At 63.0% G+C, this 55,928-nt stretch carries 53 protein-coding genes, 2 tRNA genes and 3 pseudogenes (2 of these 58 running past the window's edge); 39 read left to right on the top strand and 19 right to left on the bottom strand.

Translation table 11 applies throughout. From position 1 onward, the window contains the following. The 3 genes and pseudogenes from EAG14_RS10970 to EAG14_RS23330 all read left to right on the top strand — a co-directional run. Positions 1-1,252: the 3' portion of a PLP-dependent transferase gene (locus tag EAG14_RS10970; RefSeq protein ID WP_121728872.1), read on the top strand. It extends 2 nt beyond the left edge of the window; only the last 1,252 of its 1,254 coding nucleotides appear in the window; only part of the start codon is in view: it crosses the left edge, with 1 base visible at position 1; it ends in the stop codon at positions 1,250-1,252. A 140-nt stretch (positions 1,253-1,392) separates the two neighbouring features. Next, positions 1,393-2,210 (top strand): annotated as a pseudogene (locus tag EAG14_RS10965) (DUF2189 domain-containing protein). Between the two features lie 57 nt (positions 2,211-2,267). After that, positions 2,268-2,447, top strand: coding sequence for a hypothetical protein (locus EAG14_RS23330; protein ID WP_121728871.1), 180 nt, complete (start codon positions 2,268-2,270; stop codon positions 2,445-2,447). Positions 2,448-2,590: 143 nt separating this feature from the next. Here the strand turns inward: EAG14_RS23330 and EAG14_RS10955 are convergent, their stop codons facing one another. Next, on the bottom strand, positions 2,591-3,208 hold the full coding sequence (locus tag EAG14_RS10955) for an arylesterase (RefSeq protein ID WP_162995967.1): 618 nt from the start codon (positions 3,206-3,208) through the stop codon (positions 2,591-2,593). Positions 3,209-3,280: 72 nt separating this feature from the next. Here EAG14_RS10955 and EAG14_RS10950 point away from each other — a divergent pair, with 72 nt between their 5' ends. From EAG14_RS10950 to EAG14_RS10940, 3 genes are all read left to right on the top strand, one after another. Next, positions 3,281-3,976, top strand: coding sequence for an ABC transporter ATP-binding protein (locus EAG14_RS10950; protein WP_121728869.1), 696 nt, complete (start codon positions 3,281-3,283; stop codon positions 3,974-3,976). Positions 3,977-4,283: 307 nt separating this feature from the next. Further along, positions 4,284-5,033, top strand: coding sequence for a 23S rRNA (guanosine(2251)-2'-O)-methyltransferase RlmB (gene rlmB / locus EAG14_RS10945; protein WP_099655382.1), 750 nt, complete (start codon positions 4,284-4,286; stop codon positions 5,031-5,033). Positions 5,034-5,235: 202 nt separating this feature from the next. Beyond that, positions 5,236-6,402, top strand: a complete 1,167-nt coding sequence (locus EAG14_RS10940) for an ABC transporter substrate-binding protein (protein WP_121728868.1) — start codon at positions 5,236-5,238, stop codon at positions 6,400-6,402. Positions 6,403-6,432: 30 nt separating this feature from the next. Here EAG14_RS10940 and EAG14_RS10935 read toward each other — a convergent pair whose 3' ends face one another. From EAG14_RS10935 to EAG14_RS10910, 6 genes are all read right to left on the bottom strand, one after another. Beyond that, positions 6,433-7,413, bottom strand: coding sequence for a hypothetical protein (locus EAG14_RS10935; protein WP_121728867.1), 981 nt, complete (start codon positions 7,411-7,413; stop codon positions 6,433-6,435). Positions 7,414-7,448: 35 nt separating this feature from the next. Beyond that, complete coding sequence (locus tag EAG14_RS10930; RefSeq protein ID WP_121728866.1) at positions 7,449-8,054, bottom strand: chromate transporter; 606 nt, start codon at positions 8,052-8,054, stop codon at positions 7,449-7,451. Further along, positions 8,051-8,638 (bottom strand): chromate transporter, encoded by a 588-nt coding sequence (locus tag EAG14_RS10925; protein WP_099655385.1) that lies wholly within the window; start codon positions 8,636-8,638, stop codon positions 8,051-8,053. The genes EAG14_RS10930 and EAG14_RS10925 overlap by 4 nt, the downstream gene beginning before the upstream one ends. A gap of 319 nt (positions 8,639-8,957) precedes the next feature. Continuing rightward, positions 8,958-9,245 (bottom strand): DUF6150 family protein, encoded by a 288-nt coding sequence (locus EAG14_RS10920; protein WP_099655386.1) that lies wholly within the window; start codon positions 9,243-9,245, stop codon positions 8,958-8,960. A gap of 195 nt (positions 9,246-9,440) precedes the next feature. Beyond that, a complete protein-coding gene (locus EAG14_RS10915) occupies positions 9,441-10,418 on the bottom strand; it encodes a phytanoyl-CoA dioxygenase family protein (RefSeq protein ID WP_240457003.1) in 978 nt (325 codons plus the stop codon). Between the two features lie 185 nt (positions 10,419-10,603). Beyond that, positions 10,604-11,563 carry a LysR substrate-binding domain-containing protein gene (locus EAG14_RS10910; RefSeq protein WP_121728864.1) on the bottom strand — a complete coding sequence of 320 codons (960 nt, stop codon included), beginning with the start codon at positions 11,561-11,563 and terminating at the stop codon, positions 10,604-10,606. Between the two features lie 92 nt (positions 11,564-11,655). On the opposite strand from EAG14_RS10910, the gene EAG14_RS10905 reads away from it, so the two are divergent. The 4 genes from EAG14_RS10905 to EAG14_RS10890 all read left to right on the top strand — a co-directional run bounded on the left by EAG14_RS10905 (position 11,656) and on the right by EAG14_RS10890 (position 16,876). Next, positions 11,656-13,077: a D-serine ammonia-lyase gene (locus tag EAG14_RS10905; RefSeq protein ID WP_121730422.1), complete on the top strand. Its 1,422-nt coding sequence runs from the start codon at positions 11,656-11,658 to the stop codon at positions 13,075-13,077. 74 nt (positions 13,078-13,151) lie between these two features. Then, positions 13,152-14,135, top strand: a complete 984-nt coding sequence (locus tag EAG14_RS10900) for a tripartite tricarboxylate transporter substrate binding protein (protein ID WP_099658619.1) — start codon at positions 13,152-13,154, stop codon at positions 14,133-14,135. A gap of 19 nt (positions 14,136-14,154) precedes the next feature. After that, the gene (locus tag EAG14_RS10895; protein ID WP_121730421.1) at positions 14,155-15,711 is read left to right on the top strand and encodes an amidase; all 1,557 of its coding nucleotides are present in this window, start codon (positions 14,155-14,157) and stop codon (positions 15,709-15,711) included. Positions 15,712-15,727: 16 nt separating this feature from the next. Continuing rightward, complete coding sequence (locus tag EAG14_RS10890) at positions 15,728-16,876, top strand: FAD-binding oxidoreductase (RefSeq protein WP_121728863.1); 1,149 nt, start codon at positions 15,728-15,730, stop codon at positions 16,874-16,876. A gap of 76 nt (positions 16,877-16,952) precedes the next feature. On the opposite strand, the gene EAG14_RS10885 is transcribed toward EAG14_RS10890, so the two are convergent. Both EAG14_RS10885 and EAG14_RS10880 read right to left on the bottom strand, forming a co-directional pair. Then, positions 16,953-17,168, bottom strand: a complete 216-nt coding sequence (locus EAG14_RS10885) for a YjfB family protein (protein ID WP_099655390.1) — start codon at positions 17,166-17,168, stop codon at positions 16,953-16,955. Between the two features lie 80 nt (positions 17,169-17,248). Beyond that, positions 17,249-17,845 carry a YigZ family protein gene (locus tag EAG14_RS10880; RefSeq protein ID WP_099655391.1) on the bottom strand — a complete coding sequence of 199 codons (597 nt, stop codon included), beginning with the start codon at positions 17,843-17,845 and terminating at the stop codon, positions 17,249-17,251. A gap of 158 nt (positions 17,846-18,003) precedes the next feature. On the opposite strand from EAG14_RS10880, the gene EAG14_RS10875 reads away from it, so the two are divergent. The 10 genes from EAG14_RS10875 (at position 18,004) to EAG14_RS10830 (ending at position 29,369) form a co-directional block, all read left to right on the top strand. Further along, positions 18,004-18,990 (top strand): LysR family transcriptional regulator, encoded by a 987-nt coding sequence (locus EAG14_RS10875; protein WP_121728862.1) that lies wholly within the window; start codon positions 18,004-18,006, stop codon positions 18,988-18,990. Between the two features lie 13 nt (positions 18,991-19,003). Further along, positions 19,004-20,548, top strand: coding sequence for an NAD(P)/FAD-dependent oxidoreductase (locus tag EAG14_RS10870; RefSeq protein ID WP_121728861.1), 1,545 nt, complete (start codon positions 19,004-19,006; stop codon positions 20,546-20,548). Further along, a complete protein-coding gene (locus EAG14_RS10865; protein WP_121728860.1) occupies positions 20,545-21,522 on the top strand; it encodes an ABC transporter permease in 978 nt (325 codons plus the stop codon). Before EAG14_RS10870 ends, EAG14_RS10865 begins: the two co-directional genes overlap by 4 nt. After that, a complete protein-coding gene (locus EAG14_RS10860; protein WP_099741103.1) occupies positions 21,519-22,427 on the top strand; it encodes an ABC transporter permease in 909 nt (302 codons plus the stop codon). The genes EAG14_RS10865 and EAG14_RS10860 overlap by 4 nt, the downstream gene beginning before the upstream one ends. Further along, positions 22,424-23,443, top strand: a complete 1,020-nt coding sequence (locus EAG14_RS10855; RefSeq protein WP_099741104.1) for an ABC transporter ATP-binding protein — start codon at positions 22,424-22,426, stop codon at positions 23,441-23,443. The genes EAG14_RS10860 and EAG14_RS10855 overlap by 4 nt, the downstream gene beginning before the upstream one ends. After that, positions 23,440-24,450, top strand: coding sequence for an ABC transporter ATP-binding protein (locus EAG14_RS10850; RefSeq protein ID WP_121728859.1), 1,011 nt, complete (start codon positions 23,440-23,442; stop codon positions 24,448-24,450). The genes EAG14_RS10855 and EAG14_RS10850 overlap by 4 nt, the downstream gene beginning before the upstream one ends. 64 nt (positions 24,451-24,514) lie before the next feature. Continuing rightward, positions 24,515-26,083, top strand: a complete 1,569-nt coding sequence (locus EAG14_RS10845; RefSeq protein WP_121730420.1) for an ABC transporter substrate-binding protein — start codon at positions 24,515-24,517, stop codon at positions 26,081-26,083. A gap of 40 nt (positions 26,084-26,123) precedes the next feature. Continuing rightward, positions 26,124-27,443 (top strand): acyl-CoA thioesterase/bile acid-CoA:amino acid N-acyltransferase family protein, encoded by a 1,320-nt coding sequence (locus EAG14_RS10840; protein ID WP_121728858.1) that lies wholly within the window; start codon positions 26,124-26,126, stop codon positions 27,441-27,443. Between the two features lie 58 nt (positions 27,444-27,501). Further along, positions 27,502-28,707, top strand: coding sequence for a peroxidase-related enzyme (locus tag EAG14_RS10835; RefSeq protein WP_121730419.1), 1,206 nt, complete (start codon positions 27,502-27,504; stop codon positions 28,705-28,707). A 473-nt stretch (positions 28,708-29,180) separates the two neighbouring features. Beyond that, positions 29,181-29,369 carry a hypothetical protein gene (locus EAG14_RS10830; RefSeq protein WP_162995966.1) on the top strand — a complete coding sequence of 63 codons (189 nt, stop codon included), beginning with the start codon at positions 29,181-29,183 and terminating at the stop codon, positions 29,367-29,369. A gap of 46 nt (positions 29,370-29,415) precedes the next feature. Here EAG14_RS10830 and EAG14_RS10825 read toward each other — a convergent pair whose 3' ends face one another. Both EAG14_RS10825 and EAG14_RS10820 read right to left on the bottom strand, forming a co-directional pair. Next, complete coding sequence (locus EAG14_RS10825) at positions 29,416-29,928, bottom strand: GNAT family N-acetyltransferase (protein WP_121730418.1); 513 nt, start codon at positions 29,926-29,928, stop codon at positions 29,416-29,418. An 18-nt stretch (positions 29,929-29,946) separates the two neighbouring features. Further along, positions 29,947-30,414: pseudogene (locus EAG14_RS10820) on the bottom strand (GNAT family N-acetyltransferase); the annotation flags it as partial. 197 nt (positions 30,415-30,611) lie between these two features. Here EAG14_RS10820 and EAG14_RS10815 point away from each other — a divergent pair. Further along, positions 30,612-33,017, top strand: a complete 2,406-nt coding sequence (locus EAG14_RS10815; RefSeq protein ID WP_121728856.1) for a YgiQ family radical SAM protein — start codon at positions 30,612-30,614, stop codon at positions 33,015-33,017. A 137-nt stretch (positions 33,018-33,154) separates the two neighbouring features. Here EAG14_RS10815 and EAG14_RS10810 read toward each other — a convergent pair whose 3' ends face one another. From EAG14_RS10810 to EAG14_RS10795, 4 genes are all read right to left on the bottom strand, one after another. Further along, positions 33,155-33,601: a hypothetical protein gene (locus EAG14_RS10810; RefSeq protein WP_099655401.1), complete on the bottom strand. Its 447-nt coding sequence runs from the start codon at positions 33,599-33,601 to the stop codon at positions 33,155-33,157. A 391-nt stretch (positions 33,602-33,992) separates the two neighbouring features. Then, positions 33,993-34,736: a DUF1294 domain-containing protein gene (locus EAG14_RS10805; protein ID WP_121728855.1), complete on the bottom strand. Its 744-nt coding sequence runs from the start codon at positions 34,734-34,736 to the stop codon at positions 33,993-33,995. 124 nt (positions 34,737-34,860) lie between these two features. Beyond that, positions 34,861-36,720, bottom strand: a complete 1,860-nt coding sequence (locus EAG14_RS10800; RefSeq protein WP_121728854.1) for a hypothetical protein — start codon at positions 36,718-36,720, stop codon at positions 34,861-34,863. Positions 36,721-37,042: 322 nt separating this feature from the next. Continuing rightward, entirely contained in the window at positions 37,043-37,933 is an 891-nt protein-coding gene (locus EAG14_RS10795) for a CoA transferase (RefSeq protein ID WP_121728853.1), read from the bottom strand. Positions 37,934-38,081: 148 nt separating this feature from the next. Here EAG14_RS10795 and ygiD point away from each other — a divergent pair, with 148 nt between their 5' ends. Next, entirely contained in the window at positions 38,082-38,984 is a 903-nt protein-coding gene (gene ygiD, locus EAG14_RS10790) for a 4,5-DOPA dioxygenase extradiol (RefSeq protein WP_121728852.1), read from the top strand. A 109-nt stretch (positions 38,985-39,093) separates the two neighbouring features. Here the strand turns inward: ygiD and EAG14_RS10785 are convergent, their stop codons facing one another. Beyond that, a complete protein-coding gene (locus tag EAG14_RS10785; RefSeq protein ID WP_205603513.1) occupies positions 39,094-39,705 on the bottom strand; it encodes a nucleotidyltransferase family protein in 612 nt (203 codons plus the stop codon). After that, on the bottom strand, positions 39,689-40,897 hold the full coding sequence (locus tag EAG14_RS10780; RefSeq protein WP_121728851.1) for an amino acid aminotransferase: 1,209 nt from the start codon (positions 40,895-40,897) through the stop codon (positions 39,689-39,691). Before EAG14_RS10780 ends, EAG14_RS10785 begins: the two co-directional genes overlap by 17 nt. A 105-nt stretch (positions 40,898-41,002) precedes the next feature. On the opposite strand from EAG14_RS10780, the gene uvrB reads away from it, so the two are divergent. From uvrB to EAG14_RS10700, 16 genes and pseudogenes are all read left to right on the top strand, one after another. Continuing rightward, entirely contained in the window at positions 41,003-43,093 is a 2,091-nt protein-coding gene (gene uvrB / locus EAG14_RS10775; RefSeq protein WP_121728850.1) for an excinuclease ABC subunit UvrB, read from the top strand. Between the two features lie 245 nt (positions 43,094-43,338). After that, positions 43,339-43,875, top strand: coding sequence for a Fe-S cluster assembly transcriptional regulator IscR (gene iscR, locus EAG14_RS10770; protein WP_099655408.1), 537 nt, complete (start codon positions 43,339-43,341; stop codon positions 43,873-43,875). 112 nt (positions 43,876-43,987) lie between these two features. Next, positions 43,988-45,208, top strand: a complete 1,221-nt coding sequence (locus EAG14_RS10765; RefSeq protein WP_121728849.1) for an IscS subfamily cysteine desulfurase — start codon at positions 43,988-43,990, stop codon at positions 45,206-45,208. Between the two features lie 27 nt (positions 45,209-45,235). After that, positions 45,236-45,630: pseudogene (iscU, locus tag EAG14_RS10760) on the top strand (Fe-S cluster assembly scaffold IscU). 4 nt (positions 45,631-45,634) lie between these two features. Beyond that, positions 45,635-45,958 carry an iron-sulfur cluster assembly protein IscA gene (iscA, locus tag EAG14_RS10755; protein ID WP_099655411.1) on the top strand — a complete coding sequence of 108 codons (324 nt, stop codon included), beginning with the start codon at positions 45,635-45,637 and terminating at the stop codon, positions 45,956-45,958. A 103-nt stretch (positions 45,959-46,061) separates the two neighbouring features. Further along, positions 46,062-46,580, top strand: coding sequence for a Fe-S protein assembly co-chaperone HscB (gene hscB / locus EAG14_RS10750; protein WP_121728848.1), 519 nt, complete (start codon positions 46,062-46,064; stop codon positions 46,578-46,580). 68 nt (positions 46,581-46,648) lie between these two features. Then, a complete protein-coding gene (gene hscA / locus EAG14_RS10745) occupies positions 46,649-48,520 on the top strand; it encodes a Fe-S protein assembly chaperone HscA (protein ID WP_121728847.1) in 1,872 nt (623 codons plus the stop codon). A 46-nt stretch (positions 48,521-48,566) separates the two neighbouring features. Further along, on the top strand, positions 48,567-48,905 hold the full coding sequence (fdx, locus tag EAG14_RS10740; protein WP_099655414.1) for an ISC system 2Fe-2S type ferredoxin: 339 nt from the start codon (positions 48,567-48,569) through the stop codon (positions 48,903-48,905). Continuing rightward, the gene (gene dnaQ / locus EAG14_RS10735) at positions 48,905-49,621 is read left to right on the top strand and encodes a DNA polymerase III subunit epsilon (RefSeq protein ID WP_099741117.1); all 717 of its coding nucleotides are present in this window, start codon (positions 48,905-48,907) and stop codon (positions 49,619-49,621) included. Before fdx ends, dnaQ begins: the two co-directional genes overlap by 1 nt. A 31-nt stretch (positions 49,622-49,652) precedes the next feature. Then, positions 49,653-49,727, top strand: a tRNA-Val gene (locus EAG14_RS10730). Positions 49,728-49,768: 41 nt separating this feature from the next. Next, a tRNA-Val gene (locus EAG14_RS10725) sits at positions 49,769-49,843 on the top strand. Between the two features lie 191 nt (positions 49,844-50,034). Then, positions 50,035-51,078: a histone deacetylase family protein gene (locus EAG14_RS10720; RefSeq protein ID WP_121730416.1), complete on the top strand. Its 1,044-nt coding sequence runs from the start codon at positions 50,035-50,037 to the stop codon at positions 51,076-51,078. A 35-nt stretch (positions 51,079-51,113) separates the two neighbouring features. Beyond that, entirely contained in the window at positions 51,114-52,238 is a 1,125-nt protein-coding gene (locus EAG14_RS10715; protein WP_121730415.1) for an NAD(P)/FAD-dependent oxidoreductase, read from the top strand. 142 nt (positions 52,239-52,380) lie between these two features. Beyond that, positions 52,381-52,683: a DUF883 family protein gene (locus EAG14_RS10710; protein WP_099655417.1), complete on the top strand. Its 303-nt coding sequence runs from the start codon at positions 52,381-52,383 to the stop codon at positions 52,681-52,683. A gap of 39 nt (positions 52,684-52,722) precedes the next feature. Further along, the gene (locus EAG14_RS10705) at positions 52,723-53,118 is read left to right on the top strand and encodes a phage holin family protein (protein ID WP_121728846.1); all 396 of its coding nucleotides are present in this window, start codon (positions 52,723-52,725) and stop codon (positions 53,116-53,118) included. Continuing rightward, a complete protein-coding gene (locus EAG14_RS10700) occupies positions 53,115-53,447 on the top strand; it encodes a hypothetical protein (protein WP_121728845.1) in 333 nt (110 codons plus the stop codon). The genes EAG14_RS10705 and EAG14_RS10700 overlap by 4 nt, the downstream gene beginning before the upstream one ends. 73 nt (positions 53,448-53,520) lie before the next feature. Here EAG14_RS10700 and EAG14_RS10695 read toward each other — a convergent pair whose 3' ends face one another. Beyond that, a complete protein-coding gene (locus EAG14_RS10695; protein WP_121728844.1) occupies positions 53,521-54,612 on the bottom strand; it encodes a quinone-dependent dihydroorotate dehydrogenase in 1,092 nt (363 codons plus the stop codon). Positions 54,613-54,649: 37 nt separating this feature from the next. Here EAG14_RS10695 and rpiA point away from each other — a divergent pair, with 37 nt between their 5' ends. Beyond that, on the top strand, positions 54,650-55,339 hold the full coding sequence (gene rpiA / locus EAG14_RS10690) for a ribose-5-phosphate isomerase RpiA (protein ID WP_121728843.1): 690 nt from the start codon (positions 54,650-54,652) through the stop codon (positions 55,337-55,339). Positions 55,340-55,402: 63 nt separating this feature from the next. Here the strand turns inward: rpiA and EAG14_RS10685 are convergent, their stop codons facing one another. Beyond that, positions 55,403-55,928: the 3' portion of a glutaredoxin family protein gene (locus EAG14_RS10685; RefSeq protein ID WP_121728842.1), read on the bottom strand. The gene runs 128 nt beyond the window's last position; the window shows 526 of its 654 coding nt (coding positions 129-654); the start codon falls outside the window, past its right edge; its stop codon occupies positions 55,403-55,405.

Here is a 55,928-nt window from a genome sequence, read left to right as displayed (position 1 = left end):
GCGCGGCATGAAGCAAGAAGACCGCGCCCCTGATATTTCCACCCAGATCGTTCACCACCGCTACCAGCCGCCCGCAGATTTTGCGGCCCCCCAGCCGGGGGTGTTCAAGGCCTCTACCGTGATTTTCCCCAACGTGGCTGCCATGCGCAGCCGCGAGTGGAAGGACAAGACGGGCTACACCTACGGCCTGCACGGCACCCCCACCACCTTCACTTTGGAAGAGCGCTTGTGCACCCTGGAAGGCGGGCACGAATGCGTGCTGGTGCCCAGTGGGCTGGCTGCCATTGCCTCGGTGAATCTGGCGTTGCTCAAGACGGGCGACGAGGTGCTGATCCCGGACAACGCTTACGGGCCAGGCAAGGATTTCGCGGCCGTCGAGCTGGCACGCTACGGCATTTCGCATGCGTTTTACGATCCACTGGACCCTGAGGACCTGGCCCGGCGCATCTCTGCTTCGACACGCCTGGTGTGGCTGGAAGCCCCAGGGTCTGTGACCATGGAGTTCCCGGACCTGTGCGAACAGGTGCGTATTTGCCGGGCCCGGGGCGTGGCCATGGCGCTCGACAACACTTGGGGCGCGGGGCTGGCTTTTGCGCCGTTTGATTTGCTGGGGGATGGCAGCCTGGGGGTTGATATCTCGGCGCATGCGCTGACCAAGTACCCCAGTGGCGGGGGCGATGTGTTGATGGGCAGCGTCATGACCCGCTCGGCGGCTTTGCACATGAAGATCAAGCTCACCCACATGCGCCTGGGGCTGGGGGTGGGGCTGAACGATGTGGAGGCCGTTTTGCGCTCGCTGCCCAGCGTGGCGTTGCGCTATGCCGCCCACGACCGCTCTGCGCGTGAACTGGCCACCTGGCTTCAGTCGCAACCGGCCATTGCGCAGGTGCTGCACCCGGCGCTGCCTGGCTCGCACGGCCATGCCCACTGGCAGGCCTTGTGTGGCGGAGCCCAGGCGGGGCAGGGCGCTGCGGCGGGCTTGTTCAGCGTGATGGTGGACGCCCGCTACAGCCAAGCCCAGGTGGATGCTTTCTGCGATGCTTTGCAGCTGTTCAAGCTGGGCTACAGCTGGGGCGGCCCTATGAGCCTGGTGGTGCCTTACCACCTGCGCAGCATGCGTGAGAGGGGCACGCCCCATCTGCAACCTGGCACGCTGGTGCGGTTTGCGATTGGGCTGGAGGCTGCCGAAGATTTGCGCCAGGACCTGCTTCAAGCCCTGGCGGTGATGGAGCGCACTGCGCACGCAGGTTGAGCAGGCCGCATTGAAAATGCGCAGGGCGGGGTGGTAGTTTCCTCAGTGGCGCGCGGTGGTGGGCTGGATTACGGTGTGGTGGCGTCTGTTTCGCTCCCCGCCTTGTGTGGGGTGGATCTTTCCACTTCGCTGCACTCCTCATGCCCGACACATCCGTTACTGAGGTCTCCACCGCCCGCGACACGGCGGCCATCACCTTGCAGCCGCTGACGCTGGCGGACCCTTTTCGCTGGCTGGCGCGCGGCGCGCACGATTTGAAGGCCGCACCCGGCATTGCGGTGTTCTACGGCCTGTGTTTCTGGTTCATGGCCTTGGTGCTGGGGTGGGTGTTTCGCACCAAACCGGAGTACACCATGTCGATTGCCAGCGGCTGCTTGCTGCTGGGCCCCTTTTGGCGATGGGCCTGTACGACACCAGCCGCAGGCGTGAGGCTGGGCTGGCGCCGCAGCTGAGCGAATCCCTGACCTGCTGGGACAGCCACATGGGCAGCATGGGCATGCTGGTGCTGGTGCTGGTGGTGCTAGAGCTGCTCTGGGGGCGGGCATCGCTGGTGGTGTTTGCGGTGTTCTTCAACACAGGTATGCCGTCGACCACCGGGGTCTTGCAGGCGGTGTTCAACCCCGAAAACTGGAGTTTTGTGGCGGTGTATGCCGTGGTGGGCGGGGTGTTTGCTGCCCTGGTGTTTTCTACCTCGGTGGTGTCCATTCCAATGATTCTGGACCGTGACACCGACGCACTGACCGCAGGCATCACCAGCATGCGCGTGGTGCTGGAGAACCCCTTGGCCATGGTGCTGTGGGGCGCTTTGATCACTGTTTTGGTGGCGGCATCGCTGTGGGCGGGCAGTGTGGCCTTGGTGCTGGTTGGGCCCTTGCTGGGGCATGCCAGCTGGCACGCTTACCGGGCGGCGGTGCAACGCTTGCCAGTCGATACGAACGCGGCGCCAGAGCCGGTTTGAGGCTCAGCGCGCGGGGCTAGCTGTTACAGTGGACCTCTACTTCAGAAAGCAAACACCTTGGCAACACCTAACTACGGATACGAAAAACGCCAGCGCGAACTCGCTAAGAAACAAAAGAAAGAAGAGAAGCTGAGAGCCAAAACACAGCGCCGGCCTGACGATCCGCACGCTGGGCCAGATGCCGGTGACCAGGCCGCTCAAGCGCCTTCTGCACCGGCGGACCCTGCGGCCAGTTAATGGCGGGCATTCATGGCTTGGCTGATGTCCCACTCAGAAGCCTCGCAATGGAATGATCCACTCAAGAGCCCGTGCGCTGCCTTTTCCAAAAAAGGCAGCGCACGGGCTCTTTGTTTTTGTCTGTCAGTGCCTGCCCATGGCGCTCAGCGCAGCAGCTTTTTAAGCTCTGGCCACACATTGGCCAGCATCTGTGGATGGGCCTCGGCCTTGGGGTGGATGCGGTCGGCCTGAAACAAGCGCGTAGGGTCTGCGCCATCGGCCACCCCTTTGAGAAAGAACGGCACCACCGCCGCTTTGTGCGCCTTGGCCACCCCCTCAAACACCGCTGCAAAGCGGTTGGCATAGTCGGTGCCGTAGTTGGGCGGCACCTGCATGCCAATCAACAGCACCTTGGCCCCGGCTTTTTGGGCCGATTGGGCCATGAAGCCCAGGTTGTCTTGTGTGTTTTGCAGCGGCAGGCCACGCAGCGCATCGTTGCCGCCCAGCTCAATCACCACCTGGCTGGGCTGGTGCTGTTGCAGCAGTGCAGTAATGCGCGAGCGGCCGCCCGAGGTGGTCTCACCGCTCACGCTTGCATTGATGACCTTGGCGTTGATCTTCTCTTGCGCCAATTGCTTTTCCAGCAGGGCCACCCAGCCGCTGCCGCGTGGCAGGCCGTATTCCGCACTCAATGAGTCTCCCACCACCAAAATCACGGCGGGCTTGCCTGCCGCCGCTTTGGGGGCGCCTTGGGCAAAAACCCCCGGGCTGGAAATCCCCATGGCAAGGGCGGAGGCCGTGGTCAGGATAAAGTGACGCCGATGCAGATTGCGAATCAAAGTAAAGAGCCTTTCATGTCCGAATCCCCCTCATCGCCCGTGACACCCATTATTGCGGTGGAGCATGTGTTCAAGTCGGTGACGGATTCCACCGGCACACTCGACATTTTGCGGGATATCGATTTCCGCCTGGCGTCCAGGGAAACCGCGGCCATCGTGGGCGCGTCGGGTTCGGGCAAGAGCACCTTGCTGTCCATCATTGCCGGGCTGGACACCCCCACGCGGGGCACCGTGCGGCTGGACGGCCACGATCTGTTCGCGCTGGACGAGGACGACCGTGCCGCGCTGCGGGCGCAAAAGGTTGGGTTCGTATTTCAGAGCTTTCAGCTCATGGGCAACCTCACGGCGCTGGAGAACGTGATGCTGCCGCTGGAGTTGGCCGAGCGCCGCGATGCCCGCAAGGCCGCCACCGAGATGCTGCAGCGCGTGGGCCTGGGGCAACGGCTGGGGCACTACCCCAAGGTGCTCTCGGGCGGTGAGCAGCAGCGCGTGGCCTTGGCCCGTGCGTTTGTGGTGCAACCGGCCTTGCTGCTGGCCGACGAACCCACGGGCAGCCTGGACTTCGCCACGGGCGAATCCATCATGCAGCTGATGTTTGAGCTCAACCGCGAGCAGGGAACGACACTGGTGCTGGTGACCCACGACCGGGGGATTGCCGCGCAGTGCGAGCGGCGGATCACCATCGACGCCGGGCGGGTGGTTGAGGATTGATTTCAAAGAAAATTGGCTGCTAGCGCTTATTGAATAAGCGCTAGCAGCTATTGAATTGATAGCAATTGGGTCGTATGACACAAGCCCTTGGCAGTTTCTCTGCCCGCGGCTGGGGCGCCAAGCGTCCCAAGTTGGAGATTCGTTTCATAAAGACGCCGAGAATCGCCGCCGTGCTGTGTTGCCATCCTCGCGATAGCTACGGCTATCGCTGTGGTTTGCGCCTTGCCTGACGAAGATTTCGGCTTCTTTATTTCATTAACGAACTTCCAACTCGGGACACTGGCGGCCGCGCAACGATAATCCCTGCATGTCCTCCCCCAAAGTTCTTTTCGGCTTTCACGCCGTAGGTGTGCGCCTGAAGACGGCGCCCCAATCCATCATCGAGATTTATTACGAGTCCACACGCCGTGACGCGCGCATGCGTCAGTTTCTGGACCGTGCCAAGGAAGCCGGTGCCCGCCTGATCGAAGCCGACAGCGTCCGCATCGCCAAGCTCGCGGGCAGCCACGGCCACCAGGGTGTGGCTGCGCGGGTGGAACCCGTGGCGCAGGTGACCTCGCTGGACGAACTGCTGGAGAACCTGGAAGCTGCAGGCATCGAGCAGCCTCTGCTGCTGGTGCTGGACGGCGTGACCGACCCGCACAACCTGGGCGCCTGCCTGCGCGTGGCCGATGGCGCTGGAGCCCATGCCGTCATCGCCCCCAAAGACCATGCGGTGGGCATCAACGCCACCGTGGCCAAGGTGGCCAGCGGGGCGGCAGAGACCATGCCTTACTTCATGGTCACCAACCTGGCCCGCACGCTGGGCGAGCTCAAGGAGCGCAACATCTGGTGCATTGGCACCAGTGACGATGCGCCCAAGACCGTGTACCAAGTCGACCTCAAGGGCCCCGTGGCCCTGGTGCTGGGGGCCGAGGGCGACGGCATGCGCCAGCTCACCCGCAAGACCTGCGATGAGCTGGTCAGCATTCCCATGAAGGGGGCGGTGGAGAGCCTGAACGTGTCTGTAGCCAGTGGGGTGTGCCTGTACGAGGCACTGCGCCAGCGATCGCTTTGATGTGACGGTGAAGGCGGGGCAGCAAGGGCCCCGCCACCACAGGCGGCCACCAAGGCAGGGCGCGCCTGCCAAGCGTCCTCCAATCCTCGTTCACCATCTTTCACGTTGTGTGGGTTGCATCACGAATTGTCGCCTAGTCGACTCTCATTCACCGATGCGCTTGTTAGTCTGTGCGGTTTTGCATCTTTCGGGCTAACTGCACATGAGTCGTCGTCAATTTCTTTTGCGAGCCACCCAAGCTGTGGCTGCTGCGGGTTTGCCCGCCTGGTCTCACTCCGTTCTGGCGGCAGAAGAGGCCCTGTCTGCCAAGCATGTCACGCTGGGTTGCTCCATCGCACTCACCGGCCCGCTGGGCATTGCAGGCTCTGAGCAAGTGGCAGGCATGAAAGCCGCCTTTGCCGAGGTGAACGCCGCAGGCGGCGTGCATGGCCGTGAAATTCGCCTGGATGTGAAGGATGACGCCTATGTGGCCAGCCGCACCGCACAGAACGTGACGGGCATGCTGGAAGCGCAGTCCATCTTCGCCCTGATTTCGCCCTTGGGCACGGCCAACACGGCTGCCATTTTGCCCATGGTGGAAAGCAAGGGCATTCCCACAGTGGGGCCGGTGACGGGCGCTACATCGCTGCGCTCGGCCGAGCAGCGCAACGTGTTTTTCCTGCGCCCGAGCTACCGCGAAGAATCCCTGCGCCTGGTCAAGCAAGTGGTGGAGATGGGCCTCAAGCGCATTGCCGTGGTGTACCTGGACAACCCTTTTGGTAAGGAAGTGCTCAAGGACATGTCCAAGGCGCTGGACGATGCCAAGGTCGAACGTTCGGGTGAATTTGCCCTGGCGGTCGATGGCAAAAATGCGGCTGAGCTGGCCGACAAAGTGGCCGCAGACCGCCCCGGTGCGGTGCTGCTGGCCACCACGGGCACGGCCAATACGGCGTTTGTGCTGGCGTTTCGCACCAAGGCCCAGGGCGTGCCGTTGGCTGGGTTGTCTGTGGCCGTGGTGTCGTCCGAGCTGCCCAAGCTGGCTGCCGCCAGCCGTGGATTGGCTCTGGTGCAGGTGTTTCCGGACGCCAATTCGCAAAAATCAGTCGTGGTGCGCAAGTTCCAGTCCACCATGAAGGCCACCGGCGCCAACCCCGCTCACTTCACCAGCACCAGCAGCCTGGAAGGCTGGCTGAACGCACAAGTGATGATCGAGGGCCTGAAAAACGCGGGCAAGGAGCCCACCCGGGACCGCCTGCGCAGCGGCTTGGCCAGTATCCGCGCGCTGTCGTTTGGCGACTTCAGTGTGGGCTTTGGCGGCAAAGCGCCTTTTGTGGGCTCTGACGCGCTTTACCTGGCTGTTTACGCAGAAAACGCCCGCCGCATCAGCTAAGGCCTGCGCTGCTACCCGCCCAACTGGCCGTCAGGCCAGGGGCAGGTTCGGCTGCAGGGCCTGGCTCAGCTCGTCGTGCAGCGCCACCACGGGCTTGACTTGGGGGTGCACAGTGCCGCTGCCCACATCGCCCAGCCACCGGCATGCGGCATAAGCCTGGGCTTTGCTGTCGTATGCCTGCGTCCAGGCGGTGCGCTGGGGCATGGCTTCGGCCCGCACCGGCCACACACCCGGGCGGGGGCGCATGGGGCTGTCTATGCCCATGCGCCAGGGCTTGCCAGTCACGCGGGCGCGGAAGCAATGCTGGTTGTTGCACATGCGCACGTACATCGGGTCGGCCAGTACCTGTGCAAAAAATGCCTGCACCAGCCCATCGGTGGGCTCTGCCACGGCGTGCGTGACCAGCAAACGCAGGCCCGCCGGGGTGCGGTACAGCCGCACGTTCCAGTCTGGGTGCGCGGCCACAAAGGCTTGGAGCTTTTGGCGGGCCAGGCCCTCGTGCCCACCCTTGTGGCTGATCCACAGCCGGTGCAAGGCCTGGGCGGCTGGCGCAGAGGCAAGCCCGCCCAGCACCAATGCCAACAGCCAAGCCCAGCCACCCACGTAGGCGCGGCTGGTAGCTACGACGGCGAGTGCCAGCAGCGCAAACAGCACCCAGGCCAGCCGTGCAGGCGCCTGGGTGGCAAAGTCCACATCGGCAAACACCACATCGGGCGTATTCAGGCAGTGGGCGCCATAGGCGTTGCGGGTGATGACGGTGCTGCCGTGGCGCGCCAGCACCTCTTCGCGGATCGGCAGGCCCTGCGCGCCGTTGTAGGCCTGCTTGCGCTCGCGCCGCGCCACGGTGCGGCCTGCCTGCAGGTCTGCCATGGCCTGCGCGGCCCGTGCATCGGCCATGGCTTGCGCGTCGGCCTCGCTGGTGTCAGACCATCCCCAGCGGCGCACCGTGGTTTGGCGTTTGCCGTGCTGTTGTTGCAGGCGGGCTTCTGCCCAAAAATCAGGGACGATCATGATGGCGGTATCCGTTTGCGGGAGGGGCGCCGTTGCTACACCAAGCCCATGGCGCCCAGCAGCGCACCGGCCCCCAGCATCCACAGCAAGTGGAGCTTGGTGCGCCACACCAGCAGGGCGGCCATGGCGGTCAGGGCCCACAAGGGCCAGTTGTGCAGTGACGAACCCTGGGTGCGTGTCAGCACCCAGGCGGTGGCCAGCAGCAAACCAATCACCACCGGTGCCATGCCTTGTTTAAAGGCCCGCACGCTGCGCCGGTTGCGATTGCGGTGGCCCCAGCGCGTGGCCTGCCAGGTCAGCACGCTGCTGGGCAACATCACGCCCACCATGCACACCACAATGCCCAGCAGGCCCAGGGCCCAGCCCATCATGCCCGGGCCGCCTGCGTTCAGGCCCACGTTCCAGCCCAGCAGGGCGATGAACAGCACATTGGGGCCGGGCGCGGCCTGGGCAATGGCGATGGAGGTGTTGAACTGCGTGTCGGTGAGCCAGGCGTTGCGGTCTACCAAAAAGCGGTGCATGTCTGGCGCTGTGCTGATGGCGCCCCCCACGGCCAGCAACGACAGGGACATGTAGTACATGAACAGGTGAAACCAGTCGAGCGCAGACAGCGCGGCCAAGGCGGGTGCGGTGGATGTCATGGGGTGAGCTTTCTCCAGGTCAACACACAGGCCAGCAAGCCCACGGTGGGCAGTGTCCAGAACAGGGGCCAGCGCAGCACCGCCATGGCCACCACCGTGAGGGCCGCCAACCCCACGCACACCCACAAGCCCAGGGGGTGCTTTTTCAGCGTGGACGAAAGCTTCAGGCCCATGCCTGCAATCAGCCCAGCCGCCACCGCGCCCATGCCGCGCAGCGCGCCAGCCACCGCAGGGTGATCGGCAAACTGCGCATAGACCACGGCCAGGGCCAGCACCAGCACCATCGGAAACGCCAGCATGCCCGCCAGCGCCGCCAGTGCACCGCGCCAGCCAAAGTAGCGCTCGCCAATCATGATGGAGAGGTTCACCACATTGGGGCCCGGCATGATCTGCGCCACGGCCCAGTCTTCGACAAACTCTTCGTTGGTCATCCAGCGCTTTTTGTCGACCAGCTCGCGTTGCACCACGGCCAGCACGCCGCCAAAGCCTTGCAGCGCCAGCCAGGTGAAGGACCAAAACAGGTCAGAGCAGTTGCGGGGCTGTGGGCGTGCGCTGGCGTCGGCGGCTTCGGTCATAAATGGCATTTAGCATAAAAACTGCTGCTAGCGCTTTATTTAAAAGCGCTAGCAGCTATCAAATCAGGAGTAAATCACTGGGGCATCCCGCAAGTATCTGTGCGAAACCGGCACCTGCCGGGGCGGCAGAGTCCGCACCGCTTGCTGCAGGGTGATTCTCAGTACGCCATGGTACGCGCGGCCGCCTTGCGCCAGGCGGGCCTTGCCATCGCAGACCGGAAAGGGCGGGGCACGCGTTGGTGCATGCCAAGCAATACGGAGCAGTGCGTGGGGCGCACCGAGAACGCGGGTGGAGCAACAACTTAGCTCCGCCGATCCGCAGGGCTTGTTACTTACCCAAGGTGCCTTGCAGCTTGTGCTCTTGCACCCGCCAGCCTGCTTGCTCAAGGTACTTCACCTTGAAGATGCGCAAATCGGCCTGTGCCTCGTATTTGACCTTGAAGATCTTGAAGGTCGCCTGGCTTTCGTAGTTCACCAGATGCCATACGGCGTCGCCCGTGGCTTGCTGCTCGTAGGGTACTTCCAGCACCGCCAGATCCGCCTGGCTTTCATAGGGAGCCTCAAACACCTTGGCATCGGCTTGGCTTTCGTATTTCACAACCAGTATTTGCGCCATGTCAGTCCCTTGTTGGTGGTATGCGGTCTGGCGACCCCTGCGCAGGCTCGCCGTGTTGGGGCCCGAGGGTATCCAAAAAAGCCAGCCAAATCAGCCCTGGCAGACAGGCGTTACGTCTTGATGCTTTATCGGTGAGTGGCTCGTCGGTGTTTGACCCCCAGCGCCCGTCACGCGCGCAGCGCAATGCCAGTGGCCTCAAAGCCAGACGCTCTGAATGGGCACGTCTGCAGTGAACATATTGATGTATTGCACCAAGCGCGGCAGTTTGCCGTGATTGGGGCTGGCACCATGGGGCAAAGCCTGGTGCCAGATGACCAAATCACCGGCCTTGCCCCCAATGCGTTGCGCGCCCAGAGCCTGCAGGTCCTGCGATCTGGGGTCGGCGCCTGAAGGGAGGCTGCTAAGCCAGTCTCCGACAGAGTGCTGAAATCTGGGCACAACGCGCAGCGCCCCTTGCTCGGGTGGGGTGTCGGTCAGGTACAAGATACCTTGGGTGCAAAACGGAATCGGCTGTTGCAGGCTCACATCCCAGTGCAGGCCTGTGGCTTGAAATAGATGGTCTGGCCGCTCAGGAACATTGAAACCGCAGCGGTCTGTGCTGCGCCACAGGTCCGCAGTACCCCACAGCTGCGCAAATGCCTTGTGGATACGCAGTGAGCGCCGGTTGGTTTCAAACGCAGGGTGCTGGAATCGCTGCACCATGATGTTGCGAGGTGCCTTGGCATACCAGGATGCCTCATCGTCGTCTGCGGCCCCCACGGTGTCCCAAACCACCTGGGCTGCTTCGGCACTCTGTGTGGGCGAAACGGCCCCTTGGACCACGACGTAGCCCTGATCATTCCATTGCTCCAAATCGGCAGCGCTGAGCACGGGAGGCATGGCGTCAATCGCTTGGTGCAGCTCCCAGACTTCGCGGGGCACCGGCTCGCCCAGCACCAGCGCCCAGATGCGCGCGATGGTGGCAGGGTGCGGCTGGCCCGCTGTGCGGACGATCCAGTCTTCAAACGCCGCAAAATCCGGTGCCTCGTGCAGCACGTATTGCATGGTCTGCTCCAGGCCCACGCCCAGCGCCGACAACACCAGCATGGTGCGGTGGTAGTCCGTATCGTGTCCTAGCTGTGCGCCCGCGCGAGCAGCCATCCAGCGCGACCAACTGCGTTTGAGGTGAGGCACGTGCAAAGAGCCTGTTTCCGATGGAGCGCACAGTGGGTGTGAAGCTAAGGTGCTATGGGTCATCAAAGAGTCTGGCCACTATGTTGCGCAGGGTCACCCAATGGTGTTGGGGGATGGTCAGCTTTCTCTCACGCTTGGTAGACCGTGCCAAGTTATTTTTGAGCCTTGTGACTTACTCAGACGGCTCATGGTCCCTGCACCGCAGGCAGCAGCATCTCCCGCTCAGTGCAAAAGCGCTTGGCTTCTTCTTCCAGCCAATCGCGCACCTGCTGCATGGCGGGGCTGGGGTGGCTGGAGGTGACAAACGAGTAGGCGGCGCGAGACAGCACGCTGCGGCCCAGCAGCGGCACGAGCCGACCAGCCTTCACGTCTTGCAGTACCAGCGCCGCGCGGCCCATGGCAATGCCTTGTCCGGCCAGCGCCGCCCCCAGGGCCAGTTGCGACAGGTTGAATTGCTGCCCGCCCGCCCATGGGGGCGGCGTGGCACCCCTTTGGGTGAACCAGTGTTGCCATTCTTCGTAGGTCTCGGCGCCTTCCCATGCGCTGCTGTCGTGCAGCAGCCAGTCGCTGCGCAGGTCTTCGGGGGTATGGATGGTGGGATGGCGTGCCAGGAAGTCAGGGCTGGCCACGGGAATGAGCCATTCGTCCAGAAACACCGTGGCATTCAGGTCGGGATACAGGCCCAGGTCAAACCGCACGGCTGCTTCGATGCCGTCGCGCACCATGCGGGTGCGGTCCAGCGTATGGAATTCGCCAAACACGCGCAGCCCGGTGCGAGGGTATTGGCGAAAGAAGTCGCCCAGCCGAGGAGTGAGCCAGCTCATGGCGAACGAGGGGGAGCAACTCAGCGTCGCGGTGGTGGCCTCTGCCGGCTGGCGCATTTGCGCCAGCGTGCTTTCAATGGCGTCAAAGCTTTCGCGCAGCACCACCGCCAGCCATTTGCCCTCGGGTGTGGGAACCAGGGCCCGCGGCGTGCGCAAAAACAACGGACGACGCAGCCATTCTTCCAGTTGCTTCACCTGTTGGCTGACCGCACCCTGGGTGATGCACAGCTCTGCAGCAGCTTTGGTGAAGCTGCCATGGCGTGCAGCGGCATCAAAGCTGCGCAGCCAGGCCAGCAGGGAAGGGGAGAGTCGAATATCCATTATTAATACTAATGTCTTTCTCAATATAAATGCGTTGTGACAGCGGCGTGACCCACTAAAAATGCAGTCAGTTAACAATGACACAAGTGCGCATGACATCCCTTGAGTGCCAGCCTGCAGTGCCTTCCTTGCCCCCAGACCTTCGCCAGAACCCGATCCTTGCGGTAGATGCCTTGCTGTCAGCACGCCTGCGCAACGCCCAGCCTGCGCTTTGGACCAATGCCGCTGTGCAGGCCCACCCTGCGCCCGTGCTTTCGGCACTAGGGAGAACCATTAGTCTGGATGATACGAAAGCAGCCGCCGCCCGGTTGGCCCGCTTTGCCGGGTTGCTGGCGCAGGTGTTTCCCGAGTTGGCTGAGACGGCGGGCCAGGTGGAGTCGCCCTTGCTGCCCGCCGATGCTCTGCAGGCCGCCATCGGAATGGCCGAGGGACAAGGGCGCTTGTTTATCAAGGCTGACCACAGTTTGCCTGTGGCGGGCTCCATCAAAGCCAGGGGCGGCATGCACGAGGTGCTGGAGTTTGCCGAGCAACTGGCGCTGCAGCACGGGTTGGTTGAGGAAGGCGGTGATTACCGCACCCTGGCGACCCCGGCCGCGCGCGAGGTACTGGGGCGCTACCAGGTGGCGGTGGGCTCTACGGGCAACCTGGGGTTGAGCATTGGCGTGGTGGCATCGGCCCTGGGGTTCAAGGCGGCCGTGCACATGTCGGCCGACGCCAAAGAGTGGAAAAAAGACCGCTTGCGCCAGCGGGGTGTGCAGGTGGTGGAGCACCAGGGCGACTACGAGCGTGCCGTGGCGGCAGGTCGCGCCCAGGCCAGCGCCGACCCGACGTGCCATTTTGTGGACGATGAACAGTCTTTCTCGCTGTTGCTGGGCTACAGCGCTGCAGCCTTGCATTTGCAGACCCAATTGGCAGAGCAAGGGGTGGCGGTGGATGCCGAGCACCCGCTCATCGTGTACCTGCCTTGCGGTGTGGGCGGTGCGCCTGCGGGCATTGCGTTTGGCTTGCGCCAACTGCTGGGGCCACATGTGCACTGCTTTTTTGCCGAGCCCGTGCAGTCGCCATGCTTCATGGTGCAGATGCTGGCAGATGCCACGCAGGGCCCAGGGCAGCACCCGTCGGTGTATGACTGGGGCCTGACCAACCGCACAGAAGCCGACGGCTTGGCCGTGCCGCGCGCCTCGTTGCTGGCCGCAGCGCTGATGCAGCCCTTGCTGTCGGGTGTGTTCACCGTGGCCGACGACACTTTGTTTGCGCACCTGGTGCAGGTGCTGGATGCCTTGAAGGAACGCATCGAGCCGTCTGCTGCTGCGGGCTTCAGCGGCCCCGGCATGCTGGTGGGAACCACGGCCGGGCAGGCCTGGTTGCGCAGCACGGGCGTGGATGCCGTGCTGCGCCAAGCCACGCAGCTGGTGTGGACCACCGGTGGGCTGCTGGTGCCCGATGCGCAGTACCAGGGCTTTGTGCAGCGCGGGCGCGCTGTGCTGGCAGGGCGCGGATCGCTGCCGTTTTGACGGGGTGCGCCCCCTGTTTCGATCACTTGATTTTTACTTTTTCCTTTACTTTTGTGACCTTTGGAGAGAACGCCATGAACCGCAAGAAGCTGCTTTTGTCCGCCATGATGTGTGCCATGGGGGCTGCAGCATGGGCCCCCGCCATGGCGCAAGAGGGCAACTACCCCACCAAACCCATCACGCTGGTGGTGCCCTTTCCTGCAGGCGGTGCCACCGATGTGCTGGGCCGTGTGATTGCCAAGAAGCTGGGCGACAAGCTGGGCCAGAACGTGGTGGTAGACAACAAAGGCGGCGGTGGCACCACCATTGGCGCCGCCTATGTGGCCAAGGCGGCCCCGGACGGCTACACGCTGCTGATCAGCTCGGGCACCACCTTCACGGTGAACCCTGCGGTGCGCCCCAAGCTGCCTTACGACCCTGTCAAGAGCTTTGAGCCCATCGGCATCACCGGCCGCACAGGCCTGATCCTGCTGGCCAACAAAGATGTGCCGGTGGCCGACGTGAAGCAGTTTGTGGCAGCGCTCAAGGCCGCGCCTGAAAAGTACTCCTATGGTTCGTTTGGCGCGGGCACCACCTCGCAGTTCGCGGGTGAAATGTTCTTCCACGCTGCGGGCGTGAAGATCCAGCACGTGCCCTACAAGGGCAGCGCCCCAGCCATGACGGATTTGATTGGCGGGCAAATTCCCTTCACCGTGGACACGGTCTCAGCCGCCTTGCCGCACCTCAAGGACGGCAAGGTCAAAGCTATTGCCGTCACCACCGCCAAGCGCACTTCCTTGCTGCCTAAGGTACCTACGCTGGCGGAGAGCGGCTATCCCGGCCTGGACATGGACACGTGGCTGGCCGTGGTGGCGCCGCGTGGCCTGCCACCAGCTGTCAAGTCGCGCCTGGAGCTGACGCTGGCACAGGTGGTGTCTGACCCGGAAACCCGCGATAAGCTCCTGAGCATGGGCTTTGAGCCCGCCTATGGCTCGTCCAGAGCCCTCGGCGAATTGATTGACAAAGAGCTGCCCTTGATGCGCGCCATTGCCCAGCGTGCCAGCATCACAGCAGACTGAAGAAAGCGACACGCCTGACATGACCACACACAGCCCTTTGGTTGAGCTGACCGCGAACGAATTGCGCGAGCGCATCGGCACCCGCGAGGTGTCGCCCGTTGAATTGCTGGAGGCCTGCATCGAGCGCATCGAGGCGATCAACCCCCACATCAACGCGATCACGGCCACTTGCTACGACCGTGCCCGCACCGAAGCCAAGGCGGCTGAGCAAGCGGTGCTGCGCGGCGAACCACTGGGCTTGTTGCACGGCTTGCCGTTGGGCGTGAAGGACCTTGAAGCCACGGCTGGCCTGCTGACCACCTACGGCTCGGAGATTTACCGCGACCATATCCCCGCGCAGGACAACGTGCTGGTGGCCCGCCTGCGTGCGGCGGGCGCCATCGTGGCAGGCAAGACCAACATTCCTGAAATGGGAGCGGGTGCCAATTCGCGCAACACGGTGTGGGGGGCCACGGGCAACCCTTTCAACCCCAATTTGAACGCAGGCGGCTCGTCGGGCGGCTCTGCGGCTGCGCTGGCCTGCGACCTGTTGCCCGTGTGCACAGGGTCCGACACGGGCGGCTCGCTGCGCATTCCCGCATCCATCTGCGGCGTGGTGGGGTTCAGACCCTCGCCGGGTGTGGTGCCCAGCTCGCGCAAGCTGCTGGGCTGGACGCCCATCTCGGTCGTCGGCCCCATGGGCCGCACGGTGGAAGAAGCCTGCCTGCAACTGGCCGCCACAGCAGGCATGTCGGCGGGCGACCCGCTGAGCTACCCGCTGGACCCGAGCAGCTTCCTGCTGCCCGAAACCGTGGATTTGAGCCGCTTGCGCGTGGCCTACACCGAGGACTTTGGTGCCTGTTCGGTGGACGACGGCATCCGCAGCGTCTTTCGCAGCAAAGTGCAGGCCATGAAGCACCTTTTTGCCAGCTGCGATGCCATCGACGTGGACCTGGGCGACGTGCACCGCTGCTTTGATGTGCTGCGCGCTGAAGCCTTTGTGGCCAGCACGCGGGATGCTTACGAACGCGACCCTGCCAGCCTGGGCCCCAACACCCGCGCCAATTACGAAATGGGTGCCGCCATGACGCTGTTGGACAGCGCCTGGGCGCAGGCGGAGCAAACGCGCATCCTGGCCCGGTTCCAGAAACTGTATGAGCACTACGACGTGATCCTGGCGCCCACCACGCCGGTTTCGCCATTTGCCTGGACGCAACTGTTTGCCAGCCACATCAACGGCGAGCCGCAGGCTAACTACTACCGCTGGCTGGCGCTGACCTATGTCACCACGCTGACCACGCACCCCGCGCTGAGCCTGCCCTGCGGGCTGGATGCGCAGGGCATGCCGTTTGGCTTGCAGATCGTGGGCCGCTTCCGTGCCGACCGGCACACGCTGGGCGTGGGGCATGCGCTAGAAAAAGCCTTCAAGGGCATTGCCGGGCTGGCGCGCCCCAGGCCCGATTTGGCCAAACTGCGGGCCACCCGTGCCGAGCCCGCATTGACCTCTATCGCCACGGGGGCGCCCGACCCGCGTGATGCGCGCAGCTTGCCCCGCGACGACCGTGCGGCCTCGGCTGCGCTGGTGTCTGCGGTTTGAATGGGGGGTACAGACCATGCAAACCCTACAAAAGGCAGATTACATCGTCATCGGTGCAGGCATTGCGGGTGCGTCGGTGGCTTGGCAGTTGGCGCAAGAAGAGGGACAGGGCGCGAGCGTGCTGCTGCTCGAGCGCGAATCTCAGCCCGGCTACCACACGACGGGGCGCTCAGCGGCCCTGTACATGGCCACCTACGGCACGCCCAACATCCAGGCGCTGACCCGGGCCAGCCGCGCGTTCTACGACGCGCCGCCGCCGGAATTTGGTGACGACCCCATCCTTTCGCCGCGTGGGGTGGTGTACGTGGCAGGGCCAGACCAGCTGGACTTGCTGCGCCAGACCTATGACGAGGCCCGGGCTGCCTCGCCCAATGTCGAGTGGGTAGAGCAGGCGGCCTTGCTGGCCCAGCTGCCCTGCCTCAAGCCCGAAGCCGTGGCTGCAGGCATGAGCGAGCCCGAAGCCGCCGACATTGACGTGCACGCCCTGCACCAGGGCTACTTGCGGGGGCTGCGCCAGCGGGGCGGGCAGGTGCTGACCCACGCAGAGGTCACAGCTTTGCAACGCCAGGGCGATGTTTGGCAAGTCACGCTGGCCGATGGCAGAGTCTTGGAGGCCAAAACCATCGTCAATGCTGCGGGCGCTTGGGCCGATGTGGTGGCCGGTCTTGCGGGCGTGCCCCCCATCGGGCTGGAGCCGCGCAGGCGCACCGCTTTCACCTTTGCGGTGCCCGAGGGCATGGATGCGCACCAATGGCCCGCCGTGGTGAGCGTGGACGAGAGCTTCTACTTCAAACCCGATGCGGGCCAGCTGCTGGGCTCCCCCGCCAACGCCGACCCGACCCATCCGCACGATGTGGTGCCCGAAGAATTGGATGTGGCCACAGGCATCTACCACATTGAAGAGAAAACCACCTTTCAGATCCGCCGCCCATCCCACACCTGGGCTGGGTTGCGCTCTTTCGTGCCTGATGGGGACATGGTGATTGGCTGGGACAACCATGTCCCGGGATTTTTCTGGCTGGCCGGGCAGGGCGGCTACGGCATTCAAAGCGCAGCAGGTGCATCGCTGCTGGCGCGGCAGCTGTTGCGCGCTGAGCCACTGGCCGACAGCCTGGTCCGCGAGGGTGTCTCCGTCGAAGGCCTGTCACCCGCGCGCCTGCGCTAGCCTTGACACTGTGCCAAGAATGGGGGAAGGGGCCTGTAGCCCCTTTTTGCGTTACGCCTTGCTTGGCGCAGCGCGCTCAGGCAAAAGTGTTGACCTGGGTGCCCAGTGTGCCGCTGGTGGCCAGGGCGGGCTGCGGCATCGATTGCTGCATGGCATTGAGCATGGTGCTGGCCGATGTCGCCTGAATGTCCAGTGCTTTCTTGAGCACCACCATGTTCAATGCATCCGATGTTTTGGCACTGGCCAGCGAAGTGGCGGTGCTGACAATGCTGTTGGTAAGTGCCACGTCCATGGTGATTCCTTGGGTTAGTGGTTAGTTATCGGCAGGTAGGTACTCGGTATTGAGCTCTTTTTGAGGGGGCTGGCGCGTTGTTACATCTCGCGGGCTTCAATCCATCCCACCCGGCCTTGGCCACTGTCATTGATGCGCTGTTGGCAAGCAGCGGCCTGGCTTTTCGGTAGCCGCCACTGCAGTGTGACCAGTGAACCATGGTCCACCCGCAGCAGCTCCGCCCCAACCGCGTCAATTTCGCGGCGCAGCAGCCCCTCTAGCGAATAGGGCACGCTGCATTCGAGTGTGGCCATGGCCTGTAGCACCACCTTGGGGGCGGTCAGCAGCGCCTGGGCCACGCAGTCGGTATAGGCCCGCACCAGGCCTCCAGCGCCCAGTTTCACGCCGCCAAAGTAGCGCACCACGGTGGCCAGAACGCCTTCCAGGTCCTGGTGGCGCATCACGTCCAGCATGGGGCGGCCGGCCGTGCCGCTGGGCTCGCCATCGTCGACCGCAGCCGACTGCCCGCCGGCCAACAATGCCCAGCACACATGGGCCGCGCCGGGGTGTTGCTTCCATAGCGCATCCACCACGGCTTGCGCACTGGCCCGGTCAGGCATGGGCTGCACGCAGCCGATGAAGCGGCTTTTCTTGATGATGAGTTCGCTGTGGGCCGGGGCGGCCAGGGTCTGGGGCATGGGGGCCTGAGTGTAAAGCGCCACCACGCCTGCCCCGCTGGTGCCGCTGCGGGCGGGCAGAACACCACAGCGCATTTCTTTGCATATGCACATGCGGTTTTAGTATTTGTATTTGGCATGCTTGATGCATCATGATGCGTAAATCTTATTCATGTGCTATGGAAATTCGCCAACTTGAAGCCTTCGCAGCTGTGATGACCTCCGGGAGCGTGACAGGCGCCGCCCGCTTGCTCGACCGCTCTCAGCCCGCCATCACGCGTTTGGTGCAAGAGCTGGAGGCGGAGATTGGCTACGCCCTGTTTGTGCGCAGTGGCCCCCGTGTCACACCCACCGAGCAGGCCTACCTGCTGTATGGCGATGTGGAGCGCGCCTTGGGGGGCTTGCGGCACATCCGTGCCCGCGCTGCAGACATCGCGCGGGGCAGTGCCGCGCAACCCCTGGTGCTGGCGGCCACCTCTGCACTGGCCGTGGGCTTGATGCCGCAGGCCTTGCGGGCGCTGGAGGCCCGCAACGGAGTGACGCCGGTGCGCCTGCGTTCGGCGGCGCCCGAACAGGTGGTGCAAGACGTGCTCAACGGCGTGGTGCAGCTGGGCGCCAGCAGCCTGCCTTTGGAACACAAGGGCCTGCAGGTGCTGTGGCTGGGCCAGGCGCCTTGCGTGGCAGTGCTTGCGGCCAATGACCCGTTGGCCGCGTTGCCCGTGGTGCCACTCGCGGCCCTGGCGCAGCGCCGCATCGTGACCATGAGCAACCCCTACCGATTGCGCCACCGGCTCAACGCGGTGTGGCCCCAGGCTGCGGGCGCAGCAGATGCCGCGCTGCAGCAGCCCTTCATCGAAACCAACTCCTCCATCAACGCCCAGGCCTTGGTGCGCGCCGGGCTGGGCGTGGCGGTGCTGGAGCCGCTGACCGCGCTGGGCGCGCCCGCCGAAGGGGTGGTGGTGCGGCCGCTGGATTTGTCCATACCGTTTGACTTTGGCGTGGTGGTGCCTGCGGGCCGCCCCATCAGCGAGCCCGTGCAGGCGCTGGCCAACGCGCTGCTGCTGGCCGCCCAGGCCGTGCCGGGTTTCGTGCAGCACAGCGCTGCTGAGCAGGTGCGGCTGTTGCAAGGCAAGGCAGCGGCGCCTGAATTGAGTGACAACTTTTGACTGTGACGACCCTATGACATTACCGTCCCCCGCTGAACCCTCCGCCACGACCGCAGTGTCTGGCGACGCCCTTGGTTTGCCTGCCCTGGAGGCGCGCCTGCGCCAAGACCTGCAGTGGCTGTGCCTGCCCGCCAAGCCCTGGGTGCCTGCGCGCACGGTCGATGGGCAAGAGGTGTTGGACGTGGCCATCGTTGGCGGTGGTATGGGCGGGCTGGCGCTGGCTGCGTCGCTGCGCAACCTGGGGGTACAAGCCCGCATTTTTGACAAGGCACCCGTTGGCTTTGAGGGCCCTTGGGCCACCACGGCGCGCATGGAAACCCTGCGCAGCCCCAAAGAGCTCACGGGCCCCGCGCTGGGCCTGCCCGCGCTGACCTTCCGCGCCTGGTTCGAGGCCCAGTTTGGCCTGGAGCAGTGGCAAGCACTCGACAAAATTCCGCGCCTGCAATGGGCCGACTACCTTCGCTGGTACCGCCAGGTGCTGGGCCTGGATGTGCGCAACCACCAGCATTTGCAAGATGTGCAACCGCGTGGCGACGGCGTGGTGCAACTGAGCCTGCGGGACGAAACCCCGGGCGCAGCGCCCCGGCCCTACACCGTGCTGGCCCGCCATGCCGTGCTGGCCACCGGGCGCGACGGCCTGGGTGGCCCTTGGCTGCCCGACTGGGCCACCCAGGTGCCGCGTGAGCGCTGGGTGCATTCCTCACACGAGTGGGATGGGGAAGCACTGCGCGGCCTGCGTGTGGCCGTGATTGGCGGTGGCTCGTCGGCCATGGACGCCGCCGCAACGGCGCTGGAGCATGGCGCTGCACGCGTGGATTTGCTGATCCGCCGCGCCGAGCTGCCGCGCGTCAACAAAGGCAAGGGGGCAGGCAACCCCGGCATGTCCCAGGGCTTCTGGGCCCTGCCTGACGAGTGGAAGTGGCGCTTTCGGCGGTACATCAACATCTCGCAAGTGCCGCCACCCCATGGCAGCACACTGCGGGTATCGCGCCATACCAACGCGCATTTCCACCTGAACACCCCCGTGACCGGCGTGCAGCAGCGCAGCGATGGCGTGCTGCGCATCGACACCGGCAAAGGCCCACTGGCCGCCGACTTTGTGATTTTCTGCACCGGCTTTCGCACCGACTGGGGCCAGCGGCCTGAGTTTGCGCGGCTGGCTCCCCATGTGCGCACCTGGGGTGATCGGTTCGCGCCAGCCGATGGTGTGCCCGATGCTGAGCTGGCGGGCTCGCCCGACCTGGGGCCGGTGTTTGAGTTCCAGCCGCGCACGCCGGGGGCCTTGCCGGGGCTGGAGCGCGTGCATTGCTTCAACTACGCCGCAGCGTTGTCGCAAGGCGCGGGCGCTGGCGACATTCCGCAAATCAGCGATGGTGCGCAGCGCCTGGCCCGTGGGCTGGCGGCAGGCCTGCTGGCGCAGGACGTGCAAACCCATTACAGCGCCATGCAGGCCTATGCCGAGCCCGAGCTGGACGGCACGGAATGGACACCCGCTGAGTTTCCGCCCTACGACGAAGCCGTGCCAGCCGGTGCGGCTGAACCGGTGGCACAGGCATGACGCTGGGCTGGCTGCTGCGCCGCTTGGCCCAGGCCGCGCTGGTGGTGTGGGTGATGACGATGATCGTCTTTGTGGGCCTGCACTCCATTGGCAACCCGGTGGACATCCTGGTGGGCGACGACATGAACCAGGCCGAACGCCTGGCGGCCATTGCCCGCCTGGGGCTGGACAAGCCCCCGTGGCAGCAATACCTTGCGTTTGTCGAGGGTGCCGTGCGTGGTGAGCTAGGCAAGAGTTTCGTCTACCAAGAAGACGCTGTGCGTCTCATCCTGCACCGTTTGCCCGCCACGCTAGAGCTGGCCGTGGCCGCTTTGCTGCTGGCGGTGGTGCTGGGTGTGCCGCTGGGGCTGTGGGCGGGTATGCGGCCCGAGCATCCGCTGTCCAAAGGGCTTATGGCGGGCAGCATTGTGGGGTTCTCGTTGCCTGCGTTTTGGGTGGCGCTGATGCTCATCATGGTGTTCAGCGTGCAACTGGGCTGGCTGCCCGCCAGTGGCCGGGGCGAGACACGCTCTCTGCTGGGCGTGCAATGGTCCTGGCTGACGTGGGACGGGCTGCAGCACCTGGTGCTGCCCGCGTTCAATCTGGCGCTGTTCAAGATTTCGCTGGTGCTGCGGCTCACACGCGCCGGGGTGCGTGAGGTGCTGCCGCAAGACTTTGTGAAGTTTGCGCGCGCCAAGGGCCTCTCGCCCCTGCGCGTGGTGCTCATGCATGTGCTACGCAACACGCTGATTCCACTGGTCACGGTGCTGGGCCTGGAGCTGGGATCGACCATCGCTTACGCAGTGGTCACCGAGTCCATCTTTGCCTGGCCGGGCGCGGGCAAGCTCATTTTGGACAGCATCAATTCGCTGGACCGCCCCGTGGTGGTTGCTTATCTCATGGTGGTGGTTGTGATCTTTGTGACACTCAATTTGCTGGTGGACGTGCTCTACCGCCTGCTTGACCCGCGCGTGCGGCTGGAGGGCGCAGCATGAGCGGGGCAACACCTACCCCTGCGGTCAGAGACCGCTCGATCTGGTGGCGCGTGGGCACGGACTTTGTGCAATCGCGCGTGGCCCTTGGCGGCTTGGTGGTGCTGGCCCTGGTGGCCATCGCCGCCCTGTGCGCGCCCTGGATCACGCCGCAAAACCCCTACGACCTCATGCAGCTGGATGTGATGGACGCGCGCCTGCCCCCCGGCAGCACCAGTGCAGAGGGCGGCTACCGCTACGTGCTGGGCACCGACGGGCAGGGGCGTGACCTGTATTCGGCCATCATTTACGGCCTGCGCATCAGCTTGCTGGTGGGCGTGGGATCGGCCCTGATTGCGGCGGTGCTGGGCACCCTGTTGGGCCTGCTGGCCGCCTACGCTGGAGGCAAGGTCGATGCGGCGCTGATGCGGTTGGTGGACTTGCTGCTGTCGTTTCCCACCATCCTCATGGCGTTGATGATCCTGGCCTACATGGGCAAGGGCATTGGCAACGTGGTGCTCACGCTGGTGCTGCTGGAATGGGCCTACTACGCCCGCACCGCCCGGGGCCAGGCCCTGGTGGAGGCGCGGCGCGAATACGTCGAAGCAGCTCGGGGGCAGGGCATTGGGCCCTGGCGCATTGTCACCGGGCACATCCTGCCCAACTGCCTGCCGCCGCTGCTGGTCATTGGTGCGCTGCAGGTGGCACGCGCCATCACGCTGGAGGCCACGCTGTCCTTCCTGGGTCTGGGCGTGCCCATCACCGAGCCATCGCTCGGGCTGCTTATCTCCAACGGCTACCAATATCTGCTGTCCCACGAGTACTGGATCAGCTTCTTCCCGGGCCTGGCGCTGCTGGGCACCATCGTGGCCATCAATCTGGTGGGTGACCAATTGCGCGATGTGCTGAACCCAAGGCTAGAAAAATGACCGACTCTCTTCTTGAAGTGCGCAATCTGGTCACCCGCTTCCACACCCGCGCAGGGGTGCTGCCGGTGGTCGATGGCGTGTCGTTTGTCATTGGGCGCGGCAAGGTGCTGGGCCTGGTGGGGGAGTCGGGCTCTGGCAAGTCGGTCACCGGTTTTTCCATCATGGGCCTGGTCGATGCGCCGGGGCGCATCGAGGGTGGGCAGGTACTGCTGAACGGGCAAGACACTACCCAGCTGAGCGAGGCCGAGCGCCGTGCGCTGCGCGGCAACCGCATGGCCATGATCTTTCAGGACCCCATGGCCACCCTCAACCCCGTGCTGCGCATTGACGTGCAGATGATGGAGACGGTGCTGGCACACCGCAAGGTGTCCAAAGCCCAGGCGCGTGAGCAGGCCGCACAGACGCTGGCGCTCATGGGCATCCCCAGTCCGCACGAGCGGCTGCTGGCCTACCCGCACCAGCTCTCGGGCGGCATGCGCCAGCGCGTGGCCATTGCCATTGCCATGCTGCATGGGCCCGACCTCATCATTGCCGACGAACCCACCACGGCGCTGGACGTGACCATCCAGGCCCAGATACTGTCTGAGGTGCAAAAACTGGTGCGCGAGCGCGGCACCTCGCTGATCTGGATCAGCCACGACCTGTCGGTGGTGGCCGGGCTGGCAGACGAGATTGCCGTCATGTACGCCGGCCGCATCGTGGAGCAGGGCACGGTGGACCAGGTGCTGGACCACCCCCAACACCCCTACACCCAGGGCCTGATTGGCAGCCTGCCCAGCGCCAACCGGCGCGGCGCGCGGCTGCGGCAAATCCCGGGCATGGCGCCCCAATTACTGAACATGCCCGCAGGCTGCGCCTTTGCCCCCCGGTGCGACCGGGCCAGCGCGGCTTGTGGCCAAAAGCCAGAGTTGTTGGCGGTGGCGTCGGCAGCGGGCCAGGGCGATGCTGGCACGCACCGCGTGCGTTGCTTTCACCCCGGCGCTGGCACGGCGTCCCCATTGGCGGAGGCCGCATGAACGCAACCACCCCTTTGATTGAGCTGCGCGGCGTCGCGCAGCGTTTTGGCAAGCAGGCGCCTAAAGGCCCGGTGAGCCAGGCCCTGCAGCGCCTGGGTCTGGCGAAGGCACCCGTGGTGACGCACGCGGTAGACGGTGTGGACCTGCAAGTAAACCCTGGCGAAGTCGTGGGGCTCGTGGGCGAGTCCGGCTGTGGCAAGTCCACCCTGGGGCGCATTGCCGTAGGCCTGCTGCAGCCCACCGAGGGCGAGGTGCTGGCCCAAGGCCGTGCGCTGCATAGCCTGCAAGGGCCAGAGCGCACCGCGGCGCGCCTGGCCACGCAAATGGTGTTTCAAGACCCGTTTGGCAGCCTGAACCCCCGCCTGCGCGTGGCGCGCATAGTGGGCGAGGCCGCCCGGCTGCACGGCCTGACCGATGCAGCGGGCGAGGACGACTACGTGTGCGCCCAGCTTGCACGTGCGGGGCTGGACCCATCGCTGCGCTTTCGCTACCCGCACCAGTTCAGCGGCGGCCAGCGCCAGCGCATTGGCATTGCCCGGGCGCTGGCGGTGCAGCCCACGCTGCTGGTATGCGACGAGGCCGTAGCAGCACTCGACGTGTCCATTCAGGCGCAAATCCTGAACCTGTTCATGGACCTGCGCGACCAGTTGGGCCTGGCCTACCTGTTCATCAGCCATGACCTGGGCGTGATCGAGCACCTGAGCGACCGGGTGGTCGTGATGTACCTGGGCCGCGTGGTGGAAACCGCGCCGGTCGAAGAGCTGTTTGCCCGCCCCAACCACCCCTACACCCGTGCCCTGCTGGCAGAAATCCCGCGCATTGGCAACCGGGGCACGCACTTTGGCGCGATTCGGGGCGAGATTCCCAGCCCCATCCACCCGCCCTCGGGCTGCCACTTTCATCCGCGCTGCCCGCAGGCCATGCCGCGCTGCGCCACCGAGGTGCCCACGCTGCGCGGCATTGCCATCCAGCACGCCAGCGCTTGCCACCTCAATGACGGCGCCTGAGCATTTTTCAAACCGCTTCCACACCGTTTTCGCCCTTGACCGCATTCAACCGGAGATTGACCCCATGACCCCCTTGCGCCTTGCCGTGATCGCTGCGGCCGCCTTGCTGGCCGCCAGCGCCCAGGCCCAGAACCTGTCTATCGCCTTTGCCGACCCCATCTCGTCGGTGGACCCGCAGCTCAACAACCATGCGGGCGACCGCTCGTTGGCGCTGCACTTCTGGGATTCGATCATCAACTCGCGCGACGGCGGCAAGCTGGAGCCCGCGCTGGCTTCGAGCTGGAAATCGCTCGATGAAAAAACCTGGGAGTTCAAGCTGCGCAGCGACATCCAGTGGCAAGACGGCAAGGCCTTCTCGGCCGACGACATCGTGTATTCGTTCACCCGGGCGCGCAACGTGCCGGGCTCCGTCGCGTCGTATGCCGGTGCGCTGCGCACGGTGGAATCTGTCACCGCCAAAGACGCCCACACCGTCATCGTCAAGACCAACACCCCCAACCCCATGCTGCCGCTGGAGATCGCCTCCATCTACATCGTGAGCAAGCATGTGGGCGAGAAGAGCAAGACCGAGGACTACAACGCAGGCCGCGCCGTGGTGGGCACGGGCCCATACAAGTTTGTCTCGTTCACGCCGGGCGACCGCACCGTGTTTGAGCGCAACCCTGGCTACTACGGCCCCAAGCCCGAGTGGGAGAAGGTCACCTACCGCTTCATCAACAACGGTGCCGCCCGAACTGCCGCACTTCTGGCGGGCGATGTAGACGTGATCGACAAGGTGGCCGTGACCGATGTGGAGAAGCTGCGCAAGACGCCCACCGTGAGCGTGTATACCTACCCCGGCCTGCGTGTGCTGCTGCTGCAGCCCAGCTTCAAGCCCGGTGCCAACGAATTCATCACCGACAACGCGGGCAAGCCGCTGGCCGAGAACCCACTGCGCGACCAGCGCGTGCGCCAGGCCCTGTCGGTGGCCATCAACCGCAAGGCGTTGGCCGACCGCGTGCTGCAAGGCACCGTGACCGAAGCCAACCAGTGGATGCCCAAGGGCAGCTTTGGCTACAACCCCGAGGTCAAAGACATTGCCTACAACCCCGAGCAGGCCAAGAAGCTGCTGGCCGATGCGGGGTTTGCCCAGGGCTTTCAGATCACCATCCACGTGCCCGGCGACCGCTACCCCCAGGCACCTGAGACGGTGCAGGCTGTGGCCCAGTTCTGGAGCCGTGTGGGCGTGAAGACCAAGGTGGAGGTGGTGCCATGGGCCGCGTACTCCAGCCGCGCCAACAAAAACGACTACGCCGTGAGCGTGATCGCCTGGGGCAATGGCACGGGCGAGGCGGGCTATGGCCTGCTGCAAACCCTGGCCACCACCGACGCCAAACGCGGCCGGGGCGCCAACAACTGGGGGCGTTACAACAATGAATCGGTGGACAAGGCGCTGGATGCTGCCACGGTGGAGTTCTCGGCCGACCGCCGCTCCGCCATTTTCCGCCACGCGGCCAAGCTGGTGACGGACGACGTGGGCCATATCCCGTTGTTCCACTACCAGAACATCTGGGCCGCCAAAAAGGGGCTGAAGGTTACCCCGCTGCTGAGCGACCGCACCACGGCGCTGCAGGTCACGCGCGCGGCCAAGTAATCGGCCCACATCACAGAACAGCACCAAGGCGGCACCCCGTATGACGGCTTTGCTCACCATCACGCCGCAGCACGCCTTGATCGACGTGCCGCGCCACATCACCGTGCAGGGCCTGGCGCCCGGCGAGCGCATCACCCTGCACAGCACCACGGTGCGCGGCCCTGGCGTGCACTGGCGCGCCCAGGCCGACTTTGTGGCCGATGCGCAGGGTCAGGTAGACCTGCAGCGCGATGCGCCTGTGGAAGGTAGCTACGAGGGCGTATCGCCCATGGGGCTGGTGTGGTCGCAAGTGCCAGAGGGGGGCCGCGCCCCGCGCGAGCTGTTTGCCGCCGAGCCTTCGGCTGCACTGACCACCACCATCAGCGTCACACGCCAAGGCGCTGACGCAGGTTCAATCGTTGAAGCTGACCTAGTGCAACAGCTGGCAGGCGAGGGCGTGACGCGGCGCGAGGTGCGCGAGGACGGCTTGGTGGCCACGCTGTTCACCCCCGCACCGCGTGTGGATGGCCTAGCGCCGCCAGTGATCGTGGTGCTCAACGGATCGGGGGGCGGGCTCAACGAGCCGCGTGCTGCGCTGTACGCATCGCACGGCTACGCAGCCCTGGCGCTGGGCTACTTCAAGGCGCCGGGCTTGCCCGACTACATCTCCAACACACCGCTGGAGTATTTTGAAAACGCCCTGCAATGGGTGCATAGGCATCTGCGACCCCACCGGGGGCAGGTGGCGCTCAGCGGGCAGTCGCGCGGTGGCGAGCTGGTGCTGCTGCTGGGATCGATGTTTCCGCAATGGGTGTCTGCCGTCATTGCCTACGTGCCCGGCGCGGTGGTGCACAGCGCACAAAACGCCTGCGACCCAGCCCTGGGGCCCGACAGCCGCAACGGCCCCGCCTGGCTGTACCGGGGCCAGCCCCTGCCGCACCTGTGGCAAGCCAACCGCACGGCCACCTGGCAGCCATGGGACGAAGGCCCCGAGCCGCGCCGCCATGCAAACGCCTTGCTCACGGCCCTGCAGGATGCCGATGCGGTGGAGCGTGCTGCCATCGCGGTGGAACGCATTGCAGGCCCGGTGCTGCTGCTGTCGGCCAGCGACGACGGTTCTTGGCCATCGAGCCTGTACTGCCGCATGGTGGCTGACCGGCTGGCCCGCCACGCGCACCCCCATGCCGTGCAGCACCTGGACTTTGAGGGGGCAGGGCACTCCATCCTGTTCCCGTTTGTGCCCACTACGCAGCTGGTGTATGCCCATCCGGTGTCGAGGCGGCTCAGCACCACGGGCGGCTCGCCCGCGCCCAATGCCCTGGCCGACCAGCAGTCGTGGACTGGGGTGCTCTCGTTTTTGAAGCAATCTTTCGGCGTCTGACTTGCGCTGGGGCCTGATTTTGTTTGAATTTTTTTGATTGATTTTGGAGACCGAACCCATGCCTACCGCTGCCCCTTTCACCACACAGGCACAGACTTCTGAGGACGTGATTGACCGCTTGCTGCAGTGGCCCGCAGGCCACGCCACCCTGGCCGTTCGGCACCAGCGCGACAAGGTGGTGGTGGCCACGCAGGGCAGTTACGACGGGCTGTTCGATGCGGCGCTGCCCGGCCCCAGCCTGGCCGAGCGGCTGTTGGTGGCTCTGAGCATTGCCGAGCTCTCGGGCAGTGCGGTGCTGGTGGCGCACTACCGCGCGCAACTGCAAACGCTGGCGGCTACGGCACCGCTCACGTCTGCCCAGCAGGCTGCGCTGGAGGGGCAGCCGCAGGATGGCGTGCAGGCAGACACGCGGCTGCATGCCATCCTGACCTTTGCCCGCACCCTGGCCCTGCGCCCGGTGGAGGGCGACAAGGCGGCGCTGCTGCGCCTGCCCGCCGCAGGCCTGACCACCCCCGAGGTGGTCGCGCTGGCGCAGCTCATCGCGTTTGTGGCCTACCAGGTGCGCGTGGTGGCGGGCCTGCAGGCGCTGGCTGCCTTGCCCGTTGGCGGTGAGGCAGCGCAGACGGCGCCGGCGGCCGCTGAAGCCCCCTTCGTGCACCCCGCCCATCTGCCCAAGCCCGGCGAGCCCGTGCGCGTGAACGGCTACACCAGCGAGACCCTGGGCTGGAAGGCCTGGCTGCCCGTGCTGGCGCTGGAGCAGGCTTCGCCCGAGCAACTGGCGGTGCTAGAAGCCAGCCACCCAGCCGCCAAGACCTCGGACTACTACCTGACGCTGGTGCACCAGCCGCGCATCCTGCAAGAGCGCTCGGTGGCCTTCAACGCCATCATGTACGCGCCCGGTGGGCTCTCGCGGGCCGAGCGCGAGCTGGCCAGCGCCGTGGTCTCGCGCATCAGCGGCTGCGTGTATTGCGCCTCCGTCCACGCCCAGCGGTTTGAGCAACTGGCCAAGCGCAACGATGTGATCTACCAGGTGTTCACCGATCCCCACGGTGCAGGCACCAACGCCCGCGAGCGCGCCATCGTGCAGGCATCGATCGACCTCACGCTGAACCCCGGCCAGTTCGGCGCAGCCCAGCTGCAAGCTGTGCAGGCGGCGGGCTTGTCGGCGCTGGAGGTGCTGGACCTCATCCACGCCGTGGCCATCTTTGCCTGGGCCAACCGGCTGATGCTGAACCTGGGCGAGGCGGTGGTGCCCGGCGGCTAAGAGTGGCTAACAAAACTCCCTGGCGTCGTTGTCTCGCCTTGTCGTACTACTTGTACTGCCTGCGGCGAAACGCCTAGCCAGGGCCGCTACGCTGAGTTTTGTTAGCCACTCTAAGAGGTGGCGGCAGGTGTGCATTGGCGTGAACGCTACACAGGCTGAGCTAACGCATTTGGGTGATAGGCAGGGCGGCGCTTTCGGTTCATAGTTTCACCACAGCACGCGCCTGCTGCAGTTTGCGGTGGCATGTGCCGATAAAGGCCTGAGGACTTGTTCAAAGAAAAGGCCCTGGGATGTCCTGCATCACCCTCGCGAGGCGTTGGTAGTGCGGGTTGGGATGGGGTGCAAGGCGTCTTTTGGCAGCCAATAGCCGGGCTATTGGCAAGAAAAGCAACGCAGCGAACCGCCCGAGCCCGCGCTGCCACAGACCGCAGGGAGTGATGCCGGACATCCCAAACCCCACCGAAGGAGACGCCATGTTCGCCCTGCCTTTTGCCAACACCCTGCACCACGCACTCACCAACCACGCCTTTGGGCGTGGAGACCCGAAGCCCGCCAGCCCGGCGCCAGTGCCCGTTCCTGTCGTCGCGGCGGTGGCAGCCGACCGGGCAGGGGATGAAGCCCCGGACCTGGCGCAGCGGGTGCGGGATGTGGGCGAGTGGTAGCCCGCTGATGCCCATTGGCAGTAGCGGCGTGGCATAGCCAGCCGCGTTACAGCGGTTGCGCCATCACCACGCTGGGGTAGTTGGTGAAGGGCCTCCAGTCACACTCACCCACCACGCGGTAGCCCCAGGACGCGTACATGGCAATCAGCGCGGTAGCAGGCTGGGCGGTGTCCAGTGCCAAGGTGGTGGCGCCTGCTTGCCGCGCTGCGTCCAACAAGTGGGTGTGCAGCAGCTTGCCGTAGCCCTTGCCTTTGGCACTGGGGGCAATGCAGAACTGGCTGAGCGACCAGACCTGCGGGTCGCGGTACAGCACCACGGCAGACTCGGGCTGGGGCCGCCGCAGGGTGGCGGTGCCCACATAGTCGTCACCCTCCAGCATCACCAGCCCAATGCCCATGGCAAAGCGTTTGGCCGTGTCTTCTACCGTTTGGTGGGTGCCCCAGTAGCGCAAACCCTGTGCCGCATGAGGTGCGTAGGCCGCGTGGATGAGGGCGGTGATGCGAGTCAGGTCGTCTTCAGCGCAGACGGGGCGAATCAACGGAGATGGATCTAAAGGCATGGTGGTCTGCACCGACGGTTAAAGCTTCAACGCCCAAGTCTCACCCACCAAATGCTGACCGAAACCATCGTACGGCTCGGACTTGACCAAGACAAAGCCGCGCCGCGCGTAGATGTGGCGGGCGGTGGTCAGGCAGCTGTTGGTCCACAGCACCATTTTTTTGTAACCTTTGGCGCGGGCGAAGGCAATGCACTCGTCGGTGAGTCGTGACCCCAGCCCCAGGCCGCGTGCCGACGGCGCCAGGATCAGCATGCGCAGTTGGGCCACCGTGCGGCTTTTGCGCACTACAAACACGGCGCCCAGGCGTTCACCGTCTCGCTCAGCGATCCAGCAGTGCTCCCACTCGGGCTGAAACTTGCGCACAAACTGCGCAGCGATATCGGCCACCAGGGCTTCAAACTGCCCGTTCCAGCCGTACTCGCGGGCGTACACCTCGCCGTGCTGCTGCACCACCCAGCCCAGGTCGCCGGGGGCCAGTGCGCGTAGGGTGACGGGGCCAGGGGGCGTGGGGTGTGTCATGGTGGGCAGCAGAGTGTGGGTGGTCCATCAGTATAGAAACAGGCCCCCAACCTGAGGGGCCATCGGTCTGAACAGCGACAAAAACAGGCGGGCGCCGTAAAATCGCGGCCTCCCCACGATATGACTGTGGCCGCCAAGCTTCTTCGGCGGCCATTTCCATTTGCATGAACGCCCCCGTTGACGTCTCCTTTTTTGCGCGCGCCGCAAAGCCTTTGACCAGTTACCGTCCGTACTGGGCCAAGCGCTTTGGCACGGCCCCGTTCTTGCCAATGAGCCGCGCCGAGATGGAGAAACTGGGCTGGGACAGCTGCGACATCATCCTGGTCACCGGCGACGCCTATGTGGACCACCCCAGCTTTGGCATGGCCGTGATTGGCCGAACGCTCGAAGCCCAGGGCTTTCGCGTGGGCATCATCGCCCAGCCCGACTGGCAAAGCGCTGACCCCTTCAAGGTGCTGGGCAAGCCCAACCTGTTCTGGGGCGTGACGGCAGGCAACATGGATTCGATGATCAACCGGTACACCGCTGACCGCAAGATCCGCAGTGACGATGCCTACACCCCCGGCGATGTGGGCGGCAAGCGCCCCGACCGCGCCGCTATCGTCTACAGCCAGCGCTGCCGCGAGGCGTTCAAGGACGTGCCCATCATCCTGGGCGGCATCGAAGGCAGCCTGCGCCGCATCGCCCACTACGACTACTGGAGTGACAAGGTGCGCCGCTCTATCGTGGTGGATGCCAAGTGCGACCTGCTGCTGTACGGCAACGCCGAACGCGCCCTGGTGGAGGTGGCCCACCGCCTGGCAGCGCGTGAACCCGTGGAGCAAATCACTGACGTGCGCGGCACGGCCTTTGTGCGCCGCCCCGACGACGAAAGCGGCAAGGGCTGGTTTGAGATCGATTCCACCACCGTGGACGAACCCGGCCCGGTAGAAGCGCACATCAACCCCTACATGACCACCAGCGAGCAAGCCGCCTCGCAAGGGAGCACTTGCAGCAAAGAAGATGCTCCTGATTCAGGAGCTGCCAGCGCTGGTGGGACGGGCGGTAGCGGCCAAATTGATGCCAATCCGGCGATCCAGCCCATCCAGTTTGTGCCCAACCCGGCACTGCGGGCCAAGCTGAAGGTGCCCCCGCGCGAGAAGACCGTGATCCGCCTGCCCAGCTACGAGCAGGTGAAAAGCGACCCCGTGCTCTACGCCCACGCCAACCGCGTGATGCACCTGGAAACCAACCCCGGCAACGCCCGTGCCATGGTGCAGGCGCATGGCGAGGGGGTCACGGCGCGCGACGTGTGGCTCAACCCGCCCCCCATCCCGCTGACCACGGCCGAGATGGACTACGTGTTTGATTTGCCCTACGCACGCGGCCCGCACCCGAGCTATGCCGACGAGAACGGCAGCCACGACCACGGTACCAAGATCCCCGCGTGGGAGATGATCCGCTTCTCGATCAACATCATGCGCGGCTGCTTCGGCGGCTGCACCTTCTGCTCCATCACCGAGCACGAAGGCCGCATCATCCAGAGCCGGTCCGAGGATTCCATCATCCAGGAGATCGAGGACATCCGCGACAAGGTCAAAGGCTTCACCGGCACCATCAGCGACCTGGGTGGCCCCACGGCCAACATGTACCGCCTGGGCTGCCGCAGCCCCGAGATCGAAGCCGCCTGCCGCAAGCCCAGCTGCGTGTACCCCGGCATCTGCCAGAACCTGACCACCGACCACGGCCCGCTGATCAAGATCTACCGCCGTGGCCGCGCGCTCAAAGGCATCAAGAAGATCCTGATCGGATCGGGCCTGCGCTACGACCTGGCCGTGAAATCGCCCGAGTACGTGAAGGAGCTGGTGCAGCACCACGTGGGGGGCTACCTCAAGATCGCGCCCGAGCACACCGAGCAGGGCCCGCTCACCAAGATGATGAAGCCGGGCATCGGCAGCTACGACAAGTTCAAGCAGCTGTTCGAGAAGTTCAGCGAAGAGGCGGGCAAGAAGCAGTTCCTGATCCCGTACTTCATCGCCGCGCACCCGGGCACCAGCGACGAGGACATGATGAACCTCGCCATCTGGCTCAAGAAGAACGGTTTCCGCGCCGACCAGGTGCAGACCTTCTACCCCAGCCCCATGGCCACGGCCACGGCCATGTACCACTCGGGCCGCAACACGCTGACCCGCGTGCGCCGCCAGATGCGCGACGCGGCCGAAGAGTCGGTGGACATCGTGCGCGGTGAAAAGCGCCGCCGCCTGCACAAGGCCTTCTTGCGCTACCACGACCCCAACAACTGGCCGCTGCTGCGCGATGCGCTCAAGGCCATGGGCCGGGCGGACTTGATCGGCAACGGCAAGCACCACCTGATCCCGACCTTCCAGCCCCTGACGGACGGTGGCTACCAAAGCGCACGGCGCAAAAACTCCACGCCTGTGGGCAAGCCCGCTGTGGCAGCTGTGCAAGGCAAAGCTGCAAAGCCCAGCCCGTCAGGCCAGCCCCAAAAGGGCCGCTTGCTCACGCAGCACACCGGCCTGCCGCCCCGTGTCACCGGTGGCGGCAAGCCGTCGGCACGCAAGCCCCGCTGATCGCGCACGCGGAGTTTGCTATCAAAAAAGAAGCTGCCAGCGCTTATTTCATAAGCGCTGGCAGCTTCTTTTTCTTAAACCCTGCTGAGCCGGCAACGCCTTGTGGGGCGTCGCGCTACAGGGCTGCGCCGTGCGGTTTAGGCCACCGCTACCTGCGGGGTGGCATCGGCACTGGCATCGGCTAGCAGGTTGGCAATGCGAAAGCTCAGGTAATGGAATGCGGCTGTGGCACCAGCAGCTTGCAGCACGTTGGCCAGGGCCTGGGTGTCGGCCTCGGCATCGCTCACGGTGATGAGCAGACCATGGTGCCCCTGGCGTGCCAGGGCGCCCATGCGGCGCAGGTGTTCGCCCTCCAGCCCCGTGGTGGGCAAGGTGCCGCCCGCTGCCCCCTCGGTGCGCACCAGATCTTGCAAGATGACTTCTGGGCGGGCGTAGGCGGTCTCACCGGTGTTGGGCAGGGCTTCCAGCTCTGCCGCCACCTGGCGCACACAGCCTTCGTCCGGAAAGAGGGCAAACACATGGCCTGTGGGGTAGAACATGCCGCCAGCCTGGGTCAGGGTGGAATCGATGACGAGGGGTTTCATGGGCGTCTCCCGTAAAGGTTTCAGAACCTTGGATTGGATCGTGGGAGGGCGCCGGGCTATGTAGGCCAAGAGGCTGGACGCTTGTCGGCGGCAGGCACCTAGTGTCCTGAGTGGGAGATTCGTTTCATAAAGATGCCGAGAATCGCCGCCATGCTGCGTTGCAAATCCTCGCGATAGCGGCGTCTATCGCTGCGGTTTGCGCCTTGCCTGACGACGATTTCGACCTCCTTATTTCATCAACGAACCTCCAACTCAGGACACTAGCGCCTTCAGCACTGCATGTGGGCAAATACTGCCAGTAATTTCCTCTATAGCTTATGAAATAAGCGCTGGCAGCTATCAATTTTGAAAAGAGGCTGGCCTGCCCAGTGCACGCCGCCGGGGTGGCGGCTTAGCCCAGCTGTGAACCCAGCCAGCCACTCACCCACGCCCCCAGGGCCGCACAGTGCAGCACGATGGTGAGCCAGTACATGGCGCGGAACGCCGCCTTGCTGGATTTGTGGCGCATGCTTTGTTGCGCGAGCCAAGCCGCAGGCCAGCCGCCCAACAGGCTGAGGGTGTGCAGGTTTTTCTCCGAGGTGCGCCAGCCGCCGCTCTGGGCCGCATTTTTGTCTACGGCGTACACCCACAGGGTCAGCGCATTCAGGGCCACTAGGGCGCCGAGCACCCACAGGGGCAAGCGCTGCGTCCACAGTCCCCAAGCGAGCATGCCCGCCCACAGCAGCATGAGGGCATAAGCCAGCCCAGCGCCCGCCGCGGGTCGGCCGCCGCCCGCACGGGCCCGGGCCGATGGGTGCAATGGGCGCGCTGCCGAGCGAGAGGCGCGGGCGGTATCGGGGTGGGGCAATGCTTTGCTGGCGGCGGGGCGTGGGCGTTGCCCGTTACGCGGAGCACCCGGCGAACGGGGACTGGGCGCCGCAGTGGCTATAGCCCCTGCGGGCTGCACCGCCACGGCACGCGGGCCTTTGCCGCCCACATGCACATCGTCATACACCACCGCCATCCCTTCGCGCGGGGGTGTGGCGCTGCGAAAGTCTTTGAGGTGAAAAAACACATCGGCCGTGACGCCGGGGCTGCGAATGAAGCCGAATGCGCGGGCGCTGTCCCAGCGGGTGATGGTGCCTTGCTTTTGCATGCCGAAAATACGGTGAACAGGGTGGAAGGGGGGCGCAATCTGTGCTCAAGGCAGTATCTATACCGAACGTTGGACAGCAAGCTTAAGGACACTACTCGCTTGCAATTTCTTTGAAAGATTGAAATTATGCTTTCACATAGCTTTGAACAGGTTTGAACTCTGTACTACCGGCCAGTCTAAAACCTCCGCCCTCATTGATATCGCGAACTTCAAATGAGTGCGGCGCCTTTCCTTTTCGACTGCGTTCGATCATAAAAGAATATACTTGCTCAATATTTTTTGCATAAGCCTCTGCGCTATATAGTGTTGAGTCCTTGCGATAGCTTTTCAAATGATTTCTATAAGCTTTAAGCTGCTCAGGCTCGGCCGCTAATTTTTTGATGAGTTGTTCATATTCACTTTGATTTTGTGTGATCAATTCCGGTAATTTCATCGCTTCCAATAGACTTCCCGCCACACGTGATGCGAAGCACTGCCCCTGCATGGTTACTATGGGCAACCCCATCCATAGTGCATCACTGGCCGTTGTGTGCGCATTACAGGGAAATGTATCCAGAAAAATATCCGCCAATTGATGGCGTGCCAAATGCTTAACTTCTGGCAGATGCTTTGCGAACACGATTCGCTCAATGGAAATTCCTGATTGCTGAGCGCTAGCATGCAAATTATTTGCTGCGGCTATATCATCGCAATACAGCCACAAAACCGCTTGAGGTAAGTCATGAAGAATTCGCATCCAACTCTGAAAGAGACTGGGGGTGATTTTTCTTGTATTGTTGAAGGCCGCCAAAACAAATGCATTTTCTGGCAAGCCCTCTTTGGATCGATTTTGGGCTTCTTCTGTAAAAACCCGATGAGGATCATTGGGCTGATATGCATGGGGCATTTGCACAATGCACTCTGAGAAATATTTTTGATGATTGAATGGGGTAACAATTCGATCACCAATGATGTAATCGTAGGCGGTGCTGCCCATCGATCCCGGGTATGCCAAAAAATTGACAACAACTGGAGCTGGCCGGCTTGCGGAGTAGGCCATTTCAAAGTCGCCAGTAAACCCTTTTGTATCTACCAATATATCCAAATTAAGCGATTTTATTTTTTTGATGTTATCTACAATGGCACTGCCTCTCAGGTCAACAAAATTCTCAAAGGCATCTCCCACTCTTTTTCGCATGGCACTGCCGTCATCTGGACCATAAGAAAGGCCCACTATTTCCCATTCATTGCGGTTATGAGCCTCTAGCATTCCGACCATCAAGCGTGATGTAGCATGATCGTGAAAATCAGCAGACAAATATCCAACGCGCGGCCGACTTTTAAGTTTGCCAAGAGGGCGCAGTTTTCGAGAGGTAACCGCTTGATGTCCGGCGTGGTCATTGACAAATTTTTGAGCAACAGCCAAATGTAGCTCAGGATCATCTTTGAAACACAATGAAAGCCACGGAGATGTAGGTGGAAGATATTTTTGCGGATGTGCATACTCATAAAAATAATGCACATGTTTTTGGAAGTGACTCCAGTTGCACAAAGCCGCATCAATGTCAATGATGGCAGTTTTCAGCAAAACATCTGTTTTTTCACCTTGCGCCAAATCACCTGCGCGTTGGGCTGCTGCCAGTAATTTGATTCGCAGAAATCGACGGCATGCTTTACTGTAGTAGCCAAATTCGGAAAGCTCCGGTAAAGGTCTAACGATATGGGTTGCGTCTGAGATAGCACGTAAATGAACCAGTGCTTTGCTCACGCCGATGTTTGCATCTGCATCCATTGGGTCCAAAAGCCATGCTAATTCGTATGTCTCGAGGGCACTCAGCCACTCATTTTGGGCGAGGAGCGCCGTGGCGATGATTTTATACGCCCGACCTTGGCTGGGTGCGCTACTACAAGCATGGTGCGCCGTTTCAATCGCCGTCACTGCATCACCTTGTGCCAACTGCTGCTCCGCAGTTTTGCATTGATCTTCGTAATTGTTATTCATCATGGTCTTTGATTATTTAAAACAACTGGAGATGAATGCTTTTTAAGCATTGATTTCGGTTGCTATTATTATAATTTTATATCTTTTATTTCGGCAGGAAATAAATATCACCTATCAAGATAGGCAGCATATTTCCATGCACCTAGCTGCCCATCCTGATCCGCTGCGCGCACTTGCCGCTCAATTCGCGCAGCGGATTCCTGGGTTAGACGCTGTGATCCTATCGCGCTCTATTGGCGTTCCAAATTGTCCGAGCAATATCACCGACAGCTGCTTGAGGCCTCGCTGAGTCAAGGCTAGGTACTTGCCATCAGGACTTCCATGATCAAGGCAGCGTGTGCAGCGGAATGTCCTGCGCTTGCGCCAGCGCATCCAGCTGCGCGCGCGTCTGGGTGGCGATGAAGGCGGCCACCGCTACATGGGTGGCTGGGGCACGCAAGGTGGCGGCGTCGCCCTGTGCGGGCAGGCCTGCGGCGGCGCACAGGCGGGCGGCGAAGTGGGGTTCCAGCGCAGCCACGGCCACGCGGCCATTGGCGCAGGGGTAGATGCGGTAGCCCGCGTGCGCCCCGCCCACGTCACCGTCTGGGGTGGTCAGCCCCCAGTGGTGTGGCTGGGCCAGCCAGGCGGCGGCGGCGGCCAGGGCCACTTCCAGCTGCTGGCCTTCGCCGGTCTGGGCACGGCCCAGCAGGGCTTGCAGCACGGCCTCGCTGGCCATCAGCGCGCCGCCCATGTCGGCGTAGAGCGTGGGGGGCATGTCGGTGCCTGCCAACAAGCCTGCGTCGGCCAGGTAGGTGAGGTCGTGGCCGGGCTCTTCGGCACGCGTGCCTGCGGCCCCCACGATCTGCACCACCGACAAGCGGGGGTACCGCGCATGCAATGCCGCCCAGCCCAGACCCAGCTTGGTCAGGGCCGACGGGCGAAAGGATGTGATCAGCACGTCGGTGCGCGCCAGCTCGGCATGCAGCGTGGCCTGGCCGTCGTCCGTCTTGAGGTGGGCTTGCAGCACGGCGATGCCCTGGTGCATGTCGCTGTAGGCCCGGGGGCTGTACAGCGCCATGGGGTCTGCGCTGGGGTATGGCGGGGTGGCGGGTGCTTCGAGCTTGGTGCAGATGGCGCCCATGCGTGCACAGCGCAGCAAGGCGGCGGGGCCGGGCAGGTTAAGCGCCAGGCTCAGGATGCGGGTGCCGCGCAGCGGCTGGAGGGGCAGGGTGGGCATGGCAAATGGGGGAATGGCGGGCGATTGAAGGGGCTGAGAACCCGTTGAAAGAAGGAACTTTGCCTGGGGCGCGGCGTCCTTCACCGGGTTATACATAATTTGTTACGGTAGCTCCCTTCGCCTTTGCCCTATGCAACGCAGAACCTCTTTGGCCGCCCTGGCAGGGCTGGCCGCTTCCTCGGGAGCCTTCATGACCTCTTTGTCCAGCGCAGCGGGCTTGCCGCTGCTGCAAGCCCTCAAGCCATCGCCCCGCATGCCGGTGCTGTTTGTGGGCCACGGCAGCCCCATGAACGCCATTGAAGACAACGCGTGGCGCCGCAGCTGGCAGGCCGTGGGCAGCGAGCTGCTGGCCCGCGCCGTGCAGCCTCAGCTGATCTTGTGCGTATCGGCCCACTGGCTCACAAGCGGCGGCTGGCAGCTCACGGGCATGGCCAGCCCCAAGACCATTCACGATTTTGGTGGCTTTCCTCAGGAATTGTTTGACCAGCAGTACCCAGCCCCCGGTGCCCCTGCCGTAGCCCGGGGCCTGGCGGCTGAGCTGAAGTCTCCGTCCACGGGCGCGGCACTGGGCGTGGACGATGGCGAGTGGGGTCTGGACCACGGTACCTGGTCGGTGCTCAAGCCCATGTTCCCCAAGGCGCACATCCCGGTGCTGCAACTGAGCATGGACTACAGCCGCCCGCCTGCCGAGCATTACGCGCTGGGCCAGCAGATTCAACGCTTGCGCGAGCGCGGGGTGTTGATTGTGGGCAGCGGCAACATCGTGCACAACCTGCGCGTGACGCGCCGGGGCAGCGCCGCCAACGAGGCTTATGACTGGGCTGCCGAGTTCGACACCGTGGTGCAAGAGCAGATCAAGAAGGGCCAGTTGAGCGCGCTGCAGGACTTTCTGAGCCTGGGCGCCATCGCCAAGCAGGCGCATCCCACGCATGAGCATTACTTGCCCTTGCTGTACGCCGCAGGCGCTGTGCAGGCCACGGAGATGCCCCGGTTTTTCAACACGGGCTACCAGTCGGCGTCGATTTCGATGCGGTCGGTGCTTTGGGGGTAGTGGCAAATTGCTCTGCTTTTGATAGCTGCCAGCGCTTTTATTTAAAGCGCTAGAGGCTTAAAAGGCTAGAACTCTGCGGCCCACCGAGCAGGTCATCGGCGGGCGTCGCTCACTGGTTCACCATCTCCTGGATGTCCAGCCAGGTCCAGCGCTCGCGGTAGCTTTGTGCCTTGGCCTTGAACAACGGCAGGTGCGGGCACTGCGGGTTGGGCCGCAATATGCCGCGGTACAACTCTTGCAGGCCATATGGCGCGTAAAGGTTGGGTACTGCGGCCCGAGCTGCAGGTTGCAAGCCTACGCAGGTGCAGGGCACCAGAAACCGCTCAATCCCCTGGCTGGCGGACTGCAACGCTTCGTAGGGGTAGCCAAACCACTGTTCGTACCAAAGGTGCACGCGGGCCTGGTTCTTGGCCTCCACGGTGATCGGCAGATCGGCAAAGAGGGCGGTGACACGGGCTTGCACCTGCTGCTCTGCCGCTTCAGACATATCTGACGCATCAAAGAAAAACAGGTCGTAGTCCTTGATATGCGCCGTGGGTGCAAAGCCGCTGTCCAGGTTCCACGCGGTCTGAAAGAGGCAGCCGGCCACCAGCCAGGCATCCGGCAGGCCCAGAAGCGGCAAACGCTCCAGAATGGCCGCGTTGTACGGGTTCTGGAGCGCTTCGCTCGTGAATCGGCGCCGCAGCGCCGCTTCTTCAGTCAGATCAGATGACCTTGGCAATGGCTTGGCAGACGTAGTCGATGTTCTTGCTGTTGAGCGCAGCCACGCACATGCGGCCCGTGTCGGTGCCGTACACGCCGAACTCGCTGCGCAGGCGCACCATCTGGTCCTTGGACAGGCCGGAGTAGCTGAACATGCCGATCTGGGTGGTGATGAAGGACATGTCCTTGGCCACGCCAGCGGCCTTCAGGCCATCGACCAGCTTTTGGCGCATGGCCTTGATGCGCACCCGCATCTCGCCCAGTTCTTTTTCCCACAGTGTGCGCAACTCAGGGTTGCCCAGCACGGCAGCCACGATGGCGCCACCGTGGGTGGGTGGGTTGGAGTAGTTGGTGCGGATGGCGATCTTGAGCTGGCTAAGCACGCGGTCGGTTTCTTCCTTGGTGCTGCCGACCACGCTCAGGGCACCCACGCGCTCGCCGTACAGGCTGAAGCTCTTGGAGAAGCTGGTGGACACAAAGATGTTCAGGCCAGCGGCCACAAACTTGGCGATCACAGCACCGTCTTCAGCGATGCCGTAGCCAAAGCCTTGGTAGGCCATGTCCAGGAAGGCAGTGAGGTTGCGTTCCTTCACCACGGCAATCACTTGCTCCCATTGGGCGGCGGTGATGTCGTAGCCGGTGGGGTTGTGGCAGCAAGCGTGCAGCAGCACGATGGTGCCCGCCGCAGCGGCCTTCAGCTTGGCCAGCATGCCTTCGAAGTTGATGCCGCCCAGGCCGCCGTTGGCGCTTTGGTCGAAGTAGGGGTAGGTATCCACCGGGAAGCCGGCGTTGGTGAACAGCGCGCGGTGGTTTTCCCAGCTGGGGTCAGAAATCAGCACGGTGGCGTTGGGGCTGATTTTCTTGAGGAAGTCGGCGCCGATCTTCAGGCCGCCGGTGCCGCCAATGGCTTGCACGGTGGCCACGCGGCCGCTCTTGACGACGTCGGACTCAGCGCCGAACACCAGGCCCTTCACGGCGGCGTCGTAGGCAGCAATGCCGTCGATGGGCAGGTAGCCACGGGCGGTGGGCTTGTCCATCATGGCCTTTTCAGCGGCTTGCACGCATTGCAGCAGGGGCAGCTTGCCGTTGTCGTCGAAATACACGCCCACGCCCAGGTTGACCTTGTTGGGGTTGGTGTCTGCGTTGAATTGTTCGTTCAGACCCAGGATGGGGTCGCGGGGGGCCATTTCGACGGCGGTGAACAGAGACATGAAAATCCTTGAAAGGTTGTCAGTAGCGAAGAATCCGGGCGTGGTGTACTGTGCCGGGTTCCGCCGATTTTAACGGCCTGCCCACACCAACCGTTGACGACATCCATGCTGGAATTGACTGAATCCATACCGCCCGCGCAAGAGGGCGAGTTCGTTCGCTTTCCTGATTCGCCTTTTGAGCTGTTTCAGCCGTATCCGCCTGCGGGCGACCAGCCTGAGGCCATCGCCAAGCTGGTGGAGGGGCTGCGGGATGGGGAGGCGTTTCAGACGCTGTTGGGTGTGACGGGCTCGGGCAAGACCTTCACCATGGCCAACGTCATTGCCCGCATGGGCCGCCCCGCCATTGTGTTTGCGCCCAACAAAACGCTGGCGGCGCAGTTGTACAGCGAGTTTCGCGAGTTCTTCCCCAAGAACGCTGTCGAGTACTTCGTGAGCTACTACGACTACTACCAGCCCGAGGCCTATGTGCCGCAGCGCGATCTGTTCATTGAAAAAGACAGCGCCATCAACGAACACATCGAGCAGATGCGCCTGTCGTGCACCAAGAGCCTGATGGAGCGCAAGGATGTGGTCATCGTGGCCACGGTGTCCGCCATCTACGGTATTGGTGAGCCAGAGAGTTACCACCGCATGGTGATGACGCTGCGCAGCGGTGACAAGCTGGGCCAGCGCGATGTGATCGCCCAGCTGATCCGCATGCAGTACCAGCGCAATGAGGCGGATTTTTCGCGCGGCAAGTTCCGCGTGCGGGGCGACACCATCGATGTGTTTCCGGCCGAACATTCCGAGCTGGCCATCCGCATCGAGTTGTTTGACGACGAGATCGAGAGCCTGCAGCTGTTCGACCCGCTCACGGGGCGAGTCAAACAAAAGATCCCGCGCTTTACCGTGTACCCCAGCAGCCACTACGTGACGCCGCGCGACAAGGTGCTGGCGGCGGTGGAGACCATCAAGATCGAGCTGGCCGAGCGCCTGCAGCAACTGGTGGCCGATGGCAAGCTGGTGGAGGCCCAGCGCCTGGAGCAGCGCACCCGGTTTGATCTGGAGATGCTCAGCGAAGTGGGGCACTGCAAGGGCATTGAAAACTACACGCGCCACCTGTCGGGCGCGGCGCCAGGCGATCCACCGAGCACGCTGACCGACTACATGCCCAAAGACTCGCTCATGTTTCTGGACGAGAGCCACCAGATGATCGGGCAGCTCTCGGCCATGTACAACGGCGACCGGGCGCGCAAGACCACGCTGGTCGAGTACGGGTTTCGCCTGCCTTCAGCGATGGACAACCGGCCCCTCAAGTTTGAGGAGTTTGAGCAGCGCATGCGGCAGGCGATTTTTGTGACGGCCACCCCGGCCGACTATGAAAAGACGCACTCCGGCCAGGTTGTAGACCAGGTCGTGCGCCCCACGGGCTTGGTCGACCCTATCGTGGAGGTGCGCCCGGCCACGCACCAAGTTGACGATGTGCTGCAAGAAATCCGCATCCGCGTTGAGAAGCACGAACGCGTGCTCATCACGACGCTGACCAAGCGCATGGCCGAGCAGCTGACCGACTACCTGACCGACAACGGGGTGAAGGTGCGCTATCTGCACAGCGACGTGGACACGGTGGAGCGGGTGGAAATCATCCGCGATTTGCGCCTGGGCGCCTTTGATGTGCTGGTGGGCATCAATCTGCTGCGCGAGGGGTTGGACATTCCAGAGGTATCGCTCGTGGCGATTCTGGATGCCGACAAAGAAGGCTTCTTGCGGGCCGAGCGCAGCCTGATCCAGACCATTGGCCGGGCGGCGCGGAACCTGAATGGCCGGGCCATTCTGTATGCCGACCGCATCACCGAGTCGATGAAAAAGGCAATGGGGGAGACGGAGCGACGGCGCATCAAGCAAATTGCGCACAACGAAGCCCATGGCATTACGCCGCGCAGCATTGTCAAGAGGGTAAGAGACCTGATTGACGGGGTTTACAGTGAAAAAGCGGGCAAGGATGCCGAGCGGCTGGAGCAAGAAGCCATGCAGCGCGCCCAGGTGGAAGAGATGTCAGAGAAAGACATCGCCAAGGAAATCAAGCGCCTGGAAAAGCTGATGCTGGACCACGCGCGGAACCTGGAGTTCGAGCAGGCAGCCCGCGTGCGCGACCAGTTGAGCCAACTGAAGGACCGCGCTTTCGGGGCGCATGGCGGAGACTCCGTGGCGCTGTGAAACGCTGTCTTGTCCAGGTCAATACGTGACTGGCGAATTCGTGACCCATTGGTTTCTTAATCCGACCAATTCGATAGGGATTTGTGGTATACTCTTACAAAATACTCAAGAACAAAGCCCAACGATGAAGGGCTCCGTGGCAGGCAAAGCTGTGCGGAGTAAGGGGCGGAGACGGTGCCCGTGCTGACCACTTGCCAGCGCAGGCAGTTTCTTTAACGAACGAGCCTCAGCACAAGGAGCTTTCCATGCGTCTCACCACCAAAGGCCGGTTTGCAGTCACCGCCATGATCGACTTGGCCCTGCGCCAGAACAACGGCCCCGTCACACTGGCAGCCATCAGCCAGCGCCAACAAATTTCCCTGTCTTACCTTGAACAGCTGTTCGGCAAGCTGCGTCGCCATGAATTGGTGGAATCCACCCGTGGCCCTGGCGGTGGATACACACTGGCCCGCAAGGCGGGCGAAATCACTGTCGCCGACATCATTGTCTCGGTGGATGAGCCCATTGATGCCACCCAATGCGGCGGCAAAGAAAACTGCCTGGGCGAAGCCGGTCGCTGCATGACACACGAGCTGTGGGCATCGCTGAACCAGCGCATGGTGGAGTTTTTGGATTCGGTCACCCTCCAAAAGCTGGTTGATGAGCAACTGGCCAAGGGCGTGCAGATTGAAGACAAGCCGGTGGTGCGCCGCGCTATTTCCACCACGCCCGTGGTCAAACCCATCCGTGTGAACGCCCCCAACTCGGTGTTTGCACTCGGCAACGTTTTCGCCAAGTCCTGAAGGGGCTGCGCTGAACAGGGCCTTGGGGCCGGCAGCGCCTTGAACGTTTTTCACTGTTTTCTCAACGCCAACCGTTTTTTGCTGCCAGCCAGAAACGCCAACTGAGCCAGCGATCCACATGACTCCTCACTTTCCTATTTATCTCGACTACGGTGCGACCACCCCTGTAGACCCACGCGTAGTGGATGCGATGATTCCCTGGTTGCGTGAGCATTTCGGCAACCCGGCTTCCCGCAGCCATGCCTGGGGCTGGGAAGCGGAAGAGGCCGTGGAAAACGCACGCGTCCAGGTGGCCGACTTGATTGGTGCCGACCCCCGCGAGATCGTCTGGACCAGCGGCGCCACAGAGTCGATCAATCTGGCCCTCAAGGGCGCAGCCCAGTTCTACAAAGGCAAGGGCAAGCACCTCATCACGCTCAAGACCGAACACAAAGCCGTGCTCGACACCATGCGTGAGCTGGAGCGCCAAGGCTTTGATGTGACTTACCTGGATGTGCAGGAAGACGGCCTGGTCAACATGGACGCGCTGAAAGCGGCTATCCGCCCAGACACTATTCTGATCAGCATCCTGTTCGTGAACAACGAAATCGGCGTGATTCAGGATATTCCGGCCATCGGCACTTTGTGCCGCGAAAAAGGCATCCTGCTGCATGTCGATGCTGCGCAGGCGACAGGGCGTGTGGAGATCGACATGGCCACGCTGCCGGTTGACCTGATGAGCATGACAGCCCACAAAACATACGGCCCCAAAGGCATTGGCGCTTTGTACGTGCGCCGCAAGCCCCGCGTGCGCCTCGAAGCCCAGATGCATGGCGGCGGTCACGAGCGCGGCATGCGTTCGGGCACCTTGCCCACGCACCAGATCGTGGGCATGGGCGAGGCCTTCCGCATTGCCAAGGAAGAAATGATCGAAGGCAATGCCAAGGCGCGCGCATTGCAGCAGCGCCTGCTGGACGGCCTGAAGGACATCGAGCAGGTGTTCATCAACGGCAGCATGGAACGCCGCGTGCCGCAAAACCTCAACATGAGCTTCAACTTCGTCGAAGGCGAATCGCTCATCATGGGCATCAAAGGCTTGGCCGTGTCGTCGGGCTCAGCTTGCACATCCGCCAGCCTGGAGCCCAGCTATGTGTTGCGCGCCCTGGGCCGCAGCGACGAATTGGCGCACAGCAGCTTGCGCATGACCATCGGCCGCTTCACGACCGAAGAAGAGATTGACTACGCGATTTCCACCATCCGCGAGAACGTGGCCCGGCTGCGTGAACTCAGCCCCCTGTGGGAGATGTTCAAGGATGGCGTGGATCTGAGCACCATTCAATGGGCCGCGCACTGAGCGCCCAAACCGACCAAAGGACTTGCCATGGCTTATTCTGACAAAGTGGTTGACCATTACGAAAACCCCCGCAATGTGGGCTCTTTCGACAAGGGTGATGAATCTGTGGGCACCGGCATGGTGGGCGCTCCAGCCTGCGGTGACGTGATGAAGCTGCAGATCAAGGTGAACCCCAGACCGGCGTGATCGAAGACGCACGCTTCAAAACCTATGGCTGCGGCTCCGCCATTGCCTCGTCGTCACTGGTGACCGAGTGGGTCAAGGGCAAGACGTTGGACGAAGCGGCAGCTCTCAAAAACAGCGTGATTGCCGAAGAGCTGGCACTGCCTCCGGTCAAGATTCACTGCTCCATCCTGGCGGAAGACGCCATCAAGGCCGCAGTGAACGACTACAAGGCCAAGCATGCGGGTGCCGCAGCCTGACGCGATGGCTATCACCCTGACAGAAGCCGCAGCGCGACACGTGAGCCGGTACCTTGCCCGCCGTGGCAAGGGCGTGGGTGTGCGCCTGGGCGTCAAGACGACGGGCTGCTCCGGCTTGGCTTACAAGCTGGAGTACGTGGACGACACCGAGCCAGAAGACATCGTCTTTGAGAACCATGGCGTCAAGGTTTTGATCGACCCCAAAAGCCTGGCGTACATCGACGGAACCGAGTTGGATTTTGTGCGCGAAGGCCTGAACGAAGGCTTCAAGTTCAACAACCCCAACGAGCGCGACCGGTGCGGCTGCGGAGAAAGCTTCCGCGTCTGAGCCAGGCAGCCTTCTTGCGAAGGCCCTCCGTGTGAAACCGCCACCGCGCTTTGTGCTGGCGGTTTTTTCTTGATGCGTACCGATCTTCCTACCTAGGCATGGCATGAACCTGCAGTCCAACGACTTCGAACTTTTTGGCATCGCGGAGCGCTTTGCACAAGACCGACCCGCTCTGGACGCGCGCTGGAAGGAACTGCAGCGTCAGGCCCACCCAGACAAGTTCGCAGCCCAAGGCGCCGCTGCGCAGCGGGTGGCCATGCAATGGTCGGTGCGCATCAATGAGGCCTATCAGCGCCTTAAAGAACCACTGCGCCGCGCTGCCTACTTGTGCGAATTGCGTGGCACGCCCATACGGGCGGAAGACAACACGGCCATGCCCGCAGCATTCTTGATGCAGCAAATGGAGTGGCGTGAAGCCCTGGAAGATGCCCAGACGGCTGCGGCGATGGATGCCCTGGACGATGAAGTCATGCAGGCCTGCAAAGCGGGGCTGGCGCGGTGCGAGGTGCTGATAGACCAGCAGCAAGACTATGCCAGCGCTGCGCAACAGGTGAGAGCCCTCATGTTCATTGCGCGATTTGCAGACGACATCGAGCGCCGCCGCGAGCAACTGGGACAATAGCGTTTGCCTCTTTTTTATGAACACCCGGCCAGTGCGCCAGGTTTCTTCACGTAGACCCCCAAAATCTCATGGCGCTTTTGCAGATTTCCGAGCCTGGACAGTCCCCCGATCCCCATCAGCGCCGCATCGCGGTTGGCATTGACCTGGGGACCACGCACTCGCTGGTGGCTGCGGTGCGCAGCGGCGCTGCCGAATGCCTGCCCGATGCGCAAGGCCGTGTATTGCTGCCGTCGGTGGTGCGTTACCTGGGGCAGGGCGGGCGCCAAATTGGTTACGACGCCGTGGCTGCACAGGCCAGCGATGCACGCAACACGATTGCGTCGGTCAAGCGCTTCATGGGGCGCGGGCTGCACGACGTTGCGCAGGCCGGGCAACTGCCCTACGAGTTCGTCCAGCCTGCTGGTGGCGTGCCCGGTGGCATGGTGAGCCTGGCCACGGCCGATGGGGTGAAATCACCTGTGGAAGTCAGTGCTGAAATCTTGGCTACGCTGCGCTACCGTGCGGAGGACACCTTCAACGACGATCTCTATGGCGCCGTCATCACCGTGCCCGCCTACTTTGACGATGCACAGCGCCAGGCGACCAAGGATGCGGCCAAGCTCGCAGGTATCCATTTGCTGCGGCTCATCAACGAACCCACGGCGGCGGCCATTGCCTATGGGCTCGACAATGCCAGCGAGGGGATCTATGCCGTTTATGACCTGGGCGGGGGCACTTTTGACATCTCCATTCTGCGCCTGACCCAAGGCGTTTTTGAGGTCATTGCCACGGGGGGCGATTCTGCTCTGGGCGGCGACGACTACGACGCGGCCTTGGCTGACTGGGTGCTGCAACAAACCGGCGCGACTGTGCAAACACCCGCCGACAAAGCAGCCATTCGCATGGCAGCCCGCGCCTGCAAGGAGGTGTTGACTGCTACAGAAAAAGTAGCATTTACCGCTGATTTGGCGGGTGGTAGCGTGCTTTTTGATGTGAAACGTGCCGATTTCGAGGCAGCGACATCCGCACTGACGGCCCGCTCTATGGCCGCAGTACGCCGCGCCCTGCGCGACGCCCAACTCGCCAAGGACGAAGTGCAAGGCGTGGTCATGGTCGGTGGTTCGACCCGCATGCCGCAGGTGCAGCAAGCGGTGGCAGACTTTTTTGGGCGTGCCCCCCTCACCAACCTCAACCCCGATGAAGTGGTCGCGCTCGGAGCCGCCATTCAGGCCAATCAACTGGCAGGCAACGACACCGCAGGCGATCTGCTGCTGCTGGACGTGATCCCCCTGTCTTTGGGCATCGAAACCATGGGAGGTTTGGTGGAGCGCATCGTCGCGCGCAATGAGACCATACCCACGGCCAAAGCGCAGGACTTCACCACCTACAAGGATGGTCAGACGGCGCTGGCGATCCATGTGGTGCAAGGTGAGCGTGACCTGGTGGCGGACTGCCGCAGCCTGGCCCGCTTTGAATTGCGCGGCATTCCCGCCATGGCCGCAGGCGCCGCCCGTATCCGCGTGACCTTCACGGTGGATGCAGATGGTCTGTTGTCAGTCAGTGCCAAAGAGCAGGGCAGTGGGGTAGAGGCGCGCATTGATGTGAAGCCGTCCTATGGCTTGTCGGACGACCAGATTGCCCAGATGCTGCAAGACGGCTTTGCCACCGCTGCGCAAGACATGCGGGCTCGCGCAGTGGTCGAAGCCCGTGTCGATGCCGACCGGATGCTGTTGGCCACCCAAAGCGCGCTGGATGCCGATGGCGACGTGCTGAGCGCCACCGAGCGCAGTGCGATTGATGCGCTGATGGAAGCCCTGCGCCAGCAGCGCGGCTCCGATGAGGCAGCCACCATCGAAGCTGCCACTCAGGCACTTGCCAAGGGCACAGAGGCCTTTGCCGCCCAGCGCATGAACCGTGGCATTCAGCAGGCGCTGGCAGGCAAGAACGTCCAGTCTCTCTGAATTCAAGCCCTTCTACCCGTTTCCAAGATACAAAATCCAGGACGCCATGCCCGTCATCAAAATCCTCCCCCACCCCGAATATTGCCCCGCTGGCGCGGAAATCACAGCCCCTGCAGGCACGTCGGTGTGTGAAGCCCTGCTGGAACATCACATCAACATCGAGCACGCTTGCGACATGAGCTGCGCCTGCACCACTTGCCATGTGATCGTGCGCGAGGGGCTGGCTTCTTTGAACGAGGCGGAGGAGGAGGAGGAAGACCTGCTGGACCGCGCCTGGGGCCTGGAGCCTCAATCGCGCCTGTCGTGCCAGGCCATCCTCGCCCAAAAGGACTTGGTCATTGAGATTCCAAAATACACGATCAACCACGCCAAGGAAAACCACTGATGACCCGTCAGATCGTTCTGGACACGGAGACCACCGGCCTCTCGGCCGAAGGTGGGGATCGCATCATTGAGCTGGGTTGCGTAGAGCTGCTCAATCGCAAGCTCACGGGCAACAACCTGCATCTGTACTTCAACCCAGGGCGCGACAGCCATGAAGATGCCCTGAAGGTCCACGGCATCACCAACGAGTTCCTCAAAGACAAGCCCAAGTTTGCGGACATGGCGCCCCAGATCCTGGAGTACCTCCAGGGGGCTGAGATCATCATCCACAACGCGGCGTTTGACGTTGGCTTCTTGAATAAAGAGTTGGAGCTCACAGGGCGCCCACCGTTCAAAACCTATGTAGAAAGCGTGACCGACACCTTGGCGATGGCCAAGGAAATGTTCCCGGGCAAGCGCAATTCTCTGGACGCTTTGTGTGACCGCCTGGAAGTGGACAACTCAGGCCGTACGCTGCACGGGGCTTTGCTGGATGCGGAGTTGCTGGCGGATGTCTACATCAACCTGACCCGTGGTCAAGACGCCTTGCTGATGGCGGACGAGCCGCAGGAGAACACAGACGGTGTCGTGGTCCCTTCGATAGATTTGAGCCGCTTTGCACTGCAGGTTGTGGCTGCCAATGAGCAAGAGCTGGGCACGCACGAAGAGGTGATGGTGCAGATCGACAAATCGAGCGGCGGTAAAACAATTTGGCGAAAATTGCAGGCCGCTGTTTAATTTGTGCCATAATCTAAGGCTTGACGCAAAGGGGTGATTAGCTCAGCGGTAGAGCACTGCCTTCACACGGCAGGGGTCACATGTTCGATCCATGTATCACCCACCATTTGCTGTTATGACGATGCCCAAATTTCAGGGTGTCACTTTGGGTGATTAGCTCAGCGGTAGAGCACTGCCTTCACACGGCAGGGGTCACATGTTCGATCCATGTATCACCCACCAAATTTGAAAGCGCCTTGCAGCAATGCAAGGCGCTTTTTTCTTTGGCGTCGTGCTTCGCTCCTCGCGCATGGCCTCATTCTCTGAGGGCACAATGGCTCCCAACTGCCCGCCTACATCAGTCCGGCCCGCATCCGTTCCATCGTGAAAAGATCGGTCTGTTGGGCCGCTCCTCAGAATCCACCTGCATTGCCATGATCAGCTTCCACAACCCATTGCACCACTTGCACGCACCACAGCACGAGTTCTTCAGGGGCGCGCGGGTCGATTGTTTTGAAAAGCCTTTGCGGGCCGAATTTGTGGAGCAGGCGCTGCAGCAGTGCGGATACACCCTGTTGGCGCCCGATACAGACTCTGCCAGCGTGCTCCACAAAGTGCACGATGCCCGCTACCTGGCTTTTTTGCAGACGGCCTGGCAGCAGTGGGTGCAATTGGCGCCAGAGAATGCGCAAACCCAGCCGTTCCCGTCGGTGTGGCCTGTGCGCACCCTTCGCAGTGATGTGGAGCCAGTCAACTTCATCGCCAAACTGGGGCTGTACTCCATGGACAACGGCACCCCCATGGCCGCAGGCACCTGGGACGCCGCCAAGGCTGGCGCGGATGCAGCCGCCAGTGCTGCCATGCGGGTGGCGCAAGGGGCATCCGCGGCGTTTTGCTGCACCCGCCCCCCGGGTCACCACGCGGGCCCTGATTTCATGGGGGGATACTGCTTTTTGAACAACGCAGCGGTAGCAGCCCAAACCTTGTTGGACCAGGGGGCTAAACGGGTGGTGGTGCTGGACGTGGACTATCACCACGGCAATGGCACGCAGAGCATTTTTTATGGCCGCTCGGACGTGCTGTTCATCAGCATCCACGGTGATCCGCTCACCGAGTACCCCTTTTACCTGGGCCATGCCGATGAGCAGGGCGAGGGCGATGGCGCGGGCTTCAACCTCAATCTTCCATTGCCCGCAGGTTCATCGGTGGCCGCCTGGTTTGCCGCGCTGGAGGCTGCAAGCTCGCGCATCGCGCAGTATGGCGCTGATGCCCTGGTGGTGTCCCTCGGCCTGGACACCTTTGTGGGTGACCCCATCTCGCATTTCGCCTTGACCACCGATGACTTTTTCACCATGGGGCAACGGCTGGCAGCCCTGCACTTGCCCACGGCGCTGGTGCTTGAGGGGGGTTATGCCGCTTCAGAACTGGGGGCCAATGCGGTGCAGGTGATTCGCGGCTTTGAAGCCGTTAGGTCGTAAGTTGGGCGCGGATGAAAAAGACGCAGGAGCAAGGAATGACGGATCAAGTGCAATGCGTTGTGGTGGGTGCTGGTGTCGTGGGCTTGGCGGTGGCCCGGGCGCTGGCGTTGCGGGGAATGGAAGTGATGGTGCTGGAGGCGGCCGATGCCATTGGCACCGGCACCAGCACCAGCTCTCGCAACAGCGAAGTCATACACGCAGGCCTGTACTACCCTCCAGGCTCACTCAAGGCCCGCCTGTGTGTGGAGGGGCGCAACATGCTCTACGCCTATGCCAGTGAACGGGGCATAGGCCACCATCGCTGCGGCAAGTTGCTGGTAGCCACGGCAGAGGAGCAACGCGCGGGTCTGCAAAGCATTTACGAACGGGCACAGGCCAACGGCGTCACGGACCTGCACTGGCTTGACCGCGACCAAGCCCGAGCGATGGAGCCCGCACTGGAGTGCATTGCGGCCTTGTATTCCCCCAGCACCGGCATCATTGACAGCCACGGGCTCATGCTGGCCCTGCAAGGTGATCTTGAAAACGCAGGCGGTCTTGTAGTGCTCAATTCGCCTCTGGCGCACGCACGCATTGCGCAAGAAGCTATTGAATTGATAGCATCCGATGGCACCCAGCTCCACGCACAGTATTTGATCAATGCCGCAGGGCTTCATGCGCCCCAACTGGCACACGCCTTTGAAGGGTTGGACCCTGCCCACATTCCTGTGGCGCGCTTTGCCAAAGGCAGCTATTTCACGTTGGCAGGCAAAGCCCCTTTCAAGCATTTGATTTACCCGGCGCCCGAAGCCGCCGGACTGGGCGTGCACCTGACGCTGGACTTGGGCGGGCAGGCCAAGTTTGGGCCCGATGTGCAATGGGTGGACTCTGCTGAAGATCTGCTGGTCGATCCACGCCGTGGCGACGCTTTTTATGCGGAGGTGCGCAAGTACTGGCCGGCCTTGCCCGATGGTGCGTTGGCTCCTGGCTACGCAGGCATGCGCCCCAAAATCAGCGGCCCGCATGATCCTGCAGCCGACTTCTGCATCCAAGGGCAAGCCACCCACGGCACCCCAGGCTTGGTCAATCTGTTTGGCATTGAATCCCCCGGCTTGACCAGCGCTCTGGCCATTGGCGAACATGTGGCGCAAATGTTGGTGCAGCCCACTGCCAATTTGTAGCGCCCCACTGAGCCAGCGCAGACGTTGTAACCCTATGCGTCAGTGTCCTACAGCCCGCCGCTGCATGGCAACGCTAAGATGCACCAGCAGCCACCCCATGGTTTCATCCTTTTTGGTTTGACTTGTTTTTGAAAGGGTTTGTATGAGTGCCTCTGAAACTTCCTCCACCCAAGGTGAACTGGAAAAATTGGTGTCTGACCTGCGCGGCCTGCTGGCCAACAAGGACCTGGATGCGGTGCCAGAGATCAAGCTGCTGCGCCAGCGCCTGGACGATGGAATCCATTCGGCCCGCGAATCGGCCATCCGTGCCGCGCAAGATGCGGCCCGCCAAGCCAAGGACGCAGCCCTGGCTGCCGACCGCTATGCCCACGATGAGCCCTGGCGTGTTGCCGGTGCGGCCCTGGCTGTAGGCGCGTTGGTGGGCTTTTTGCTTGCACGCCGCTAAGGCTGTGCACCCACCCACTGGCGCGCAGCAAGGCCACGCATGAACTGGATCTCCCTGCTCGGACTGGACCACCTGCTGGCGCGCGTTCGCGTGGTCGCCATTGAAGGGGCCATCGCTGCGGAGGATCGCCTGGATTTGGCGCGCCTGGAATGGCAGGACCAAAAGCGCAGCCTGCTGCAACTGCTGATTTTGGCGGTGGCTGTCACCGGGCTCACGGTGGTGAGCATGGTGGTGCTCTCCATTGCCGTGGTCGTGCATTTTTGGGATACGCCGCACCGGGGCCTGGCAGGCTGGCTGGTCAGCGCTGTTTGGCTGGTGCTGTGGGTATTGGCTCTGGTTGGGCTGCTGCGCGCGGCGCGGCGGGCGGGCAATGGTTTTGCCCTGACGCGGCAAGAGCTGGCCCAGGACTGGCGCGATATCAAGGAGCAGCTATGAGCCCAGATGGCCGCCACGGACAATCGGTGCGCACAGCTGTACCTGTCATCGTCCCCACCTTGGAGCAGCAAAAGGTGCTGCTGCGCATCTCCGCGCAACGCGAACGCATTCGGGAGCGCCGAGCCGCACGTTTTCTGGCCCAACAGCAAACGCTGGATGCCGGTAACCCAGGCGCGGGCGACTCACTGATTCTGCAAGGGGTGGCTTTTGCCAAGCAGCACCCTGCCGCCGTGGCGGCCGTTGCTGCGGCGGCGATGGCCTTGGGGCCGCGGCGTCTCATTCGCTGGATGGGCGTCGCCTTGCCTTGGATTGTGCGATTGCGGCGTTAGTGGCACATGGCTAGGCTGCCTCAGGGCCGGTGGTTTTTTGACCCCCGGCCTTTTTTGTTTCAGCTCACATGCATCAGCGATGCACGGCCGCCGCTTTGATCGCTGCCGCTGCAGCGGACACCAAGCCTGGCCCTTCGTAGATCAGCCCTGTGTAGATTTGCACCACATCGGCGCCAGCCTCGATCTTGCTCACGGCATCGCTGGCGCTCATGATGCCGCCCACACCGATGATGGGAAACTGGGCGCCCAGCTCAGCCCGCAGTTGCCGGATGACCCGGTTGCTGGCCTGCAATACCGGTGAGCCGCTGAGCCCACCGGTCTCAGTGGCATGGGCCAGCCCTTGGACCGCATCGCGGGCGATGGTGGTGTTGGTGGCGATGACACCGTCCATGCCATGTCGCTTCAAGGTGGCAGCAATCACAGCCACCTGGGCTTCGTCCAGGTCTGGGGCAATTTTTACGAAGATAGGAACGCGCCGCTTGCCCGCAGCCGTTGCACTGCCCGAAGGAGCATCTTGTGAAGCCAGCCACTCGCGGCGTTCAGCGATGGCCGCCAGCAAGTTGTCCAGGGCTTCATCGCTTTGCAGTGCGCGCAGGTTTTGTGTGTTGGGCGAGCTGATATTCACCGTCACATAGTCCGCATGCGGATAGACGCCATCCAGGCACGTCAGGTAATCGCTGGTGGCATTTTCGATCGGTGTTGCAGCGTTCTTGCCAATGTTCAAGCCCAGCAGCATGGGGGTGACACCACGAGCCTGGCGAAATTGCGCTTGCTGCACATTGCGCACAAAGGCGTCCAGCCCTTCATTGTTGAAGCCCAGGCGATTGATCAGGGCCTTGGCTTGCGGCAAGCGAAACATGCGCGGTTTGGGGTTGCCCGGCTGGCCTTTGGGCGTCACGGTGCCTACCTCGACAAAACCGAATCCCATGGCGCCCAGGGCATCAATGCAGCGGGCATTTTTGTCCAGGCCCGCAGCCATCCCCACCCGGTTAGGGAACCGCAGTCCAGCCAGCTCCACGGGGTCTTCCACCCGGCTTTGACACCAAGCCCACTGCAGTGGGGTGCGCTGCCCCTTGGCCAGAAGGTTCATGGTGAGGTCGTGTGCGGCCTCGGGGTCCATGCCGAACAGAAAGGGGCGGGTGAGAGCGTAGGGAATGAGGGACATGGGACGATAATTGAAGGATTACCTCCGATTTTCTCTCATGACGACACCTTCCTCACTGACCCAAGACGAACTCAAAGCCCTGGTGGGCCAGGCCGCTTTGCACTATGTGGTGCCCGGCGATATCGTGGGCGTGGGCACAGGCTCCACGGTCAACAAGTTCATCGATGCGCTGGCCAGCATCAAGGGCGACATCAAAGGCGCAGTGTCCAGCTCTGTGGCCAGCACCGAACGCCTGCTGGCGCTGGGCATACCTGTGCTGGATGCCAATGAAGTGGACTCCCTGTCGGTCTACATCGATGGCGCTGACGAGATTGATGGCCAGGGCCACATGGTCAAGGGCGGCGGCGCGGCACTGACCCGCGAAAAAATCGTTGCGGCCCTGGCCCAGCGTTTCGTCTGCATTGCAGATGAAACCAAGCGTGTCGAAGTCCTGGGCAAGTTCCCGCTGCCAGTGGAGGTGATCCCCATGGCGACCCAGCACATCGCTCGCCGTTTTGCGGCCATGGGCGGTGTGGCTACCGTCCGCCAAAAAGACGGCAAGCCGCTGGTGACCGACAACGGCCAGCACATTCTGGACGTGACGGGCCTGTCGATTGCCGAGCCGCTGAAGTTCGAGTCAGAAGTGAACCAGTGGCCCGGTGTGGTAACCGTGGGCGTGTTTGCACACCAGAAGGCGGCGGTGTGCTTGCTGGGTACAGCGCAGGGTGTGAAAACGCTGGTTTATTGAGGCAAACAAAAAAGGCGCATTCCTTGAATGCGCCTTTTTGATAGGAAGACCGCAAGCAGGTGCTCAGAACTTCAAGCCTGCCGGGTTGTTGGGGTTGGGGGCATTGGGGTCTGCCGGTGGAGCGGGAGGCCGTACGCGGCGCCCAGTTTCGGCGGTGGCGGCATCTGATGCCGAGGCGGCTGGCGCGGCCTTGGCGGGTTGGGTCAAAGGCGTTGCCGCTGGACGCCGATAGTTGGTAGGGAGCTGCGATGTTTTGGGATACCCCGCCGCATCCAGGTACTGCGTCCACTCCGACTCCGAGAAGCCCGAAAGGTTTTGGCCTCCGATTTTGGCGAAAGGCAGGCTGGAGTCGCTGCCCAGATTGGTCAGGGCTTGCAGGTCTTCGTTGGTGTTGATAGTGCGCTCGGTAAACGGAACACCACGGGACACCAGCAAGCGCCTTCCACTGTCGCAGGGGGGGCAATTCTGTCCAGTGAAAATCGTCACAGGAAACCGTGCGGCCACTTTGCCCAGCTCGTAAGGCAGGCCAGCGCCAGCACTGTCACCTCCGCCTGTAGTGGTGACAACTGCCGGACTGTTCTTAGATGGC

This window comes from Acidovorax sp. 1608163, from assembly GCF_003669015.1.
Lineage (GTDB): Bacteria > Pseudomonadota > Gammaproteobacteria > Burkholderiales > Burkholderiaceae_C > Acidovorax.
Note: the sequence above shows the minus strand (reverse complement) of the source record. Positions and strands in the feature narration are given on the sequence as shown.

Coding starts and splice junctions, on each gene's coding strand:
- EAG14_RS10860 (WP_099741103.1), top strand. CDS start 21,519: ATGAGCGGGGCAACACCTACCCCTGCGGTCAGAGACCGCTCGATCTGG.
- iscA (WP_099655411.1), top strand. CDS start 45,635: ATGGCTATCACCCTGACAGAAGCCGCAGCGCGACACGTGAGCCGGTAC.
- EAG14_RS10900 (WP_099658619.1), top strand. CDS start 13,152: ATGAACCGCAAGAAGCTGCTTTTGTCCGCCATGATGTGTGCCATGGGG.
- EAG14_RS10695 (WP_121728844.1), bottom strand. CDS start 54,612: ATGTCCCTCATTCCCTACGCTCTCACCCGCCCCTTTCTGTTCGGCATG.
- rpiA (WP_121728843.1), top strand. CDS start 54,650: ATGACGACACCTTCCTCACTGACCCAAGACGAACTCAAAGCCCTGGTG.
- EAG14_RS10950 (WP_121728869.1), top strand. CDS start 3,281: ATGTCCGAATCCCCCTCATCGCCCGTGACACCCATTATTGCGGTGGAG.
- EAG14_RS10935 (WP_121728867.1), bottom strand. CDS start 7,413: ATGATCGTCCCTGATTTTTGGGCAGAAGCCCGCCTGCAACAACAGCAC.
- EAG14_RS10795 (WP_121728853.1), bottom strand. CDS start 37,933: ATGCCCACCCTGCCCCTCCAGCCGCTGCGCGGCACCCGCATCCTGAGC.
- EAG14_RS10810 (WP_099655401.1), bottom strand. CDS start 33,601: ATGAAACCCCTCGTCATCGATTCCACCCTGACCCAGGCTGGCGGCATG.
- EAG14_RS10840 (WP_121728858.1), top strand. CDS start 26,124: ATGACGGCTTTGCTCACCATCACGCCGCAGCACGCCTTGATCGACGTG.
- uvrB (WP_121728850.1), top strand. CDS start 41,003: ATGCTGGAATTGACTGAATCCATACCGCCCGCGCAAGAGGGCGAGTTC.
- EAG14_RS10895 (WP_121730421.1), top strand. CDS start 14,155: ATGACCACACACAGCCCTTTGGTTGAGCTGACCGCGAACGAATTGCGC.
- EAG14_RS10905 (WP_121730422.1), top strand. CDS start 11,656: ATGACATCCCTTGAGTGCCAGCCTGCAGTGCCTTCCTTGCCCCCAGAC.
- EAG14_RS10835 (WP_121730419.1), top strand. CDS start 27,502: ATGCCTACCGCTGCCCCTTTCACCACACAGGCACAGACTTCTGAGGAC.
- EAG14_RS10865 (WP_121728860.1), top strand. CDS start 20,545: ATGACGCTGGGCTGGCTGCTGCGCCGCTTGGCCCAGGCCGCGCTGGTG.
- EAG14_RS10830 (WP_162995966.1), top strand. CDS start 29,181: ATGTTCGCCCTGCCTTTTGCCAACACCCTGCACCACGCACTCACCAAC.
- EAG14_RS10780 (WP_121728851.1), bottom strand. CDS start 40,897: ATGTCTCTGTTCACCGCCGTCGAAATGGCCCCCCGCGACCCCATCCTG.
- EAG14_RS10855 (WP_099741104.1), top strand. CDS start 22,424: ATGACCGACTCTCTTCTTGAAGTGCGCAATCTGGTCACCCGCTTCCAC.
- EAG14_RS10875 (WP_121728862.1), top strand. CDS start 18,004: ATGGAAATTCGCCAACTTGAAGCCTTCGCAGCTGTGATGACCTCCGGG.
- fdx (WP_099655414.1), top strand. CDS start 48,567: ATGCCCGTCATCAAAATCCTCCCCCACCCCGAATATTGCCCCGCTGGC.
- EAG14_RS10825 (WP_121730418.1), bottom strand. CDS start 29,928: ATGCCTTTAGATCCATCTCCGTTGATTCGCCCCGTCTGCGCTGAAGAC.
- EAG14_RS10925 (WP_099655385.1), bottom strand. CDS start 8,638: ATGCCATTTATGACCGAAGCCGCCGACGCCAGCGCACGCCCACAGCCC.
- hscA (WP_121728847.1), top strand. CDS start 46,649: ATGGCGCTTTTGCAGATTTCCGAGCCTGGACAGTCCCCCGATCCCCAT.
- EAG14_RS10700 (WP_121728845.1), top strand. CDS start 53,115: ATGAGCCCAGATGGCCGCCACGGACAATCGGTGCGCACAGCTGTACCT.
- EAG14_RS10850 (WP_121728859.1), top strand. CDS start 23,440: ATGAACGCAACCACCCCTTTGATTGAGCTGCGCGGCGTCGCGCAGCGT.
- dnaQ (WP_099741117.1), top strand. CDS start 48,905: ATGACCCGTCAGATCGTTCTGGACACGGAGACCACCGGCCTCTCGGCC.
- EAG14_RS10920 (WP_099655386.1), bottom strand. CDS start 9,245: ATGGCGCAAATACTGGTTGTGAAATACGAAAGCCAAGCCGATGCCAAG.
- EAG14_RS10815 (WP_121728856.1), top strand. CDS start 30,612: ATGAACGCCCCCGTTGACGTCTCCTTTTTTGCGCGCGCCGCAAAGCCT.
- EAG14_RS10880 (WP_099655391.1), bottom strand. CDS start 17,845: ATGCCCCAGACCCTGGCCGCCCCGGCCCACAGCGAACTCATCATCAAG.
- EAG14_RS10845 (WP_121730420.1), top strand. CDS start 24,515: ATGACCCCCTTGCGCCTTGCCGTGATCGCTGCGGCCGCCTTGCTGGCC.
- EAG14_RS10910 (WP_121728864.1), bottom strand. CDS start 11,563: ATGGATATTCGACTCTCCCCTTCCCTGCTGGCCTGGCTGCGCAGCTTT.
- EAG14_RS10890 (WP_121728863.1), top strand. CDS start 15,728: ATGCAAACCCTACAAAAGGCAGATTACATCGTCATCGGTGCAGGCATT.
- EAG14_RS10955 (WP_162995967.1), bottom strand. CDS start 3,208: ATGGGGATTTCCAGCCCGGGGGTTTTTGCCCAAGGCGCCCCCAAAGCG.
- EAG14_RS10940 (WP_121728868.1), top strand. CDS start 5,236: ATGAGTCGTCGTCAATTTCTTTTGCGAGCCACCCAAGCTGTGGCTGCT.
- EAG14_RS10720 (WP_121730416.1), top strand. CDS start 50,035: ATGATCAGCTTCCACAACCCATTGCACCACTTGCACGCACCACAGCAC.
- EAG14_RS10705 (WP_121728846.1), top strand. CDS start 52,723: ATGAACTGGATCTCCCTGCTCGGACTGGACCACCTGCTGGCGCGCGTT.
- hscB (WP_121728848.1), top strand. CDS start 46,062: ATGAACCTGCAGTCCAACGACTTCGAACTTTTTGGCATCGCGGAGCGC.
- EAG14_RS10870 (WP_121728861.1), top strand. CDS start 19,004: ATGACATTACCGTCCCCCGCTGAACCCTCCGCCACGACCGCAGTGTCT.
- EAG14_RS10805 (WP_121728855.1), bottom strand. CDS start 34,736: ATGCAAAAGCAAGGCACCATCACCCGCTGGGACAGCGCCCGCGCATTC.
- EAG14_RS10800 (WP_121728854.1), bottom strand. CDS start 36,720: ATGATGAATAACAATTACGAAGATCAATGCAAAACTGCGGAGCAGCAG.
- EAG14_RS10710 (WP_099655417.1), top strand. CDS start 52,381: ATGAGTGCCTCTGAAACTTCCTCCACCCAAGGTGAACTGGAAAAATTG.
- EAG14_RS10885 (WP_099655390.1), bottom strand. CDS start 17,168: ATGGACGTGGCACTTACCAACAGCATTGTCAGCACCGCCACTTCGCTG.
- EAG14_RS10715 (WP_121730415.1), top strand. CDS start 51,114: ATGACGGATCAAGTGCAATGCGTTGTGGTGGGTGCTGGTGTCGTGGGC.
- EAG14_RS10930 (WP_121728866.1), bottom strand. CDS start 8,054: ATGACATCCACCGCACCCGCCTTGGCCGCGCTGTCTGCGCTCGACTGG.
- iscR (WP_099655408.1), top strand. CDS start 43,339: ATGCGTCTCACCACCAAAGGCCGGTTTGCAGTCACCGCCATGATCGAC.
- rlmB (WP_099655382.1), top strand. CDS start 4,284: ATGTCCTCCCCCAAAGTTCTTTTCGGCTTTCACGCCGTAGGTGTGCGC.